The sequence below is a fragment of the Streptomyces sp. ST2-7A genome, assembly GCF_021390475.1.
Lineage (GTDB): Bacteria > Actinomycetota > Actinomycetes > Streptomycetales > Streptomycetaceae > Streptomyces.
In genome coordinates this window covers 57672-115017 of record NZ_JAJUWS010000012.1, presented here as the reverse complement: position 1 = coordinate 115017, position 57346 = coordinate 57672, and the positions used below count along the sequence as shown (strand labels likewise).

General features: G+C 72.5%; 51 protein-coding genes, 1 tRNA gene, 4 pseudogenes and 1 CRISPR repeat array (2 of these 57 only partly in view). Of the genes and pseudogenes, 30 read left to right on the top strand and 26 right to left on the bottom strand.

Annotation, left to right across the window (positions count from 1 at the left end; translation table 11 throughout):
* A protein-coding gene (locus LZF96_RS10130; protein WP_233869076.1) for an NAD(P)H-dependent oxidoreductase crosses the window boundary here: on the top strand, nucleotides 1-246 show its 3' portion. The gene continues 360 nt to the left of window position 1, outside the view; 246 of the gene's 606 nt are visible here — the last part of the coding sequence; the start codon falls outside the window, past its left edge; its stop codon occupies nucleotides 244-246.
* Nucleotides 247-361: 115 nt separating this feature from the next.
* Here the strand turns inward: LZF96_RS10130 and LZF96_RS10125 are convergent, their stop codons facing one another.
* Both LZF96_RS10125 and LZF96_RS10120 read right to left on the bottom strand, forming a co-directional pair.
* Complete coding sequence (locus LZF96_RS10125) at nucleotides 362-598, bottom strand: hypothetical protein (RefSeq protein ID WP_233869073.1); 237 nt, start codon at nucleotides 596-598, stop codon at nucleotides 362-364.
* 32 nt (nucleotides 599-630) lie between these two features.
* Nucleotides 631-1425: a serine protease gene (locus tag LZF96_RS10120; protein WP_233869070.1), complete on the bottom strand. Its 795-nt coding sequence runs from the start codon at nucleotides 1423-1425 to the stop codon at nucleotides 631-633.
* 1255 nt (nucleotides 1426-2680) lie between these two features.
* On the opposite strand from LZF96_RS10120, the gene LZF96_RS10115 reads away from it, so the two are divergent.
* Both LZF96_RS10115 and LZF96_RS10110 read left to right on the top strand, forming a co-directional pair.
* A complete protein-coding gene (locus tag LZF96_RS10115) occupies nucleotides 2681-3982 on the top strand; it encodes a hypothetical protein (RefSeq protein WP_233869068.1) in 1302 nt (433 codons plus the stop codon).
* Nucleotides 3983-4731: 749 nt separating this feature from the next.
* Nucleotides 4732-6041: direct repeats of the CRISPR family, unit length 28 nt; unit sequence CTGCTCCCCGCGCACGCGGGGATGGTCC.
* A gap of 247 nt (nucleotides 6042-6288) precedes the next feature.
* Nucleotides 6289-6645: a YebY family protein gene (locus LZF96_RS10110; protein ID WP_233869065.1), complete on the top strand. Its 357-nt coding sequence runs from the start codon at nucleotides 6289-6291 to the stop codon at nucleotides 6643-6645.
* A 311-nt stretch (nucleotides 6646-6956) separates the two neighbouring features.
* Here LZF96_RS10110 and LZF96_RS10105 read toward each other — a convergent pair whose 3' ends face one another.
* Both LZF96_RS10105 and LZF96_RS10100 read right to left on the bottom strand, forming a co-directional pair.
* The gene (locus tag LZF96_RS10105; protein WP_233869062.1) at nucleotides 6957-7166 is read right to left on the bottom strand and encodes a DUF397 domain-containing protein; all 210 of its coding nucleotides are present in this window, start codon (nucleotides 7164-7166) and stop codon (nucleotides 6957-6959) included.
* The gene (locus LZF96_RS10100; RefSeq protein WP_233869059.1) at nucleotides 7163-8026 is read right to left on the bottom strand and encodes a helix-turn-helix transcriptional regulator; all 864 of its coding nucleotides are present in this window, start codon (nucleotides 8024-8026) and stop codon (nucleotides 7163-7165) included. Before LZF96_RS10100 ends, LZF96_RS10105 begins: the two co-directional genes overlap by 4 nt.
* A 252-nt stretch (nucleotides 8027-8278) precedes the next feature.
* Between LZF96_RS10100 and LZF96_RS10095 the strand changes: the two genes are divergently transcribed.
* From LZF96_RS10095 to LZF96_RS10085, 3 genes are all read left to right on the top strand, one after another.
* Entirely contained in the window at nucleotides 8279-8482 is a 204-nt protein-coding gene (locus tag LZF96_RS10095) for a hypothetical protein (RefSeq protein WP_233869056.1), read from the top strand.
* Complete coding sequence (locus tag LZF96_RS10090) at nucleotides 8479-8766, top strand: hypothetical protein (protein ID WP_233869053.1); 288 nt, start codon at nucleotides 8479-8481, stop codon at nucleotides 8764-8766. The genes LZF96_RS10095 and LZF96_RS10090 overlap by 4 nt, the downstream gene beginning before the upstream one ends.
* Nucleotides 8767-8870: 104 nt before the next feature.
* Nucleotides 8871-9212, top strand: coding sequence for a hypothetical protein (locus LZF96_RS10085; protein ID WP_233869050.1), 342 nt, complete (start codon nucleotides 8871-8873; stop codon nucleotides 9210-9212).
* A 318-nt stretch (nucleotides 9213-9530) separates the two neighbouring features.
* On the opposite strand, the gene LZF96_RS10080 is transcribed toward LZF96_RS10085, so the two are convergent.
* From LZF96_RS10080 to LZF96_RS10070, 4 genes are all read right to left on the bottom strand, one after another.
* On the bottom strand, nucleotides 9531-10301 hold the full coding sequence (locus LZF96_RS10080; protein WP_233869048.1) for a BTAD domain-containing putative transcriptional regulator: 771 nt from the start codon (nucleotides 10299-10301) through the stop codon (nucleotides 9531-9533).
* Between the two features lie 293 nt (nucleotides 10302-10594).
* Nucleotides 10595-10726, bottom strand: a complete 132-nt coding sequence (locus tag LZF96_RS26515) for a hypothetical protein (protein ID WP_267940687.1) — start codon at nucleotides 10724-10726, stop codon at nucleotides 10595-10597.
* Between the two features lie 55 nt (nucleotides 10727-10781).
* Nucleotides 10782-11039, bottom strand: coding sequence for a hypothetical protein (locus LZF96_RS10075; protein ID WP_233869046.1), 258 nt, complete (start codon nucleotides 11037-11039; stop codon nucleotides 10782-10784).
* 423 nt (nucleotides 11040-11462) lie between these two features.
* Nucleotides 11463-11735 carry a hypothetical protein gene (locus tag LZF96_RS10070; RefSeq protein ID WP_233869044.1) on the bottom strand — a complete coding sequence of 91 codons (273 nt, stop codon included), beginning with the start codon at nucleotides 11733-11735 and terminating at the stop codon, nucleotides 11463-11465.
* A gap of 526 nt (nucleotides 11736-12261) precedes the next feature.
* Here LZF96_RS10070 and LZF96_RS10065 point away from each other — a divergent pair.
* Entirely contained in the window at nucleotides 12262-13539 is a 1278-nt protein-coding gene (locus tag LZF96_RS10065; RefSeq protein WP_233869042.1) for a cobalt-precorrin-5B (C(1))-methyltransferase, read from the top strand.
* A 57-nt stretch (nucleotides 13540-13596) separates the two neighbouring features.
* On the opposite strand, the gene LZF96_RS10060 is transcribed toward LZF96_RS10065, so the two are convergent.
* The 8 genes and pseudogenes from LZF96_RS10060 to LZF96_RS10025 form a co-directional block, all read right to left on the bottom strand.
* A complete protein-coding gene (locus LZF96_RS10060) occupies nucleotides 13597-14382 on the bottom strand; it encodes a cobalt-precorrin-6A reductase (protein ID WP_233869040.1) in 786 nt (261 codons plus the stop codon).
* 233 nt (nucleotides 14383-14615) lie between these two features.
* Nucleotides 14616-15362, bottom strand: a pseudogene (cobM, locus tag LZF96_RS10055) (precorrin-4 C(11)-methyltransferase); the annotation flags it as partial.
* Nucleotides 15359-16864 (bottom strand): precorrin-6y C5,15-methyltransferase (decarboxylating) subunit CbiE, encoded by a 1506-nt coding sequence (gene cbiE / locus LZF96_RS10050; protein ID WP_233869038.1) that lies wholly within the window; start codon nucleotides 16862-16864, stop codon nucleotides 15359-15361. The pseudogene cobM and the gene cbiE, both read right to left, overlap by 4 nt.
* Before the next feature lie 269 nt (nucleotides 16865-17133).
* Nucleotides 17134-17454, bottom strand: coding sequence for a 4a-hydroxytetrahydrobiopterin dehydratase (locus tag LZF96_RS10045; RefSeq protein ID WP_233869034.1), 321 nt, complete (start codon nucleotides 17452-17454; stop codon nucleotides 17134-17136).
* A gap of 680 nt (nucleotides 17455-18134) precedes the next feature.
* Nucleotides 18135-19418, bottom strand: coding sequence for an anti-sigma factor (locus LZF96_RS10040; RefSeq protein WP_233869031.1), 1284 nt, complete (start codon nucleotides 19416-19418; stop codon nucleotides 18135-18137).
* 181 nt (nucleotides 19419-19599) lie between these two features.
* Nucleotides 19600-20319, bottom strand: a complete 720-nt coding sequence (locus LZF96_RS10035) for a class F sortase (protein ID WP_233869028.1) — start codon at nucleotides 20317-20319, stop codon at nucleotides 19600-19602.
* Between the two features lie 402 nt (nucleotides 20320-20721).
* On the bottom strand, nucleotides 20722-21567 hold the full coding sequence (locus LZF96_RS10030; protein WP_233869124.1) for a DUF4397 domain-containing protein: 846 nt from the start codon (nucleotides 21565-21567) through the stop codon (nucleotides 20722-20724).
* 290 nt (nucleotides 21568-21857) lie between these two features.
* Entirely contained in the window at nucleotides 21858-22622 is a 765-nt protein-coding gene (locus tag LZF96_RS10025; RefSeq protein WP_233869025.1) for an RNA polymerase sigma factor, read from the bottom strand.
* A gap of 464 nt (nucleotides 22623-23086) precedes the next feature.
* On the opposite strand from LZF96_RS10025, the gene LZF96_RS10020 reads away from it, so the two are divergent.
* From LZF96_RS10020 to LZF96_RS10005, 4 genes are all read left to right on the top strand, one after another.
* Entirely contained in the window at nucleotides 23087-24307 is a 1221-nt protein-coding gene (locus tag LZF96_RS10020; RefSeq protein WP_267940707.1) for a MerR family transcriptional regulator, read from the top strand.
* A gap of 458 nt (nucleotides 24308-24765) precedes the next feature.
* Entirely contained in the window at nucleotides 24766-26418 is a 1653-nt protein-coding gene (locus tag LZF96_RS10015) for a M28 family metallopeptidase (RefSeq protein WP_233869019.1), read from the top strand.
* A gap of 328 nt (nucleotides 26419-26746) precedes the next feature.
* Nucleotides 26747-27043: a type II toxin-antitoxin system VapB family antitoxin gene (locus LZF96_RS10010; RefSeq protein ID WP_233869016.1), complete on the top strand. Its 297-nt coding sequence runs from the start codon at nucleotides 26747-26749 to the stop codon at nucleotides 27041-27043.
* Nucleotides 27044-27363: 320 nt separating this feature from the next.
* Nucleotides 27364-28062, top strand: a complete 699-nt coding sequence (locus tag LZF96_RS10005) for a LytR C-terminal domain-containing protein (protein WP_233869013.1) — start codon at nucleotides 27364-27366, stop codon at nucleotides 28060-28062.
* A gap of 116 nt (nucleotides 28063-28178) precedes the next feature.
* Here LZF96_RS10005 and upp read toward each other — a convergent pair whose 3' ends face one another.
* Nucleotides 28179-28811 (bottom strand): uracil phosphoribosyltransferase, encoded by a 633-nt coding sequence (gene upp, locus LZF96_RS10000; RefSeq protein WP_233869010.1) that lies wholly within the window; start codon nucleotides 28809-28811, stop codon nucleotides 28179-28181.
* A 219-nt stretch (nucleotides 28812-29030) separates the two neighbouring features.
* Between upp and LZF96_RS09995 the strand changes: the two genes are divergently transcribed.
* From LZF96_RS09995 to LZF96_RS09965, 7 genes are all read left to right on the top strand, one after another.
* Nucleotides 29031-29279, top strand: coding sequence for a hypothetical protein (locus tag LZF96_RS09995; protein WP_374203187.1), 249 nt, complete (start codon nucleotides 29031-29033; stop codon nucleotides 29277-29279).
* 110 nt (nucleotides 29280-29389) lie between these two features.
* Entirely contained in the window at nucleotides 29390-29923 is a 534-nt protein-coding gene (locus LZF96_RS09990) for a hypothetical protein (RefSeq protein ID WP_233869005.1), read from the top strand.
* Nucleotides 29924-30151: 228 nt separating this feature from the next.
* Nucleotides 30152-30784, top strand: a complete 633-nt coding sequence (locus LZF96_RS09985; protein ID WP_233869002.1) for a nucleoside deaminase — start codon at nucleotides 30152-30154, stop codon at nucleotides 30782-30784.
* Nucleotides 30785-30821: 37 nt separating this feature from the next.
* Nucleotides 30822-30911: transfer RNA gene (locus LZF96_RS09980), tRNA-Ser, on the top strand.
* A gap of 215 nt (nucleotides 30912-31126) precedes the next feature.
* Entirely contained in the window at nucleotides 31127-31291 is a 165-nt protein-coding gene (locus LZF96_RS09975) for a hypothetical protein (RefSeq protein ID WP_233868999.1), read from the top strand.
* 356 nt (nucleotides 31292-31647) lie between these two features.
* Nucleotides 31648-32439 (top strand): SigB/SigF/SigG family RNA polymerase sigma factor, encoded by a 792-nt coding sequence (locus tag LZF96_RS09970; RefSeq protein ID WP_233868997.1) that lies wholly within the window; start codon nucleotides 31648-31650, stop codon nucleotides 32437-32439.
* 217 nt (nucleotides 32440-32656) lie between these two features.
* Nucleotides 32657-33523, top strand: coding sequence for an RNA polymerase sigma factor SigF (locus tag LZF96_RS09965; RefSeq protein WP_233868994.1), 867 nt, complete (start codon nucleotides 32657-32659; stop codon nucleotides 33521-33523).
* Nucleotides 33524-34255: 732 nt separating this feature from the next.
* Here the strand turns inward: LZF96_RS09965 and LZF96_RS09960 are convergent.
* Together LZF96_RS09960 and LZF96_RS09955 are read right to left on the bottom strand one after the other, a co-directional pair.
* A complete protein-coding gene (locus LZF96_RS09960; RefSeq protein WP_233868991.1) occupies nucleotides 34256-34468 on the bottom strand; it encodes a hypothetical protein in 213 nt (70 codons plus the stop codon).
* A 158-nt stretch (nucleotides 34469-34626) separates the two neighbouring features.
* Nucleotides 34627-35286 (bottom strand): DUF3761 domain-containing protein, encoded by a 660-nt coding sequence (locus LZF96_RS09955; protein ID WP_233868988.1) that lies wholly within the window; start codon nucleotides 35284-35286, stop codon nucleotides 34627-34629.
* Between the two features lie 347 nt (nucleotides 35287-35633).
* Between LZF96_RS09955 and LZF96_RS09950 the strand changes: the two genes are divergently transcribed.
* A complete protein-coding gene (locus tag LZF96_RS09950) occupies nucleotides 35634-37412 on the top strand; it encodes an SDR family oxidoreductase (protein WP_233868986.1) in 1779 nt (592 codons plus the stop codon).
* Nucleotides 37413-37436: 24 nt separating this feature from the next.
* Here the strand turns inward: LZF96_RS09950 and LZF96_RS09945 are convergent, their stop codons facing one another.
* The 3 genes and pseudogenes from LZF96_RS09945 to LZF96_RS09935 form a co-directional block, all read right to left on the bottom strand.
* Nucleotides 37437-37934, bottom strand: coding sequence for an NAD(P)-binding protein (locus LZF96_RS09945; RefSeq protein WP_233868983.1), 498 nt, complete (start codon nucleotides 37932-37934; stop codon nucleotides 37437-37439).
* 136 nt (nucleotides 37935-38070) lie between these two features.
* Nucleotides 38071-39189 (bottom strand): annotated as a pseudogene (locus LZF96_RS09940) (cation:proton antiporter); the annotation flags it as partial.
* Nucleotides 39190-39301: 112 nt separating this feature from the next.
* On the bottom strand, nucleotides 39302-39631 hold the full coding sequence (locus LZF96_RS09935) for a universal stress protein (protein ID WP_233868980.1): 330 nt from the start codon (nucleotides 39629-39631) through the stop codon (nucleotides 39302-39304).
* A gap of 210 nt (nucleotides 39632-39841) precedes the next feature.
* Here LZF96_RS09935 and LZF96_RS09930 point away from each other — a divergent pair, with 210 nt between their 5' ends.
* The 5 genes and pseudogenes from LZF96_RS09930 (at nucleotide 39842) to LZF96_RS09910 (ending at nucleotide 47310) form a co-directional block, all read left to right on the top strand.
* Entirely contained in the window at nucleotides 39842-40378 is a 537-nt protein-coding gene (locus LZF96_RS09930; RefSeq protein ID WP_233868978.1) for a GNAT family N-acetyltransferase, read from the top strand.
* Nucleotides 40379-40670: 292 nt separating this feature from the next.
* Nucleotides 40671-42185, top strand: a complete 1515-nt coding sequence (locus tag LZF96_RS09925; RefSeq protein WP_233868976.1) for an ABC transporter substrate-binding protein — start codon at nucleotides 40671-40673, stop codon at nucleotides 42183-42185.
* Between the two features lie 509 nt (nucleotides 42186-42694).
* Nucleotides 42695-44317, top strand: coding sequence for an ABC transporter permease subunit (locus tag LZF96_RS09920; RefSeq protein ID WP_308294179.1), 1623 nt, complete (start codon nucleotides 42695-42697; stop codon nucleotides 44315-44317).
* Between the two features lie 461 nt (nucleotides 44318-44778).
* A pseudogene (locus tag LZF96_RS09915) lies at nucleotides 44779-46043 on the top strand (MDR family MFS transporter).
* Between the two features lie 130 nt (nucleotides 46044-46173).
* A complete protein-coding gene (locus LZF96_RS09910; protein WP_233868972.1) occupies nucleotides 46174-47310 on the top strand; it encodes a Fic family protein in 1137 nt (378 codons plus the stop codon).
* Here LZF96_RS09910 and LZF96_RS09905 read toward each other — a convergent pair.
* Together LZF96_RS09905 and LZF96_RS09900 are read right to left on the bottom strand one after the other, a co-directional pair.
* Nucleotides 47298-48518: a GDSL-type esterase/lipase family protein gene (locus LZF96_RS09905; RefSeq protein WP_233868941.1), complete on the bottom strand. Its 1221-nt coding sequence runs from the start codon at nucleotides 48516-48518 to the stop codon at nucleotides 47298-47300. The two genes, LZF96_RS09910 and LZF96_RS09905, sit on opposite strands and share 13 nt — an antisense overlap.
* Nucleotides 48519-48589: 71 nt before the next feature.
* Complete coding sequence (locus LZF96_RS09900) at nucleotides 48590-49168, bottom strand: TetR/AcrR family transcriptional regulator (protein WP_233868938.1); 579 nt, start codon at nucleotides 49166-49168, stop codon at nucleotides 48590-48592.
* 223 nt (nucleotides 49169-49391) lie between these two features.
* Between LZF96_RS09900 and LZF96_RS09895 the strand changes: the two are divergent.
* Nucleotides 49392-49738: pseudogene (locus LZF96_RS09895) on the top strand (DUF1330 domain-containing protein).
* Between the two features lie 109 nt (nucleotides 49739-49847).
* Here LZF96_RS09895 and LZF96_RS09890 read toward each other — a convergent pair.
* Nucleotides 49848-49997: a hypothetical protein gene (locus LZF96_RS09890; protein WP_233868936.1), complete on the bottom strand. Its 150-nt coding sequence runs from the start codon at nucleotides 49995-49997 to the stop codon at nucleotides 49848-49850.
* Between the two features lie 39 nt (nucleotides 49998-50036).
* Here LZF96_RS09890 and LZF96_RS09885 point away from each other — a divergent pair, with 39 nt between their 5' ends.
* Entirely contained in the window at nucleotides 50037-51239 is a 1203-nt protein-coding gene (locus LZF96_RS09885; RefSeq protein WP_267940704.1) for a helix-turn-helix transcriptional regulator, read from the top strand.
* Between the two features lie 498 nt (nucleotides 51240-51737).
* Here LZF96_RS09885 and LZF96_RS09880 read toward each other — a convergent pair whose 3' ends face one another.
* Nucleotides 51738-53075, bottom strand: coding sequence for a transcriptional regulator (locus LZF96_RS09880; RefSeq protein WP_233868930.1), 1338 nt, complete (start codon nucleotides 53073-53075; stop codon nucleotides 51738-51740).
* A 502-nt stretch (nucleotides 53076-53577) separates the two neighbouring features.
* Between LZF96_RS09880 and LZF96_RS09875 the strand changes: the two genes are divergently transcribed.
* The 4 genes in view from LZF96_RS09875 to LZF96_RS26980 are tightly spaced (at most 37 nt apart) and all read left to right on the top strand, a layout consistent with a single transcriptional unit that may run on beyond the window.
* Nucleotides 53578-54711: a sugar-transfer associated ATP-grasp domain-containing protein gene (locus tag LZF96_RS09875; RefSeq protein ID WP_233868927.1), complete on the top strand. Its 1134-nt coding sequence runs from the start codon at nucleotides 53578-53580 to the stop codon at nucleotides 54709-54711.
* Nucleotides 54712-54731: 20 nt separating this feature from the next.
* Nucleotides 54732-55664 carry a hypothetical protein gene (locus LZF96_RS09870; RefSeq protein WP_233868924.1) on the top strand — a complete coding sequence of 311 codons (933 nt, stop codon included), beginning with the start codon at nucleotides 54732-54734 and terminating at the stop codon, nucleotides 55662-55664.
* Nucleotides 55665-55701: 37 nt separating this feature from the next.
* Nucleotides 55702-57063 carry a cysteine--tRNA ligase gene (gene cysS, locus LZF96_RS09865; protein WP_233868921.1) on the top strand — a complete coding sequence of 454 codons (1362 nt, stop codon included), beginning with the start codon at nucleotides 55702-55704 and terminating at the stop codon, nucleotides 57061-57063.
* Nucleotides 57051-57346, top strand: partial view of a 2OG-Fe(II) oxygenase gene (locus LZF96_RS26980; RefSeq protein ID WP_233868907.1) — the 5' portion only. The gene runs 289 nt beyond the window's last position; only the first 296 of its 585 coding nucleotides appear in the window; it begins with the start codon at nucleotides 57051-57053; the stop codon falls past the right edge of the window. Before cysS ends, LZF96_RS26980 begins: the two co-directional genes overlap by 13 nt.

Here is a 57346-nt window from a genome sequence, read left to right as displayed (position 1 = left end):
ACCGGTAACGAGGACGGCGCCCACCACGTCATCTCGGAGATCGCCGGCGGGCTCATGGACATCGGCTACACCATCCCCGGCCAGGCGTGGACCTACTGGAACCGGGGCCCGGGCCCCGGCCCGAGCTACACGGACACCGACGAGGGGCACGAGTGGTCCGCCTCCACGGGGCGGGCCATGGCCGCCAACCTGCACGCCGTCGCCCGGGCCCTGGCCGCCAACCCCATCGGTCCGCCCCCGTCCTGAGCCCTTGTCCCCTCAGCGGACGGGGACGCGGGTGGCCGGTCCCGGTGATCACGGCGCCCCCTCTCCCGCCCGGGGACACTCCCGTCTCCGACCGGGGGGCGGAATGCCGGTGAGGTCACTCGTCCTCGGGCATGGGGGCCGGTTCCGCTTCCTCCATGCGCTCGGGGGTCCAGTAGTCCTCGACGTCCTTCGGGCTCTGCCCGGTCTCGTGGCCGATGGTGTCGTCGGGGGCCGGCCCGGCCGGCCCGTCGGCGGCGCCGTCGTTACCGACGAAGCGCAGTGCCACCACGATCACCACCACGGCGAGCGTGGTGGCCAACAGCCCGACTTTGCGTGCCGTGCCGGATGTCATACCGAACCACCTCTCCGGGAGCGACCGGCACCCTAGGTGCGACCGCCCTGTGCATCGAACATACTCTTCACGCTGTTATCGAAGTACGGGCTGCGGTTCCAACCGGAACCGGTGACCGTGCTGGTGACACCGATGACGGAGCCGCGGCCGGTGCTGTCGTTGAAACCGTGCAGCCAGGGCCCGCCGCTGGAGCCGCCACCGAAGTTGCAGTTGAGTTGGATACGGCCGTCGGTGAGACTCACCCGTTCGGTGCGCCCGACGCAGGACCACTGGACCTGTCCGTTGTCGCGGTTGCCCGGGTAGCCCAGCACTGTGACGTTCTCGGACCGTGAGAAGTTCCAACCGAGACCGTGGCCACCGGTGACATTGACGAGTTTTCGTCCGTTGAGCGGGTGGGTGGTCACCATGGCCACGTCCCAGTTGAAATCACTGTTGTTGATCCACCCGTTGAAAGTGCGGTACTCCTTTGCCGCGAAGGTGCCCAGCGGACGATTTCCGTTGCGATAGCGGGGAACGTAGGTCCAGTTCCGCATCCAGGTGCCGCCCCTGCCCTCGTGCACGCAGTGACCGGCGGTGATGACCATCTGCTTGGAGTCGCTGTTCAGAGCACTGGCCGAACAGACGTAGTCCCTACCGTCGCCGGGCTGGGTGAAGAAGACCTTCCCCGTGGCGTCGGACTCGGTGATGGTGGGCGAGAAGCCGTCGCTTTCGATGGTGGGCGCCGCCGGCGCGGTGGTCCCGGCCGGACCGTCGGACCCGGGCGACTTCCCGGTCCCGAACCGTCCGACCCTGTCGGTCGGAGGCGTGACCGGGATCGCGTTGCGCATCCGTTCCTCGGTCCAGTACTCATCGACTGTCCGAGCGGCCGGCGGTGAGTCGACGAGAACACCGTCGGAGCTCCGGGCTTCGGAGGCGACGGTGGTCGACGGATCTTTCGAAGCGGTGGCGGAATCGGTGGCGGCCTGTGCGGCGGTGCCGAGAAATCCAATGAGCAGAGCCGTGGTTGTTGCGGTGGATATGAGGGCGCGACGAAGTAAGCGCACTCTCCCCCCTCAAGGTAGTGGCGTCTGATCGGGCAATGATCCGCGATCCGCGCGGCATCATCGTTGCGCTCTGCATGCTATGCCGCCAACCACCCTTGCACTGCCGCCATTTCGGCCGGCTTTCCCCTCCCCTCCGGATCTGGTCTCCCTGCCGCCTCAATTCGAAATTCGTCGTTCTCGTGAGGGTTTTCGGTTGGTGATGTGATACCGCTCCCATCCGGCCGAGGTGTGGGGTCGGCACCCGACTCGGAGCCATCCGACGCGCGTTCCCGGGTGAGGACCTCGAGCCGTGGACGCGACCGAGCCGTCTTCATCGCCGGGTGCCGGAGGCGACCCGGCGGCCGGTGATGGCGTCCACTCCACGACCGGTCGGTCTCGGCGGTCGGTCCCGGCGGCCGGTCCCGGCGGTCGCTGGAGCCGAACGACTTCGAGACCGGGCTCCTTGGCCCGGGCGGCCGTCATCGGACCACATCGGTCGGCGGCGACACCGGGCGGAATGATCAAATGGCCATCTGCCGAGCGCAGTCCATGCGAGCGTTGTCACACGTGATTGCGGAGAGGGCCACCCCCAAGGTGGGACCATCTCCGCTCCCAGCCGGAGAAGACTTCGAAGGTCTCTGCTCCGGTTCGAGACCACGTCGCGAGTGACGCGCCGGCCGGCGGGCTTCGCGTACGGCTCCCCGACGCGTGGGTGCCGGCGCCGAGCACCACCCGCCGGGACCACCGTGGGCAGCGGGCCGGTGTCGTGGTGGCCGGTGGTCGGTTCACCGGCAGGCGGTTTTCCGCCGGTCGGTTTTCCTGCGGTTCTTTTCAAGTACGGGGAGGGAAACAACCCACCCGCCCACCCACCCTGCGGCGCGGTGTTCGCGGCGGGTGTGGCGTCCACGAAAAATTGGTGCTCACTCGTTCGTGGTAGTTCCGGCGATTCCGGGTCCCGGGTGGGGTTATGGTCATCCCCACAACCCGAAAAAGCTTCGGCCCCCGTGCGGGATTGCCGTCCCGCCGAGGGCCTGACCGATCAGGAAGCGATACCTTCCCGATGGCTGAGACCCATTTTAGCCGCCCGGCGGGCGGCGTGTGCCACTTTTACGCCCGGCACACCGAGAACTACATCGTTTTGACGAACGAGTTGCTCACCCGTGCGACCATCGGCCTGACCGTCGCGATGGGCATGCACATCCTCTCGGCACCCGAGGGCACCCCGGTGACCATCGAATCGCTGTGCGCGCGCTGGAGCGAGGGCCGCACCCGGATGCGCCGCGCGCTGCGGGAGCTGGAGGAGATCGGCTTCCTGGAACGCCGCGTGGAACAGGGCCCGGACGGCCGGTGGACCACCCGCACCATCATCCACCACCGCCCCCGCGACCTCATGGTTTCCCCCGCCGGGACACCGGCGGCCTTCACCACCCCGGCACCGGTCACGGCCCCGCCGCGCGCCGCCCGCCGCCGCCCGGCAACGGTCGCGGCGCCGGTGGTGGTCGAGTGGGTCCCGGCCGTTCCCGAACCCCTCGCGGTGACCCCGGCCCCGGCGGCGGCCGGCGCCGCCACCGTTCCCGGCCCCGCCCCGATGAGCCCGGCCGCGAAGCCGGCCCCCGCCCCGGCACCCGAGTCGGCACCCGAGTCGGCTGAGCCGCCGTCCGGGGCCGCCCGACCGGCGAAGTCCGGTGTGCCCGGCCCCGCGCCCGTTCCGGGCGAGACCGACGAGCCTTCGACCCCGACGACGGACCCGGCCACGGGTTTCGTTCCTTCCGGCATTTCCTGCCCGCCCGTCGAGAACACCCCGCGCTCCCCTTCCCGGGCCTCCGGGAAAAGCGCCGCCCCGAATGTTCCCGGCGCCGGGGAGAACGGCGATACCGGCGGGCGAAAGAACATCCGGGACGAGGATTTCGGGGAGGGGAAAACCCCGGAGGGGGAACCGCTCGTGGAAGAGGCCGTGGAACCGCTCGACGCGGCGGTGATGCGGGTGGTCCATGCCCTGCGTCGGCGTGATCCCCGGTTGGTGGTCTCCGAGCGGGAGTGCCGGACTCTGGCGCCGGGCATCACGGCCTGGCTGGACCGTGGGATGAGTGAGGCGGAGGTGGCCCGGGCCCTGTGTCAGGGGTTGCCGACGGTGTTGCGCGGCCGGGCGGCGGGCATTCTGGCCTGGCGCCTGCGCGCCCACCTCCCCCCACCCACACCCGCCCCGGCGCCGATCACGACCCCCGACCCCGCCCCCGCTCCGGGGCGGGAGAAACCGACATCCTGCCGGGGCTGTCACAACGTGATGCTGCGCCCCGAATCCGGCCTGACCCACTGCCGGGCCTGCCGCGAGGCGATGGCCCGGCAACCGGCCGCCGCCTGACCCACCACCTTGCCCGGCCCCACCGCGACACGGTCGGGGACCGGGCCAGGGATGGGCGCGCAAGCACCGTGCTTGCCCACCCGGCGACCGACCTCCCGGAGGGAACGGCCCCGGCCGCCCTCCGGTAGCCCTGCCCGGAACCATCCGAAGGCGTTTCGCCCCTTTCGGGGTGGTTTCGGTGCGGCGTGGCCCCGCGCGGTGCAAGCACCGTGCTTGCCGGCTCTGTTGCCGGCCCCTGCCGGGAACGGCACCGGCGGCCCCCGGGAGGCCCGGCGGTTCCCGGAGGGGTACTGCCGGGGACCGGCCGAGGGTGATTCGAGGTTTTCGCGGTGATCCGGGCGCTGTGTGGTTCGGCGTGCCGTGAAGCACGGTGCTTGCGCACGCCCCGCCAGGGACATCGACGGCCGGGGATGGGCCGGGGCGGGGATCACCACGGAAGTCCCCCGCACCGGGGGGCCGAAGCCCTCCCGCGCGGCGAACAGCAGCCCCACGCCACCGGGGGGAGCGGGTCAACCGGCCGGCGGGCCGGGCAAATCGGGACACGGGCGGGCCCCACGAGCCGGGAAACACCCCCGGCCGACCCTGTCCCGCCCTTTTCGGGGGTGCCACGGGGCGGGTCGGCGTCGGTGGAACCGGTTACGGTGGTGTCCATGCGGATGTTCAGGAGCCCCGGACGAGACGAAATGTCCGAGTTCCCGCTTCTTGCAAAAAACACCCACCCCGGCCGGTAAACTCCCAGGTCAGTTACTCTGCTCCCCGCGCACGCGGGGATGGTCCCGGACGAACCGTCCGCTTCGTGAGCCTCCCCGACTGCTCCCCGCGCACGCGGGGATGGTCCCCGTCACTCCTCCCCAGCGGGCCACGCAGTCCGCTGCTCCCCGCGCACGCGGGGATGGTCCCCCCGCGAGGGGGTCCGGTACGTCGTGTCCCTGCTGCTCCCCGCGCACGCGGGGATGGTCCCATGCCTGCTGACCTGCATGGATGCTCGTGGATCTGCTCCCCGCGCACGCGGGGATGGTCCCTCGGCGTCTGCTGCCGACGTCGTGGTGGTGGCCTGCTCCCCGCGCACGCGGGGATGGTCCCACCGTGTGGGCCTACCGCACCCTCACCGTCACCTGCTCCCCGCGCACGCGGGGATGGTCCCACCGTGTGGGCCTACCGCACCCTCACCGTCACCTGCTCCCCGCGCACGCGGGGATGGTCCCCGGGCGGCGGAGACGACGACGGTGACGGCGACCTGCTCCCCGCGCACGCGGGGATGGTCCGGTCGCGGGCATCCCCGTCGATGTGCAGCGTCACTGCTCCCCGCGCACGCGGGGATGGTCCCACGATGGGATCTCCCCTCCCGGCGGGGTTCGCCTGCTCCCCGCGCACGCGGGGATGGTCCCGTACTCGCCGCCTTGCGGGGGAGTTGCTGCACCTGCTCCCCGCGCACGCGGGGATGGTCCTTTTCCGCGGACGTCGACCTTGATGCCGCCGGTCTGCTCCCCGCGCACGCGGGGATGGTCCCGCACGTACAGTGCACCACTCCGCATCCCACCCCTGCTCCCCGCGCACGCGGGGATGGTCCTCCCGCCGGGGGGACGTTCAACACGGGAAGATCCTGCTCCCCGCGCACGCGGGGATGGTCCCGGGGCATACCCGTCCGCGATGTCGTCCGTGTCCTGCTCCCCGCGCACGCGGGGATGGTCCCCACTACGGTCTCGGAATTGTTCACGGTGTGGACTGCTCCCCGCGCACGCGGGGATGGTCCTCTTCACCGTGCCCTTCCCGCCCCCGCCGTCGTCTGCTCCCCGCGCACGCGGGGATGGTCCCGATCACGCGACGAATCTTCGCGACGACCTGGACTGCTCCCCGCGCACGCGGGGATGGTCCTTCACCTCCGAGGAATCTCAGCGTGCGGACAGGCTGCTCCCCGCGCACGCGGGGATGGTCCCTGCCCGCCCGGCCATCACCGCCACCACCCCTGCTGCTCCCCGCGCACGCGGGGATGGTCCCATCACCACACGGTCCGCGCGCGGCTCGCAGTACTGCTCCCCGCGGACGCGGAATCCGTTCCGAAATCCGTCCTGCTCCCCGCGCACGCGGGGATGGTCCTCCAGGGTCAGCACCGGAGTGACCGGGGCGCTCCTGCTCCCCGCGCACGCGGGGATGGTCCCGGAAGGCATGGGCGACGTTCCCTGGGGGCCCCTGCTCCCCGTGCACGCGGGGATGGTCCCGGGGCCTTCTTACCTGCCCTTTTCCTCCGGGTCACAACTTGGCGACAGGCATCTCAAAGGGAAGACGGTCCCGGGATCATCCCCGCCATGCGCACAACAACCACCGCCCTCGTCGCACTACTTCTCGCTCTCACCCTCACCTCCTGCACCGAGGATGAGGAGCCCGAGAACGAACCCCTGCCGATCTCCTCCATGGACTTTCCCGACGGCCAGTGGCCCTTCACCGTCGACGCGGGCTACCTCAGTTGTGAAGAGGTTTCGGTTGGCACGGCCATCCTTTTGGAGGCCGGCGGAACGATCTACGTCCTCAACGGCCCCGCCACCATCCTGGCCGAGGAAATGGGTTGGGCCCGCATGCACCTCATATGGGCCGACGCCCCCGGGGGCGGGCAGGGCAAGATCCCCACGAGCGCGGTGGAGCAGTACGCCAAGGAGCACTGTTGACCCGTCTCCGCGCAGGGCTCTCGGGTGACAGGGGAAGAAGTGGGTTCGACATCACGAGGTCGCCGAACCCGTCTCTCGCCCGACCGGGACGGGCGTCACCAACATCCGCCATGCGAAGACACCGCTCTCCGCTCGCAGATGAGAGGGCTGTCCGGGCATCAAGGGTGGAGTGGTTACCCCGGGAGCCTTCCGCACCGGTGGCGAACCCGAGGTTGCCGCGCGGGCGTCCCCGAGCAGGAGAAAACCCCATCGCGCTCATCGCACGATGGGGTGGTTCTCTCGGGCCGGGTGCGTGGAGCGCGGTCGGGCGGTCAGACGTTCTCCGCCTCTCCGCCCTTGAGGCCCGCCACGAACGAGGTGAACGCGGCGGTGGGGAGGGTCAGTACCGGGCCGGTCGGGTTCTTGGAGTCACGGACGGGAACCACGCCGAACGAGCCGGCGAGGTTCGCCGCGATCTCCAGGCAGGCGCCACCGTTGTTGCTGTACGAAGAGGTGTACCAGCAGGGGGATTCGGTCGTCACGGGATGCCCTTTCGTAGCTGCTCGATCATGGCCACAGATGCCGCCTGTGAGAGGGCTTCGGCCTGTAGTTGATGGTAGGCCGTCAGCATGGGCAGCACGAAGGTGCTGTCCCGTTCCAGGTGGCCCCGGTGTGCGGACTCCGCGTATGACATCAGCGAGCGGTCAGGCATCGTGAGTACGTAGATCGGCAAGTCGAATGGCCGGATGACCCCCATGTCGAACGGGGCGATGTGGAGCACCGTGTTCGGCAGAGCGGCGAACTCGACCAATCGCGTGAATTGTGCCTTCATCACGGCAGGTTCACCGACAGGACGGCGGATACAGCTCTCGTCCAGGACAGCGAGCACCAACGGCGGAGGTGTCCGAACGAGCGCGGCCTGCCGCTCCGCCACAACGGCCACCCGCTCTCGCGCCTGCTCCGTGGTGATCGCACCCCGCTTGACGGCACCCTCCGCCAGCAGCGCCGCGTACTCCGGGGTCTGGAGCAGACCGGGGATGACGCCTACTTCGTACAACCGGATTTCCGCTGCGTGGGCCTCATGGTCAACGAACTGTGGGAATCCTTCCAGCAGACTGCCGAAGCGCATCTCACGCCACTCACGTTCGAATGTGTCCGTTGTCTCCGTGATGCCCAAAGCCAGGTCAGCACTGCGCGAAAAACGCAAGGTTGGCAGCTTCCGACCGGTTTCAACGGACGAAATATGCGTACTTGAATACTTCATTCGAGTCGCCAAGTCATCCTGCGTCCACCCATGGCTCTCTCGCGACCTGCGCAAACGAGCACCGAACGCCGCCTGGGGCGAGCTGTCCGGGTCCAACTCCTTACGGTTCAAGGCGCTCCACCGACCTTCCGTCCCCATTCAACAGGTTGAACGGTTCCTGACTTTAGGTCACTCTGAACCCGCTTGGTAGTGGATTCACTACGGAGAGGAACAGATGTGCCCGGCGAAAATGTGTTCGCTGATCGGCGGACGTTCTCCCACCTCCCGAGTACCGGTGCGTCGGTGGCGGTCGATGGCCTCAACCTGCCGCGTGTCCGGGGTGGTCGACACCCGGAGGGAAGCGGCGGGGCTCGGCTCCGTCACACATCTCCCGGAGGCGGGGGCGAAGCCGTGACGACCGACGACCCCCCACCCGTCGAGGCCCCCCGGACCACCGGGGATTCATCGTCCGCCGGAAGCACGACGCCCGACGGCACCACACCCGACGAGGTCCCCCCACCACCCGCCCTCCCGACGCTGGACGAACTCCGGGAGCGGGCGGAGGAGCTGGGGGAACGGGTCGCGGCTCACTTCCGGTTGCTGGAGGGTCGATGAGCGGCGGGACGTACGGCTTCCGGCGCTTCGCCCTGGTGACCGACGTCGAACCGGACGCCGAACCGATCCGGTACGGGATCCGGTGCGCGGTGTGCGAGGCGTGCGGCCCCGTGGTCGAAGCGGTCAAGGAGTCCACCGAGGCCGCGCAGGAGAAGGCGAACGGCGAGGCGAAGCGTCGTGCGGCCGAGTGGGCCGCGGTTCATCGCGGCACCCACCATGACCACTACACCTACCGCTGCGTCGAGATCACCCCGCTCCGAATCGTTCCCGGGGCCTGGCGATGACCCTCCGCGTGGACGGGTACCGGTGCGAGAGCGTCGTTCGGAGCCCGGACACCGGGGCGGAATGGGTGCTCGGGTCCCATCGGGCGGACACCCCGTCCGACGCGATGAGATGGCTTCGACGCCAGGCGAACAGGGTCGCCCGCGCGCTCGATCCGCGGCCCGACATCGGCCCCTTCCCCATGAGCGGTCTGCACGCGGCCGATGCCGGGTCCGCCCACATCGGGTACGTGTTCCGCGACTGGTTGGACGACATCCCCCGGCAGCGGGCCCAGCGCGAGGCGCTGGAGTCCGGCCGGTACATCGGCGTCGCCGCCGGTATGCCCGACCATGTCATCGGCTACGGGCCGGCGTACCTGCACGTCTCCCTCTCCTGCCGTCCCCTCGTGATCCGGAGCGTCATCGGGCGTATGAGGGCGGGATCGCACCACACGGGAGCGCCCCCGTGAACCGAGCCACCCGAAACCTCACGAAAGCAAGAGACGCAACAGGAGGTGTCATGAAGCGATCAGTGGCCCGGCTGTTCGCCGGGGGCGGCCGTGGTGGTGGGTCTGGCCGCCTGTTCCACCGGGAAGACCACCGTGTACCCGGAGCGTCCGCACTACGCCTCCATCGATGATGCCCGGAACTCGGCCTCATCCGTCCCCCCGGTACCGGGGGGACGGCTTCCTCCCGGGCCGGCTCCCCGGCCCCGCCCGTGTCACCGACGCGAACTCGGCGGACCATCGCGGCCGGTTGCCGGGGGCCGGGGCCGGGGCCCGGTCGGTTCAGTGCTTTCGCGGCTGGGGGATGCGGTGTGTCGGGCCCTCCGGCGAAAGGCGGGCCCTGGGGATGAACACGCCCCCGCCGTGCGCGGCACGGCCGCCGGCCGCGTCACCGGGAGCGGTGGGTCCGGGGATGGGACGGGTGTGCGCGGCGAACGTCCCGGCCGCCTCACCCCTCCCGCGCAGGGCCCGGACCAACAGGCCCCAGGCCGACTCCCGCAGGGGGTCGCGGGCGAGAATGGCGTGGATCTCGGGCACCAACTCCGTGTTCCCACCCAGCGCGAGCCGCGCCTCCACCAGCCGCTCGCGCGCGGTCGCGTAGAGGTCATCGAAGGCGTCGAACCGGCGGCGCAGTTCGGTGGAGACCGCGCACTCCCAGCCGAGCGGTCCGCCCCACAGGGCCACCGCCCGCTCGAGCGGCTCGACGGCCTGCCCGGCGTTCCCCGCCCGCAGAGCGGTCGTGCCGCGCACGACCAGGTCGCGGAGCAACGTGGCGTCGAGCTCGTCCGGTTCGACGTCCAGTCGGTAGGAGGTCCCCTCCGGTCCGGAGACGGTCCGCAGGCGTTCGGCCGCCTCCGGCAGACACGTGGCCAACTGTCGCCTCAACTCCGTCACATGCGAGGCGGTGTTGCGACGCGCCGCCTCCGGCGGGTCGTCCCACAATGAGGAGACCAGGCGGGCCGGGGTCACCGGGCGCCCTTCCTCCAGCACCAACAGGGTCAACAGACCGCGCGCCACGGGCCCCCGCACCTCGTGCACCTCGTGCTCGGCCATGCCCGTTCCGACGCCAACCCGTCCCAGTACCCGAAACAGCACCGTGGCTCCCTTCGTCGCACACCGCTGCCGATCCGCGCCCCGGTGACCGGGACGCCGACGAACGGGCGGTCCCGGAACGCGAAGTGGATGATCCATACCCGTCCTCCACGTTCTGAATGCGTCGGGCACGCGCCCGTCACCCCGAGTTCACCGGTATGACCGACGCCCCGGGCCAGGACTTTCCACGGATCGGGCGAATCAACAGCTTCCGGGACGAACCACCCCACCATAAATATGAATACGCGATCGTCCTATGGAACGACGATCGCCTGAATCTCGTCGACGGTCACATCGACGGAGGAGTCGAACTCCCCGTCGGGGAGTGTGTGCCCGCCGCCGAGGGAGTCGGTCCAGGTGACGCCCCATACGAGGGTGGCCTCCATGGTGTGGGGTGTGCCGGTGGTGGTGGAGCGCGGGTAGGTGATGCCGCAGGGTGGTTCATGGCCGGTTCTGCCCGGGGTCCAGGGCTCCCCGATCCGCCCGCCCCGGGCCTCGCATCGGCCGGAGGCGGGGTGGAGCACCGCGTCGGGGGTGCCCGGTGTCAGGCGCAGGGTGTGGGGGGGTGGCGACGGTCTCGGCCCAGATGCCGTAGTCCGGCAGTTCGGCGCGCACGGTCACCGGTTCGAAGGTGTTCTCGTCCAGCCACACCCGGGAGGGGAGGTTGACCACCTGATTGTTCTCGGGGTTGAGGATCACCTCGGTTTCCGGGGACCCGGGTGTACTCCCGGGCCAGGGCGGCCAGGGTGGCGGTGTCCACCACGCCGGGGCCGGGGGGTGGCGGGTCGCCGAAGTCCACCCGGAACAGGCGCGGCTCACAGGAGAGTTGAGCGGCCCGGTCGGGGTGGTCGCGGTTGATCACCCGGGACCAGAACATCCCCTCACCCGCCCGGTCGGCATGGAAGTCCGGGAACTCCCCAACCGGTTACGACCCCGCTACGGTTTCGACCGGCTCAAGAGATGCCGACCCCGCCCGTCATCCGGAAAGTGGAGGTGTTGACTCCTCCCCGGGCTCACCCGGGAGCCCGTCCGGACCGCAGACGCCGGGCCAACCCGACGAGCCGGGCGGCGGTCTGCGGCACGGCGTCTCCTCCGCGAAGGCATCACCGATCCACCGGCGGATCACCCGGAACAGGACGTGCCCGGGAATCCCGTCCGGCGGACCGTCTTCGTCGCGTCCCCCAGGGCCCACCAGGCGGTGGGGAGGTCGTGGTCGGGGAGGCCGCCGAGATCCGGAACGTGCCGGTCGGCGAGGAGGAGTGAGTAGCCCCGGTTCGGGAGGTTCCGCCGGTACGAGGGCAGGAGGACGAAGTCTTGTCCCGACTCGGCGGTCAGGGCCCGTGCGCACTCCGGGGCGTCGAAGCGGAAGGGGCAGGGCGGGAGAATCGGGGTCACGTCCCACGGATCTCCCCGGCACGGGATTTCCGAGAACCTTCCCGGACTATCCCCGGGGTGGAAAGGTGTGGAGCGGCACGTTCCCGAGACGGGTCGGGAAGCTTGATCGAGCACCCGATCCACCCACGGGTCACGATTTTCGAAGATCAACGGAAAACGATCAATGATTGATTCCGTCCACTCAGCCACCCCCGAACCTCCGAGCAGCCAACCGGGGGCGCGCGAAATTTGCCACGAAAGCAGCCCGAATGGAAAATTCGATCCTTTACGAGAGCTTCACCCTCATGGTGATCCGGTGACCACGTTCGGATTCGACTCATTCGTGATCTTTCATGCATTCTGCTGATATCACGCAAGATGGAATCAGGGCATTATTCCATGAATGATTCGGATATGAACCGATCACCCCATGAACACCCTTCCGATGGATGACGGAACGGTAACGTCGCCCGGGGCCCCTCCCTCCGGGTGACCGGAGAGCGTCGATGGTGGGGCGGACGAGTCCTCATCGGGAGGTGAGGGGAGGATGGGAGCCGCGAGGACCCCGGAAGGGGAGGCATCCGGTTCGGAGGGTGATGGCGGTGGGCGGCACGGAGACCGGGACGGCGACCTCGCCGGGCCCGGCGTGGGCGGCGAGGTCGGCGCCGTGACCGACGCGACCCCCGCCGGAGGTCGCGGCGCGCAACTGGCCCGGACCGGCCTGCGGTCCGGGTGGACCACCGGGGCCTGTGCCACGGCCGCCTCCACCGCCGCCTACACCGCGCTGCTGACCGGCGGGTTCCCCGACCCCGTGCGGATCACCCTGCCCAAGGGGCGGACACCGGCCTTCGCCCTCGCCGTGGAGGACCTCGCCCCCGACGGCTCGACCGCCACCGTCGGGGTAGTCAAGGACGCCGGCGACGACCCCGACGTCACCCACGGCGCGCTCGTCCGCTCCACCGTCCGCCGGCTGCCCCCGGGTTCCGGCGTGCGGTTCGTCGCCGGACCCGGCGTCGGCACGGTGACCCGCCCCGGCCTGCCGCTGGAGGTCGGCGAACCCGCGATCAACCCCGTCCCCCGCCGCCTGATGCGCGAGCACCTGACGGAGGTCGCCGTGGTGCACGACGACGGTGCCCCCGACCGGGAACCCGACGTGGAGGTGACGATCTCCGTGGACCACGGCGAGGAGATCGCCCGTTCCACGTGGAACCCGCGCCTGGGCATCCTCGGCGGCCTGTCCATCCTCGGCACCACCGGCGTCGTCGTGCCCTACTCCTGCTCCGCGTGGATCGACAGCATCCGGCGCGGCGTGGACGTCGCCCTGGCCGCCGGCCGCACCCACCTGGCCGCCTGCACCGGCTCCACCTCCGAGCGAACCGTGCTGGCCGAGTACGGGGTGCCGGAGGACGCCCTCCTCGACATGGGGGACTTCGCCGGGGCCGTGCTGAAGTACGTGCGCCGGCACCCCGCGCCCCGGCTCACGATCTGCGGCGGCTTCGCCAAGCTGTCGAAACTCGCCGTGGGGCACCTGGACCTGCACTCGGCGCGGTCCGCCGTGGACAAGGGGTTCCTCGCCGAACTGGCCCGGCGCGGCGGCGCCGGGGACGACCTGGTCGCGGCGGTGGCCGGCGCGAACACCGGCCTGGACGCCCTCCAGCGCTGCCGCGCGGCCGGCGTGCCGCTGGGTGATCTGGTGGCGGTCGAGGCGCGGGATCAGGCGCTGGCCGTACTGCGCGGTGCCCCGGTCGCGGTGGACGTGGTGTGCGTCGACCGGGCGGGCACGGTGGTCGGTCGCAGCCCGGTGCGCGGCCCCGCCCCGACGTGAACCGGGGACGGCCCCGGCGGACGAAACCACGGTCCGAGAGGGTCGGGGCCCCGGGCGTCAGCGGGGAGTGTCGAACAGCAGGGCGCCGACCCGGGCGACGGCCTCCGCCGGATCGGTGACGGTCGGCACCCCGGCCGGGGGCTCCGGGCGGCGCACGATCACCACCGGCACCCCGACCTCCCGGGCGGCGGTGAGCTTGGGGGCCGTGGCCGTTCCCCCGCTGTCCTTGGTGACCAGCACGTCGATCCGGTACTCGCGCAGCAGCGCGCGTTCCCCGTCGAGGTCGAACGGCCCGCGCGCGGTGAGCACCCCCATGCGCGGCGGACACGGGCCCGTCGGCGGGTCCACCGACCGCACCAGGAACCACGGTTCGGCCAGGTGCGCGAAGGCCGCCAGGCCCAGCCGGCCGGTGGTCAGCAGGATCCGCGAACCGAGCGTCGGCAGCAGGCCGGCGGCCTCCGCCAGGGAGTCCACGGGATGCCACCGGTCCCCGGGGACGGGCGTCCAGCCGGGGCGGCGCAACGCCAGCAGCGGCACCCCCGTCTCCCCGGCGGCCAGGGCCGCGTTGGCACCGACCCGGACGGCGAAGGGGTGGGTGGCGTCGATCAGCAGATCCACGGCGTGTTCGCGCAGCCAGTCGGCCAGTCCGGCGGGGCCGCCGAAGCCGCCGATCCGGACCTCGCCCGCCTCCGGGAGTCGGGGAGCGGCGACCCGGCCCGCCAGCGAGGTGGTGACCCGCAGTCCGGTCGGGTGGGCGGCCAGCAGCTCGCCGGCGAGGCGACGGCCCTCGGTGGTGCCGCCGAGGACCAGGACGTGTCGCCCGGGCCGCCCGGGCCGGGTCATCGCCCCGACCGGTCGGCGACATCCGGGGTGCCGGAGCCGCCGGGGCTCGGGCGGTCGCCGGGGACCGGGCGATCACCGGAGGACGGGCGGTCGCCGGAGGACGGGCGGCCATCGGGTTCCCCCGACGTGCCGGCGGCACCGGGGCCCGGCCGGTCACCGGACGTGCCGGAAGCACCGGGGGCCGGGGGCGTGCCGGAGTCGTCGCGCGCACCGGGCCCGGTGTCGGTCGTGCCGCAGGGGGTGCGCATCCGCTCGGCGGAGTACAGGTAACTGTCGGGGAACTGCTCGGCGCCCAGCACCCGCCCGACCATGATCACGGCGGTGCGGGTGATGCCGGCCTCCCGCAACCCGTCGGCGATCCCGGACAGCGGGCCGCGCAACACCACCTCGTCGGCCCGGCTGGCCATCGCGACCACCGCCGCCGGGCAGGCGGCCCCGTAGTGCGGCAGGAGTTCGTCGACCACCCGATCGGCGTGCCGGGCGGCGAGGTGCAGGACGAGAAGCGCGCCGGAGCGACCCAGGGTCGCCAGATCCTCCCCCTCCGGCATGGGCGTGGCGCGCTGCGCGACCCGGGTGAGGACGACGGTCTGGCCGACCGTCGGCACGGTCAGCTCACGTCCCAGAGCCGCCGCCGCAGCGGCGAAGGCCGGCACGCCGGGCACGATCGCGTAGGGCACGCCGGCCGCGTCCAAGCGGCGCATCTGCTCCGCCACGGCGCTGAAGATCGACGGGTCGCCGGAGTGCAGGCGGGCCACGTCGTGGCCCGCCTCGTGGGCGGCGACCATCTCGGCGACGATCTCGTCCAGGGTCAGGCGGGCGGTGTCCACGAGGCGCGCGTCGGGCGGGCACTCGGCGAGGAGTTCGCGCGGCACCAGGCTTCCCGCGTACAGGCACACGCCGCAGGAGGCCAGCAGCCGGGCGCCGCGCAGGGTGATGAGGTCGGCGGCGCCGGGGCCCGCGCCGATGAAGTGGACGGTCACGGGCGCGGTCCTCCGGGGGTGTCGGGGCCGCCGTCGGAAGCCGGCGGGGCGGGCGGGGTGCCGGGTCGGGAGGTGCCCGGGGCCACGGACGGCGCGGGTGGCGCGGCGGACGAGGCGTCGGGGGCAGAGGTCCCGGTGGGTCCCGGGGCGACGGGCTCGGAAGCCGTCGGGCCGGCTCCGGCGGGGCGCGGCCCGGCGGGGCGCGGGGCGGCGGGGCGCGGGGCGGCGGGGCGCGGGGCGGCGGGGCGCGTCACCGACCACTGGGTGACCGGCATGGCCTGCCGCCAGCCCGTGAACCCGCCCACCGGGCGGGCCCGACCCAGCTGGAGCCGGATCAGCTCACCGCCGTGCCGGCGCAGGCGCTCGGCGAGCAGCGCCTCCGACTCCAGGGTGACGGTGTTGACGACCAGCCGGCCGCCGGGCGGCAGCGCCTCCCAGCAGGTGTCCAGCAGGCCGGGCGCGGTGAGGCCGCCACCGACGAAGATCGCGTCGGGGGTCGGCAGTTCGGACAGGGCGGCGGGGGCGGTACCGGTGACCACCCGCAACCGGGGCACGCCCAGGTTCTCGGCGTTGCGGGCGATGCGGGCGGCCCGTTCCGGGTCGCGTTCGACGGTGACGGCCCGGCAGGCGGGGTGGGCGCGCAGCCATTCGACGGCCACGGACCCGGCGCCCCCGCCGACATCCCACAGCAGTTCGCCGGGGGCGGGGGCGAGCGCGGCGAGGGTGACGGCGCGCACGTACCGCTTGGTGAGCTGGCCGTCGTGCTCATAGGCGTCGTCGGGCAGGCCGGGGACCAGGCCGAGGCGGGGGCCGGGGGCGGCCGGTTCGCGCCGGCACTCCAGGGCGACGACGTTGAGCGGGTCGCCGGGCGGCTCGTCCCACCCGACGGCGGGGGTACCGTCGGGGCCGCCGACCGGGCGCTCCCCGGGGCCGCCCAACTGTTCGAGGACCCGCATCCGGGTGGGGCCGAAGCCGCGTTCGCGCAGCAGCGCGGCGACCCGGGCGGGGGTGTCGGCGCCGGCCGAGAGCACCAGCGCCCGGCGGCCGGGATGCAGGGCGGCGGTCAGTGAGGAGAGGGGGCGGCCGACCAGGGTGACCACTTCGGTGTCCTCCACCGGCCACCCGAGGCGGGCACAGGCCAGGGAGATCGAGGAGGGGTGCGGCAGGACCCGCACGCCCTCCGGGCCGAGCTCCTCGACCAGCGCGCGGCCGATGCCGAAGTGCATCGGATCGCCGCTGGCCGGCACGGCGATCCGCCGATCGCGGTGGGCGGCGAGCAGAGCGGGAACGGCCGGGCGCAGCGGGGAGGGCCACGGGACGCGTTCGCCGGGGCAGCCGTCGGGGGCGTCGGCGGGCGGCAGGAGGTCGAGTTGACGGGGGCCGCCGATGAGCACGTCGGCGGCGCGCAGGGCGGCGCGGGCCGGGTCGGTGAGGCCCGCCCAGCCGTCGGCGCCGACGCCGACCACCGTCACGGGGTGGCGCGGGGGTGGTGCGGCGGGCACGGCGGGGTCCTCGGGTCGGCTCCGGAAGGCGGTCCCGGGCGCCCGGAACGCTCCGGATCGGCCCGGCCCGGGAGGGACCCGGGTCGGCGCCCGACCCCGGTACGGGGCGGCGGGCGACCGGAACGGCACTCTACTCGCCGGTCCCGGGCCGCCCCGGCGCCGGGTGCCCGGCCGGGGCGGGGGGCCGCGGCGCCCGGCCCCGGGCCGGGCGCTCCGGTACCCCGTACCCCCGCCACCGCACCCCCGGGGCCGGGGCCGGGGCCGGCGGCTCAGCCCTTGTCGCCCGCCGGGGTGGCGCCGTGCTCCTCCGCCAGCTCGACGATCCGCCCCGCCAGGTCGGTGTCCCGGTGGGTGATGGCGCCGCCCGCGTCGTGGGTGTTCAGCTCGAGGTCGACCGTCGTGTACAGCATGGCGACCCGGGCGTGGTGGTCGGCGGCGTCCTCGGCCGCCGCCAGAGAGGCGTAGAAGCCGGGCAGGTCGTTGCGGCCGATGGTGTACGTCGCGCGCAGCGTGCTGCCGTCGGCCCGCCAGCCGGCGAGTGGGGCGAGGGCCTGCGAGATCTCGGCGTCGGTCAGGGGGGTGGCGGACATCGTGCTCCTCGGTGCTCGGGGCGGCTCGCGGGGGGAGGGGGGACCGGCCCGGCGGCTCCGGCGAACCCGGGCGGTGGGGCCGGACGGTGCGAGCACGCCGATCGTCCGATCCCACCATGCCGCGCCACGGGGCCGGGACAGGAGCTCGGCGTCACGGCGGCGTGTCGCCGCGCTCCCGGCCCGGGGCGGGCGTCCTCCTCGAGGTCACCGGGGCGGACCGGGCCGGCCCCGTGGCGCGGCGGGGCCCGGTGCGGGTGGACGCGGGCCCGGCACCCGGTGGTGAACAGGCGGGCTCGCCGTTCCGATCACCGGGACGGTGGGGCACGGGCCGCGGTGGTCGGTCGTGCGGTGGAGGCGGGCACCACCGGAACGGGGCGCCCGGTGGTCGTCCGGCCCCGGCGGCGCGCCGGTGCGCGCCGGTGCACGCCGGTGCCCCCGGGCGGCATCACCCGGTGGTGGCCGGCCACGAAGCAGCCGCGGAACGGGGCGGTGACGGTCGTCGGGGTCCCGGCCGCGTCGTGAGGCGTGACCGCCGGGGAGCGCCCACGGGTCCTCGACGGCACCGGGATCGGGCAACAGCGGCGCGGCGTCGGGCAGCGCGGAGAGGTAACGCCACGCGGCGTGGCGCAGGGCGCGGATCGGGCCGGATCCGGGCGGGTACGGCCCCCCGAACCGGCGCCTCAGGTGCGCAGGGGGCCCCGGACGACGCTCCTGCCGGAGTGTTCCGGGCTGCCGTTGAACGGCTCCTCCGAGACGTCCACCACCGCGTACTCCCCCAGGTCCACGCCGTGCGGCAGCGGCAGCGCGGCGGTACCGTCCCCGTCCAGGACACCGATGGGGATGAGTCCACCCGCGCTCTCGTCCATCAGCCAGACCTCGAAGTAGCCGGTGGTCTCCGGAAGTCCGCGCACGCTGATCACCAGAACGTGGCCCGCCTCCTCGGCCCCGTCCAGTCGGATCCGGCCCACCGCCGGCAGGTCGACCCCCTCCGGGGGATCGATCCGCACGTACTCCGCGGCGTACTCGACCGAGGGCGTCCCCGCCGGATCACCGTCCCGGCTCATCTGCCACCAGGTGCCGGCACTGCCGAGGAGGACGCCCACCACCAGGGAGGCCGCCACGGCGAACAGCAGCGGACGCCGACGGGGGCCGGGCAGCGGGGCGGGCGACGGCGGCGGGATGGTCCCATCGGACGGCCCGGAACGCGCGGCGGGGACGGCGCCGGTGTCGGCCCCCGGGCCGCCGTCGGCTCCCGGAGTGCCGGGCACGGCCCGGGGTGGGGCTTCCGCGCCGGCTCGATCCGATGAGCGGTCCGCGTCGGCCTGCCCGTTTCCGGCGCCGTTCCGGGCGCTTCCGACCCGCCGGGAGCCGACGGCATCGCCGGAAACGGGCTCGCCGTGCGGGGGGAACGGGAATCCGCCACGGGAGGGCTCGTCGGCGTCCCCACCCGGGAGACCCCCCGGTTCACCCGCCCCGTCCGCGCCGCGCGGGGCGGGGGGTCGGGACGGGGAGGCGGGGGCCAGCGGGTCGATCGTCCCGTCACGGGGGCCGGGGGCGCGGGTGTCGGCGTCCAATTCGTCGGCGATGGCGTCCCACACACGCGGAGGCGGTGCGACGGTGGAGGCGTCCGCCGCACCGGCGCCCCGGGCGGCCGAGACGATCTCCCGCAGGTCGGTCAGTTCCGCCCGGCAGCGCACGCAGCTCTCCAGGTGTCCCCGGGCCGCCGGCGTCGTGGGGGCCGCGACCCCGTCGAGGGCGAGGGCCGCCAGCACGCCTTCCGGAAGGTGCTCCCCGACACCCGGGTCGTCCCCCGCCGTTCCAAAGATTCCGGAAACGGAGGGGGACCCGGCCGCGCCGGGGAGGTCGGAGTCGGTATCGGGACGGCGCTGCTCGCCGAGCGCGCGGGGTCGGCCGCCGTCGGTCTCGGGGCGCCCGCGGTCATCGACCGGATCGTCGCGGTCCACTGCTGTCCACCTCCCCCGGGGGTACGCGGATGCCGGTCCACGACCGGGTGGGCGCGGACCGGAGGGTGCCACGCGCCGACCTGTTCGCGTGGCATGGGAATGTCTTCATCGTAGAAAGTCGTGACTTCCGGGTGGCTGAGGCGGGGACGCCGGCGGCGTACCGGGCACTGCCCGGTGGGGGTCAGGGGTCGATCGGCACGGCCGTCACCACCAGATTGCTCGCGTACCCGCCGCGCTCCGGGTCGTACGGGCCGCCGCACGTGATGAGGGTGAGCACCGGCGGGCCGTCACGGCGGAACAGCTCGTCGGGCAGGTCCCGCTTCTCGATCAGCTCCCGGGCCGTGACCTCGTACCGCAGGGGCTCCGCCCCCTCGCGCCGGATGGTGACGATGTCCCCGGCGCGCACGTCGTACAGGGCTGCCATGGCACCCCGCTCCCCGCCGGCTGCGTCCACGTGACCGGCGAGCACGGCGGACCCCTTCTCCGCCCCGGGCGCCGGCCCGAAGCGGTACCAGCCGACGCGGGAGACGTCCTCCGGTATCTCCATGGTGCCGTCCTCGTTGACGCCGACCGGCTCCAGCGGGGCGTCCCGGCCCGTGCGGGGGAGGGAGATCCCGATGGGATCGATCCCCACCGGGGCGGGGGACACGGCCCCGGTCGATCCCCCCGAGCCGACGGAGGTGGGCGGCGACGCGGAATCCCCAGCCGCGCCGCCGCCCGGTTCGGTGTGCTCCTCCGGGGTGGCCCCCCGGGTGACCTCGGCCCGACTGCCGAAGTCGCCCGGGGCGCCACGTGCCGGAAGGAGGAGGACGACGAGGATGGCCAGGGCGGTGACCGCCACCAACCCGCCGAGCAACACGGGCATCGCGGATCGGTGATCGCGGGGCTCGGTGCCCGTCATCGTTCTCCATCCTCGTTCTTCATGGATTTCGTGGATCCCGCGGATCGGTCGGGGTTCATCGGACTCGGTCGGGTCCGGCCGGGGGCCTTCGGTGATCCCCGGGAGGGCCCCGATGGCTTTCCGCGGGGCCGTGGGACCTCACCGGGGTTCGGGGACGGCCAACGGGGCCCTTCCCGAACCGTGCTCCGAGCCGCCCTCCCGGCCACCCGGGAGGGCTCGGAGGGCTCGGAGGGGGGAGAAGGCCGTTCTCCCCACCCTTCCGGCCGGTGGGAGGGAGTCGCCCGACCCCGAGGGGTGACGCGGGGCCGGGCGTCCCCTTCCGGTCCGCCCGGGGCGCGGGACGGGACGAGGGGCGGTGCCGGGGACCGCGCGCCGGACGGCTCGGGCCCCGGGCACCTCCGATCAGCCCTGCTCGACGGAGCGGCGGCGGACCAGCGCCAGGCCGGCGACACCGGCCAGGGCCGCGGTGGTCCCCACCCCCCACAGGGCGACCTCGGTGGTGGAGTTCACCGGGGCCATGGTGCCGCTACCGCCGGCGTCCACACCACCGGGCGCGGAGTGCAGTTCGTCGATGCTCTGGACGGCGAGGTCGAGGGTGCCGTCCTCCGCGCTGCCCCAGGCGTACACGACGGTGGAGGCGCCCTCGGCGAGCTCGAGGTCGACCGGGCCGAGGACCACGTCATCGGTGCCGGCGAGGACCACATCGGCCTCCACCGTGCCGGCCGGCAGGTCGGCGGACGCCTCGTTCGGGTTCTCCAGTCCCTCGAAGACCGGGTCGCCGGCGGCGCGGACATCGACGGCGGGGGCGGCGGCCACATGGCGGACGGTCAGCCGGGTCTCACCGGCGGCGATCTCGGAGGTGTCGTTGACGAAGGCGGTCAGCTGCGGGTCGCCCTCGGCGGAGAGGTGGGCCGCGACGGTCGCGTTGGCGCCGCCGGGCACCTCGACGGTCTGCTCGATCGCCGGGGCGGCGGCGTCCGGGTCGGCACCGGCCTCGTAGACCGCCAGGTCATAGCTGCCGGCGGGCAGCTCCAGCGGGTCGGTGAGGGTGCCGGGCGCGAAGTCCGGAAGAAGGACCTCACCGTTGGCGTAGACATCCACGGTCAGGCCGGGAACGCCGTGCAACACGGACACGGTGGCGGTGTCGTCGCCGTGCTCGTCGGCACTCGCCGGTATGGCCAGCCCCAGGGTGAGGGCGCACGAACCGGCGGCGGCGACCAGGAAGGAAGCACTGCGCGAGTAGTTCATCGTTTTCCCCTTCACGGTGTTCTCCACTGTGATGTGGAGATTCATCCCGTACTTCCGGACTCCGGGCCCCGACGGATGCAGCCGACGCGGAGAATTCCCCTGACCCCCCGTGGCCTTCCGGGACTTCGGAGCCCCGGGGTCGCCGGGGTCGCCGACGACGGCACCCCGCCACCGGACCGGCGCGGCCCGCGGATGGGGCCCCTCCCGGACGGGGCGCGGCAGGGAGATCGGGGAACGACGTGCCGCCCGGGCCCGCGCGTCCGCCAACCGGTCCACCACCGGGAGCGCGGTCAGTCGTCCCGGTCGGGGTCCCCCGCCGCCGGATATCCGGTGTACCCGGCCTCCTCCAGGCGGCGGCGCAGTCGCAGAAGGCCACGTCGGGCGTGGCTCTTGACCGTCCCCAGGGGCAGGCCGGTGCGTTCGGCGATGTGACTGTGGGTCAGGTCCTCGTAGAAGTTCAGGCGCAGTACCTCGCGCTGACGCGGGGGGAGGAGGTCCAGCTCGCGGGTGATCAGGACGCGCCGCACCACGTCGTCGGCACCGTCCTCCACGGTGCCGACGGCCGCGATGCGCCGGGTGCCGGCCACGGCCGTCAGTTCGTTGCGCCGGGTGCGGGCGGCCAGGGAGTCGGCGATGCGACGCCGGGTGATGCCGACGAGCCAGCCGGGGAGCGGACCGCGATCGGGGCGGTAGGTCGCCCGTCCGCGCCAGGCCGACATGAAGACCTGCTGGGTGATGTCCTCGGCCTCCCGTTGGTCGCCCACCGCGCGAACGGCCAGGGAGTACACCAGGCCGCCCCACAGGCGGTAGGCGTCGGCCATGGCATCGGAGTCGCCGACGACCAGGCGTTCGGCGATCTCCCGACCGACCTCCGCGGCGGGATCCGACGACTCGTTCTCCCGTTCCGGACCGTTCCCCGCGACGACACCCCCGGGGGGCGGCGCGGTGGGCACGGACGCGGGACCCGGCACGGGGACGGGTGCGCGGGCGATGTCGGGCGCGACCGGAATGTCCTGCGCATCGGCGGACGGGGTCGGGGCCCCGGTCCCGGTCACGCCCCCGGTATCGGAGGCGGGGCCGCGCGGGCCGGTTCCCCGGGACCCGACACCGGGAAGGCGTCCGGCCCGATCGGACCGGATGGGGCGGGACACCGCCCCGGTACGCGCTTCACGAACGCGCTCGAACTCATGTGTTGCTGTGGCCACGTGGTCGCTCCTCCCGCCGGGCCGGGGGCCGGTCGGTTGGCCGGGACGGATGTCCCGGCTCGTGCAGGTCCGCACGAGTTGGACACCGACACCGGGCGCTTCGTCACGCCGCGGCCATCTCATCGTGGGATGAAGCGACGCAACGCACAACTTGCGTCGTTTCTGCGTCGTATCTCCGAAAGGGGTCGTAGAGTGGGCGTATGCCCGAGGAGAAAGCGGCGCCCCCGCCCGACGGCACACCCCGGCGCCGCTCACCGCGAACAGTGGAACCGCAGGTCGGAGGGGGTGAGGACGCGAGCGTGGGAAGTGCCGGGTTGACCACCGGGGCGGTTTCCAAACGTTTCGGCGTGGCGCCCACGACACTGCGCTCCTGGGATCGGCGCTACGGCATCGGCCCGGCCGGGCACACCGGCGGCCGACATCGGCGCTGGACGCCGGAGGACATCGCCGTCCTGGCCCACATGTGCCGACTGACCAGCGAGGGTGTGCCACCGGCCGAAGCCGCCGCGGAGGCCCGACGGGCGGCGGGAACGGGCGGGGATCCGATGAGCGGCCCCGCTCCCGGCGACATTCGGTGGAATTCCGGGTCCGACACGCCGGAGAGCGCGCGGAAGGCCGCGGGGAGCGCCGGAGCCCCGCCGCGGGCGTCCGCCGGGGACGCCCCGACGGCCGGGCGGACCACCGCCCCGACGGCCGGGACCACCACCGCGCGCACCCCGAACCCCACGCGCCCCGCCGACGTCGACATCGACACCGGCCGGACCGGGAAGCCCGAGTCCGACGGCGAACCGTCGGGGGGCACCGCCGCCTCCGACACCCCCGGGGGAACCCCGCGTCGCACACCCGCCGGGGGCGGGAACACCCTGCCGCTCGGGGAGAACGTCCACCAGGAGTGCCGCGGCCTGGCCCGTGCCGCCGTGCGGCTGGACGCCCCCACGGTGCAGCGCCGTCTGGAGGCGGCGATCGCCGATCACGGCCTGGTCACCGCCTGGAACGAGGTGATCATGCCCGCCCTGCGCGCGGTGGGACGCAAGTGGCAGACCTCGGGCGAGCGGTACGTGGAGGTCGAGCACCTGCTGTCGTGGCACGTCTCGTCGGTGCTGCGGCTCACGGTCGCCCGGGCCGGTGTTCCGGCGGCGGGGTCGCCCGTGGTGTTGGCCTGCACGCCGAACGAATTGCACACCCTGCCGTTGGAGGCGGTGTCGGCCGGATTGGCCGAACGGGACGTCCCGCAGCGGATGTTCGGTGCGGCGGTGCCCGCCGAGGCGTTGTTCGACGCGGTGCGCCGGACCGGGCCGGCGGCGGTGGCGCTGTGGTCCCAGTCCCGGGGGACGGCGGATCGGGCGATGGCGCACCGGTTGACCGGTCTCGCGTGGGGGATAAGGGGAGCCCGTACCCGGCCGAAGGTGCTGACGCTGGGTCCGGGATGGTCGGCCGGCCCGACCGTGCCCGGCACCCGCCGCCCCACCACCCTGGGTTCGGCGGTGGACCTGCTGGTCGCGGCCTCGGTGGGGGCCGGGGCCGACGCGGCCTGATCACCCCATCTTTCCTCCCGCCGGACCTCTCTCGGCGTGCGGTGACCCCGGGCTTCCCGACCGGTGACCCGGTCGCGGGGAAGGGGCGCGGGCCTCCCCGCGCCGGCCTCCCCGCGCGGATGTCCCGCCGGGCGCGTCCGGACGAACCAGAGTGGGCCGGGTGGCCCGACGAGGCGGGGGAGCCGGGCGCCGGGAAAGAACCACATGAGGGGAAAAGCGACGCGAGGCCGGAAAGATCTCACTTCCGCCTCTCCCCGCTCGTTCTCCCTCCCCCTCTTCTGCGGTATGACGGTCATTTGAATTTGGGTGATTGACCATCAACACACGTGCCGGCCATTCCCTCCGGGTCCCGCTGAGCGGTACCGTGCCCGGGCGTCACGTCCGCATCCCGGACGTGACCTTCCGATCGCACGTCGTTGAACCGTTCCTGCCGTCACACCCGGAAGGATCCCCCACCCGTGAAACGACCGCAGCGCCGCCTGCGCGGCTCCCTGGCCGCCGTGGCCACGGCGGCCATCGCCGCCCCCCTGCTGCTCGCCGGCCCCGCCTCCGCGAACACCGTCCCCACCGCCGAGGCCGCGCCGACGCACGCCGAACCCGGGAAGCCGGGCAAGCCCGATCGGGCCGAGAGGAAGGGCGAACAACTCGCCCGGACCCTGGTCCGGACCACCACCGGGAAGGGCGCCCTGCGCCACCTGGAGGAGTTCCAGCGGATCGCCGACGCCCACGACGGCAACCGCGCCGCCGGCACCCCCGGCTACGACGCCTCCGCCGCCTACGCGGCCCGGGTCCTGGAGCGCGCCGGCTACGACGTCACCCTCCAGTACTTCCCCTTCCTGTACCGCGAGACCGTCACCGAGCGGTTGGTGCAACTCTCGCCCGAGGAGCGGGAGATCGAGGTGCGGTTGATGTCGCACACCGCCGCCTCCCCCGCCGGCGGGACCACCGCCGAGCTGGTCGAGGCCCCGACCGTCGGCGAGGACGGCGCCGGCTGCACGGCCGAGTCCTTCGCGGACGGCGACTTCGAGGGACGGATCGCCCTGATCCAGCGGGGCGTGTGCCCCTTCGCCCTCAAGCAGGCCAACGCCGCCGAGGCGGGTGCCGTCGGCGCCATCGTCTACAACAACGTCGAGGGGCAGCTCAACGGCACCCTGGGCGAGCCCGGTGCCGGCGTCGTGCCCACGGGCGGCATCTCGCTCGCCGACGGCGAGGCCCTGTCCGCCGCGTTGTCCGCCGGTGAGACCGTGGTCGTCGACTTCGAGGTGGAGGAGTTCGCCGAGGAGCGGATGACCCCGAACGTCCTGGCCGAGACGCCGGGTGGGGACCCCTCGAACGTGATCATGGTCGGTGCCCACCTGGACTCCGTCCTGGAGGGTCCCGGCATCAACGACAACGCCTCCGGTTCGGCCGGGGTACTGGAGACCGCCACCCAGCTGGCGAAGGCGACCAAGCCGATCGGCAAGGGCAAGCCCTCGCCGCACGCCGGCCCCAACAAGGTGCGCTTCGCCCTGTGGTCGGCCGAGGAGCTGGGCCTGCTGGGCGCCCACCACTACGTGGACGAGCTGACCGAGGAGGAGCGCGAGGCGATCGCCCTCTACCTCAACTTCGACATGATCGCCTCGCCCAACTACGGCCTGTTCGTCTACGACGGTGACGGCTCCGAGGGCCTCTCCGGCGCCGGCCCCGAGGGCTCCGCGCAGATCGAGTACCTGATCAACGGGTTCATGGAGGACAAGGGCTGGAACCCGCGCCCCACCGCCTTCAGCGGACGCAGCGACTACGGCCCCTTCATCGAGGTCGGCATCCCGGCGGGCGGCACCTTCACCGGTGCCGAGGGCGTCAAGACCGAGGCCCAGGCCGAGCTGTGGGGCGGCCTGGCCGGGGTGGCCTACGACCCCTGCTACCACGCCGCCTGTGACGACCTGTCCAACGTCGACGTCACCGCGCTGGACATCAACGTCAAGGTGATCGCGTACGCCACCGCCCGGTACTCCTGGAGCACCGCCTCCCTGGACCGCCCGGTTCCGCCGGGGCCGGCCGCCGACCCGGAGACCGCCGACAGCGGCGGCCTGCACGGCGACCACGACCACGGCCACGAGGACGCGGCCTGAGGTTCCCGGGGAGACGTTCACGACGGGCCGCGCGGAGCGGACCGTCGGCGGACACCCCGCCGGTGCCCGGCGACCATCCGGTCGGCGGGCACCGGCGCGTCCGGGGGCCGGAGGTGAACGGCGTCGCGGGGATGTCCCGGCCGGGGGGTGAACGGTCTCCGGACGCGCGGCCGGACGCGCCCCGCGTTCGACACCCGATCCCCTGTGGCGGCCACGCCCCACACCTCCCGGCACGTCCATGACACCGGCCGCGCCCGCCCCGTCCCGGGTTCCGCGCGACCACCGACGAGGCTGCGGAGCCGTTCACCCGAGCGGTAGGCTCTGTCCTGTGATCTTCAAGCGCATCGGCGAGGGGCGGCCGTATCCCGACCACGGCCGGGACAACACCCGGCAGTGGGCGGACGTCGCGCCACGTCCCGTGCGCCTGGACCAGCTCGTCACCACCAAGGGCCAGCTGGATCTGGCAACCCTGCTCGCCGAGGACTCCACCTTCTACGGTGACCTCTTCGCGCACGTGGTGAAGTGGCGCGGCGACCTGTACCTGGAGGACGGCCTGCACCGCGCCGTCCGGGCCGCCCTCCAGCAGCGGCAGGTACTGCACGCCCGGGTGCTCGAGCTGGACTGATCGCGACCCGGTCGGCGTCCGCCGCCGGCTCCCGGGACGGGTCCGGGTTCGGGTCCCCGAACGACTCCCGGCCCCCCTGTGGTCCCCGAACGGCTCCGAGGTTCCCGAACGGACTCGAAGCGGCGTCGGAAGGGGTGACGAACAGTCGCCGACGCCCCACCCGCTCGCCCGATTCCTTTGCCTCCGGGGCCGGTTGACCGATGTGGGGTGCCATCGGACGCACCGTCGTCGGGCCCTCCGGCCCGCCCAACCGGCCCTCCGTCACCCATTCCGTTGATCATCTTGTAGGCGCGCCCTGGTCACCCGGCTACGCTTCGACCATGAGCATGCTGACGCCACCCGGCATGCGCGGACGCAAGTACCGCGTCACCGGCAACAGCTACCCGCGGATCCGTCGCCCGCGCCGTCGCAGCAGGACGGTCGCCGTGATCGGCAGCATCGTCGCGCTGGGCGTCCTCGGCTTCGGCACCCTTCAACTCGTCGACGTCTTCGCCGGCGGGGATCCGGAGCGCGCCGCCGCCGCGAACGCGACGGACGAGGAGGAGTGCGGCACCGCCGACACGTCCCCCGAACCCGCCGAACTCCCGTCCCCCGACACCATCACCGTGAACGTCTACAACGCCACCGACCGCTCCGGCCTGGCCCAGAGCACCGCCGACACCCTCGCCGAACGCGGCTTCCTGATCGGCCTCGTGGAGAACGCCCCCGGGGATCTGGACGGCACCGTCCCCTCCACCGGCCTGCTGATCGGCACACCGGACGCCGAGGAGAGCGGCGTGCTGACCGTCCTGGGCGCGCACGCCGTCGGCGCCGAGACCGGCGCCCCCCGCCAACCCGTGGACGCCGACGAATCCGGGGAAGCCGACGGGAGCGGGAAGCCCGGGGGAACCGGGGCCTCCGGAAACCGCGTGGTGGACCTGGTGCTCGGCGACGCCTTCGACACGCTGGCCGAGCCCGCCGAGGTCGAGGCGGCCCTGGCCGCCCTCGTCGCGGCGAGCCCCACCGAACCCGACTGCTGAACCCACCCCGTCCGGCCCCCTCCCGCCCGCCGCGTCCCGCCGGAACACGGCGGGCGCGGGGCGGTCGGGACGGGTGGGGCGAACGCCGCCGCGCGAACGGCGACCCCACCGGTGCCTCAGGTCGTGCCGTACATCCGGTCGCCCGCGTCCCCCAGGCCGGGGACGATGAAGCCCTGTTCGTTCAACCGCTCGTCCAGTGCGGCGGTCACCACCGTCACCGGGCTTCCCGCCAACTCCTCCTCCAGGTGGGCGACACCCTCCGGAGCGGCCAGCAGGCACAGCGCCGTCACGTCGTCGGCGCCCCGGTCCATCAGTTCCCGGATCGCGACCGCCAACGTCCCGCCGGTGGCCAGCATCGGGTCCAACACGTACACCTGGCGGCCCGAGAGGTCCTCCGGCATCCGGTTGGCATAGGTGGAGGACTTCAGCGTCCGCTCGTCACGGATCATGCCGAGGAAACCGACCTCCGCCGTCGGCAGCAACCGGACCATGCCGTCCAGCATCCCGAGGCCGGCCCGGATGATCGGCACCACCAGGGGGCGCGGATGCGACAGCCGCACGCCGGTGGTGTCGGTGACGGGCGTGCGGATGCCCACCCGCTCCGTGCGCACCTGTCGGGTGGCCTCGTACGCCAGCAGGGTCACCAGTTCGTCGGCCAACCGGCGGAACGTCGGGGAATCGGTGCGCTCGTCGCGCAACGTGGTCAGCTTGTGGGCCACCAGCGGGTGGTCGACGACATGGATCCGCATGGCCCCGACAGTACCCAACCCGCCGGGACCGGCCCGGACCGCCCGGGGCGGTGGACAACCGATCCGGACCCACCGGATGACCACCGGCGCCGACCCGCGCACCCTCGGTGATCAGGGGATACCCGCCCACCGTCCCGGGCAGGAACAACGGGAGACAACGTGGAGGGGCGGGACGTGCGCGCCCCCGGGGACCGTCGCTCCCGGCCCCCGTCCCACCGGATCGCGCGGACCGGCACGCCCGACACACCACCCGACCGGCGGAACGCGAATCGGGAGCGGGCAGAGGCAGGAGGAACCATGCCGAGACCCGGCTATCCGGAACGGCCCGACACCGACCGCGGTCGCCGCCGGGCCGAGTTCCTGCGCGAACTCAAGGAGGCCAAGGCACTGCGCGATCGGGTCCGCCCCCGCCGGGCCCGCACCGCGAGGTTGCGCCTTCAACAACGGATGCGGACATTCCGTTGGTGAGGCGTTGAGTTGCCCGACAGATCCCGGCTTTTCTGTCACGATGCAAACAGGCACGCAACGGGCACGCCACAGGCACTGACGGATTGCCGAACCGAGTGGGGAGAGTCGAGGTGTACTTCACCGCACTGCTCGCGCGCACCGAGAACGGTTGGGAAGCGAGCGACACCGAGCTGGACGACGTGGAGAGCCTGGACGAGCTGGCCGATCTGGCGCGCGCGGCGTCGCCCGACGACGAGCCGGTCCTCGTCTGCATCGAACAGGAGGGCGCCTGGTTCGGCGTCGTCCGCGTGGACGGCGAGGAGGATCCCCGGATCTTCGTCTCCGACGCCTCACGGGCCATGCGCAGTGGCTGGGGCGAAATCCTGATCGGTGACGAGTTGCTGGGCCGGGAGCCGCGCGAGACGCGCGTCCCGGAGGAACTGACGGACCTCGACGGCACCGAGGAGGGGCCCTCCGCGGAGGCGCTCGCCGAGGAGGAGCCGACACCCCCCGAGGCGGTCCCGGCCGGGCCGGTCGGGGATCCGGAGCTGATGGAGGACTTCGGCATCGAGGCGCGGACCGTACTCACCCTGACACCGGAGAACGCCCTGGGCGAGATCGCCGACGCGCTGGGCTGCGCGGAGGTGCTGGAGGCCGTCCGCTGAGAACCCCGCGCCGAGGACACCGGCCGCCGTCACCCCACCGGGCGCCGGCGGCCTTCCCGATTCCGGGCCCCGGGCCGCCGGCCCCCGATCCCGCCGGCCCACCGGATCCGGTGGGCCGGCCCTCCCGTAGCGTCGTGCCCCGCGTCCCGGGGGGACGTGGCACCGACCCGGCCGACCGCGCGGGCCGGCACACGAAGGAACCGGGAAACCCGGAGAATGGGGTCGGCGATGAGCGACACGAACCATCCACCGGTTCACGGCACCGACCCCCGATCCGCGCACGGCGACCCGCTGCGCGATCCCTGGGCACCCGCCGTGCGCCTCGCGCTCGTCGAGGCGTCGGCCGCCCCTGTCCGCGGTGACGTGCCGGTGGGCGCCGTGGTGCTGGGCCCCGGCGGCCCGCGGGGCCCGATCCTGGCGACCGCCCACAACGAACGCGAGGCGCACGGGGACCCCACCGCCCACGCCGAGGTGCTGGCGCTGCGCCGGGCGGCGGATCACCTCGACGGCTGGCGGCTGACCGGGTGCACCCTCGTCGTCACCCTGGAACCGTGCGCGATGTGCGCGGCGGCGGCGGCGCTGTCCCGGGTGGAACGCGTCGTGTACGGGGCCGCCGACCCCAAGGCCGGGGCGGTGGGTTCGGTGTGGGACCTGCTGCGGGACCGGCGCGTCAACCACCGCCCCGAGGTGATCTCCGGGGTGCTCGCCGAGGAGTGCGGGGAACCGCTGTCCCGCTTCTTCCGTACCGGCCGTCCGCCCTCGGGATCCGGCGAGCGACCGGGCGCCCGGCGCGACACGGAGCCGGGCGAGGGGCCGGGCGGGGGAGCCGCGACCGACCACGGGAACCCCGGCGGGATCTGATTTCGCCCCGCGCCGGGCCCGGGCTAAGCTGCCTCTCGGTAGCGTGTCCGAGCGGCCTAAGGAGCTCGCCTCGAAAGCGAGTGTGGGGGCAACTCCACCGAGGGTTCAAATCCCTCCGCTACCGCCACGAAGTGCAGGAACGAGGGGCCCGGTCCACACGGACCGGGCCCCTTGTCGTGTGGCGGGCGGTCCGACCCCACCGCTCCGGCCTCACCGGTTCCGCCGGCCGGGGCGCCGGTTACACTCGCCCGACCGCGGGCCGATCCGGGACCGGGCTCCCGCCCCCCGGAGATGTCGCGGGAGACGACCGGGGGCACCGGTATCGCGGGGAGGAGGACGGACATGGCACGCGCCGGACGGATCGGCCTTTACGTGTTGAGCGTGCTCGTCCTCTACTCGATCATCGCCTGGCCCGTACCGTCCGCCGATTTCGTCCGGATGGGCTTCGACGGGATCTCCGCCGCCGCCACGGGCGTGGGCGACTTCGTGGCCGACCTCGTCCGCTGAGGGCCCCGGCTCCCGGGTGCTGCGCCCGCGAGGCCACCCGGACGCGCGCACGCCCGCACGCCCGCACGCCCGCACGCCCGCACGCCCGCACGCCCGCACGCCCGCACCCGGGGATCGGTTCCCCGGTGATCCCGAAGGAGTCCCGCCCCGACGCGCCGCCCCGACGCGCCGGGCGCGCCCGAGGGACCCTTCCGGGACACCGTGTCCGCGCCCGGCCCCCGGACCGACACACACCCACTGGATACTTGCACCGTTGACCCCTCCTTGTGATGCTATGACCGATTTTCCCGTATCGAGGTGTCCACAGGGGTGTCCACGGGGGTGTCCACAGCGGAGTGCGAAGGGGCGGTCGGCCGGTGGCGGTGACGCGGACCCGCGGGACCAAGGGGGCGGGGGCCCGCGAGGTGACGGCGGCCCTCTTCGAGCGGCTGATCCGGTTGGACCCCGGCACCGCCGAGCACGCCCGCGTGCGCGGTGCGCTGATCGAGGCGAACCTGCCCCTGGTCCGCTGGGTGTCGCACCGCTTCCGCAGCCGCAACGAGCCCATGGAGGACGTCGTCCAGGTCGGCACGATCGGCCTGATCCACGCCATCGACCGCTTCGACCCGACGCGCGGCGTGCAGTTCCCGACCTTCGCCATGCCGACCATCGTCGGGGAGATCCGGCGCTACTTCCGCGACAACGTCCGCAGCGTGCACGTGCCGCGCCGGATGCACGAGTTGTCCATCCGGATCCACACCGCCGGTGAGGAGTTGACCGGCCTGCTGGGCCGCACGCCGACGACCTCCGAGATCGCCCGTCGCCTGGCGGTTCCCGAGGAGGACGTGCGGGCCGGGACCGAGGCGGCCCGGGCGTACCGGGTCTCCTCCCTGGAGGCGTCCCGGGATCGCGAGGACGGCTCGCCGGGGCCGGCGGAGACCCTCGGCTACGAGGACCCCGGTCTGGCCGGGGTGGAGCACCGGGCCCTGGTGCGACACCTCCTGGTGCAGTTGCCCGAACGCGAGCAGCGGATCCTGCTGCTGCGCTTCTACCGCAACCTGACACAGTCGCAGATCAGCGCCGAGCTGGGGGTGTCACAGATGCACATCTCACGTTTGCTCAGCCGCAGCGTGGCCCGGCTGAGAGACGCAAATCCGCTCGACCGTTGACCCCTTCGAGTGATCTCGAGACGGTGAGAAGCGGCCCGGTGGGAAAACCCCGCGTCATGTGTTGCCCATTTATCGACTTGGCACTACATCGCGTTGATGACTTGTGACATTCTGCTGGAACCGCGTTTGCCAGGGCGGCGGCGCCGGTATGCACGAGGGGACGTACCCCCTCGCGGGGCACGCCGCCACGACCCGTCCACGACCCCCAGGGGGTGGCATGTCCGTAGAACTGGACAGTTCCCAGGTGCTCGCCACGACCGACGCGCCGCAGGACCCGACGGTGCCGGTCGCCGCGCCGCAACCTCCCGCGGACACCGACAACCTCGACACCCGCACTCTCTCCCGGTCCCTGTTCCAGCGGCTCTCCGCGCTCGACGCGGACAGTCCCGAACGGGCCTACGTCCGGGACACCCTGATCGAGCTGAACCTCCCGCTCGTCCGGTACGCGGCGGCCCGCTTCCGCAGCCGCAACGAACCGATGGAGGACATCGTCCAGGTCGGCACCATCGGCCTGATCAAGGCGATCGACCGCTTCGACTGCGACCGCGGGGTGGAGTTCCCCACCTTCGCCATGCCGACCGTCGTCGGCGAGATCAAGCGGTTCTTCCGCGACACCTCCTGGTCGGTGCGCGTCCCGCGCCGCCTCCAGGAGCTGCGGCTCGCCCTCACCCGGACCGGTGACGAACTGTCCCAGAAGCTGGACCGTTCGCCCACGGTGGCCGAGTTGGCCGTGGCGCTCGGCGTCACCGAGGAGGAGGTCGTCGACGGCCTCGCCGTCGGCAACGCCTACACCGCCAGTTCCCTGGACTCCCCCTCCCCCGAGGAGGAGGGCGGCGAGGGCTCCCTGGCCGACCGTCTGGGGTACGAGGACAGCGCCCTGGAGGGCGTGGAGTACCGCGAATCCCTCAAGCCGCTGCTCGCCCGCCTGCCCGCCCGCGAACGCCGCATCATCATGCTGCGGTTCTTCGGCAACATGACGCAGTCCCAGATCGGCGAGGAGGTCGGCATCTCGCAGATGCACGTCTCCCGCCTGCTGACCCGTACGCTCGCGCAACTGCGCGAAGGGCTCACCGCCGAGGAGTGAGGGAGTCCCGGACCGGCGACGAGGCCGGTCCGGGTCAACGAGGACGCCCGATCGGGTACCGGGACCACCCCGGCCCACCCGTCGTCCCACCGGGCCGTCCGACCCCGGATCACACCGGATTCCCCGGACGAACAGCGGACCGACCCACGCACCCCGGTCCACCGCCCCCCGGGCACCACGTCCCGGAACGCCCCCGAAGTACCCTCCGAACCACCCGCACCATCACCGACCGGAACGGCTCCTTCCCACCCCGCCCGTGAAGGTTCGTGACGCCCCGTCGTGCCCCGCCCGGACCGCCGGACCGTCACCGCCCCGCCCCGGAGCCCCACCGCGTCCCGCCCGCCCGCCCGTGGCCCCGGCCGGTCACCCGCACGTCCGCACTCGTCACGCGCACGTCCCCCACCCGGGCGCCCGCGGCACCCCCGGGCCCCGACGCGCACGCGCTCCGTCACGCCGCGCGGTCACCGCGCGCCCGGAGTCGAACCGGCGCCGCTTCACGCCCCCACCGGCACGGTCGCCCCGCTCCGCCACGCCGCTCACATCCGGCCGCGTCCACTCCCCCGCGCGCCTACCGCACCTACCGCCGGAAACGCGCAACGCGCCGTTTCCGACTCCGGGGAGCCGAACACGACGCGTCGACGCGACCGATGACACCGACGCCACCGGTGGAGGGTTTGCCGCCCCCGCCCCCGCCCGGCGGCACCGGGCGGAACACGACGGGCGGATCGGGGGTCAGCGGAAGGCCACCCAGGCGACCACGGCGAGAACGACGACGCCCGCCGCGATGCCCAGGATCAGGCCGAGCCTCGAACCGCCGGAGGCGGCGGCGGGGGTCGTGGTCGGACCGTTCCGCGTCTCGTCGTCGACGAACGCGCGGAACATCTGGGTGCTGCCGGCCGGATCGTGCTCCTGCGGGCCCTGCGGTGCATGGGGGTTGTGAGCCATGCGGGGGACCCTAGCGAACGCTCCCGCCCCGGCGATACCCGGGAGTCGGTTCCCGGCCGGTCACCCGACCGGCCCCCGGACGCCGGTCGGCGGGGAACCGGCGGCGCGCCGACCCCCTGCGCCGGCCCGTCACCCGCTTCCCGGGCCCCCGCCCCCGATCACCTCGGCAGGAGCTTCAGCCACACCGCGACTCCGCCCTCATCGGCGCACGCTCCGCGCCGGCGTTCCACGAACACCAGCGTCCCGTCGTTGCACCACGCCGAGGGTTCGACCAGTTCCGCGGCCTCCCCGCCGGTGAGCGGGCCGGACATGTCCTCGCCCCGCCAGGTCAGCCCGGCCTCGTCCTCCTCCTCCTCCTGCGGCGGGGTCGCCGGGTCGCTGACCAGTAGACCTTCCGTCGTCGGCGGCGCCTTCCCGTCCCCGGCGGGTGGCTCGGTGGGCGGGGGAACCGACTCGGTGACCGTCTCGGTGACGGTGGTCGTCACCACCGGCAACGGCTCCGTCGGGTCCTCGACGAACTCCTCCGGCGGGGTCGGGCCGGGGGTCGGCCCCGGGGCCGGGACCGCCGACGACGGTTCGTTGCCCGGCTCGGACTCCCGCGCCTCCCCCGCGATGTCGACCTCCATCGGCTCCCCCGCCTCCGGGCCCGCCGAGACGGGGAGCGGGTCCCCGGTCCCGCCGAATCCGGGAAACGGCACCCCGGCGGTTCCCCCACCGCCCGGGTCACCGGGCGTCAGCAGCATTCCCACCGCCAGCGCCCCGACCACCGCCGCCCAGGTCCGCTTGCGGCGGAACGGATCGCCCGGTGGGCCCTCCACGGGCGGATCCACCGGTGGTGGCGGAATCGGTCCGGACAGGGGAGGTCGGGACGTCCGACGCGCCCGTCCACCGGAACCGACCCACCTTTCCCCGTACGAATCGTCCTCGTACGGATCATTCACCACATCACCCCCATATCGTCCTCCGTTGCCGCCCGCTTCCCTCGCGCGGCGCACTCCCGGTCCAGGAGTCGGAGTCATCGGACGCTACCCGTGCCCCGGGATGCCCGAAAGGTGTCCCGGGCAACCGAAACCCTCCCGTCATCCACCCTCCACGGGCGCTCCACGCCACCCCCACTCGGCCGGTCCGCCGGCCGCCACGGGACAAGGGGCGGACCATGGACGTCATGGCCTCCACCTCTCCCGAACCCACCGAACCCACCGGGCCCGCCGGCCCTGCCGACCGCGTCACCCACATCGGTGCCACCGGTTCCGCCGCGCCGGGGACGCCCGGCGATGCCGAACCGGCCGGGGTGGCGGGGCGCCACGGCGGAACGGTCCTGGTCACCGGCGCCACCGGCTACCTCGGCGGTCGACTGGTGCCGCAGCTCCTGGCCGTCGGCCGCCCCGTCCGCTGCCTGGCCCGCACTCCCGCCAAGCTCCGCGACCACCCGTGGGCGGACCGGGTGGAGGTGGTGCGCGGAGACGTCACCGACGAGGAGTCGTTGCGCGTCGCCCTGGCCGGGGTGAAGGTGGCCTACTACCTGGTGCACGCCCTGGGCACCGGTGCCGGCTTCGAGGCCACCGACCGGCGGGCCGCCCGGCTCTTCGGCCGCCTGGCCCGCGAGGCGGGGGTGCGCCGGATCGTGTACCTCGGCGGACTGACCCCCGCCGACGTGCCCGAGCACGACCTCTCCCCGCACCTGCGCTCCCGCGCGGAGGTGGGCCGCATCCTGCTGGCCTCCGGCGTGCCGACGGCCGTCCTGCGCGCCGCCGTGATCATCGGCTCGGGATCCGTCTCCTTCGAGATGCTGCGCTACCTCACCGAACGCCTGCCGATCATGGTGACGCCCCGCTGGGTGCGCACCCGCATCCAGCCGATCGCGGTACGGGACGTCCTGCGCTACCTGATCGGCGCCGCCGACCTGCCGCCGGAGGTCAACCGTTCCTTCGACATCGGCGGCCCGGAGGTGCTCACCTACCGGGGGATGATGCGCCGGTACGCGACCGTGGCCGGACTGCCGCGCCGGGTGATCCTGCCCGTCCACGTCCTCACCCCCCGGCTGTCCAGCCACTGGATCGGACTCGTCACCCCGGTACCGGGGTCGATCGCCAAACCGCTGGTGGAGTCGCTGCGGCACGAGGTGGTCTGCGCCGAGAACGACATCACCCGGTGGATCCCCGACCCACCGGAGGGCACCGTCGACTTCGACACCGCGCTGCGGTGGGCGCTCAAGCGCTTCCACGACGCCGAGGTGGACACCCGCTGGTCCTCCGCCGACACGCCGGGCGCGCCGAGCGAGCCCCTGCCCACCGACCCGGCCTGGACCGGCGGCAGCCTCTACACCGACGTGCGGGAACGGTCGGTGCACGCCCCGCCGCAGGTGGTGTGGCGGGTGGTCGAGGGCATCGGCGGGGACAACGGCTGGTACTCGCTGCCCATCGCCTGGGCCGCGCGGGGGGTGTTGGACCGGCTCTTCGGCGGGGTCGGGCTGCGGCGCGGCCGGCGCGACGCGGAACGGTTGCGGGTGGGGGACTCACTGGACTTCTGGCGGGTGGAGGAGATCGAGCCGGGCCGGCTGCTGCGGCTGCGGGCGGAGATGCGGCTGCCGGGCCTCGCCTGGCTGGAGCTCTCGGTGGAACCGGCGCCGGTGGGGCTCGCCGGGGAAGGGCCCGCCGGGGAGAAGCCCGCCGGGGAGAAGCCCGCCGGGGAAGAGTCCGCCGGGACGACCGACGGCCCCCCGACGGCGGCCCGTTACCGTCAGCGGGCGCTGTTCCACCCCCACGGCCTGGCCGGACACCTGTACTGGTGGAGCGTCAGCCCGTGGCACACCCTGGTCTTCGGCGCCATGGCCCGCAACATCGCGGCCACCGCCGAGGCGGCGGCGCGGCGCACGCCCACCGACGCCCGTGGGCCGGACCTCGACCTCCACATCCGGGAGGGCACGACCCGGATCGAGAGGTGAGCCGGGGGTCGGGGTGAGCCCGGATCAAGGGGTCGCCGATCGTTCCTCTCCGGGACGCCCCTCCTCGCCTCCCACCGGAGTGCCGCTCCGGGTTCCCTCAGCGTCACCGGGCCCGCCCTCACCGGGGGCGCGGTCGGCGAGGACGAGCATGGCGGTGTCGGCCGCCTCGGCGAAGGGGTCGAGGACGACATCCACCCCCTCCACCCGGGATCGTTCCACGTCCCGGCGGGTGTGGGCGGTGAGCATGATCCGCCCCTCGTAACCGTGCCGGCGCAGGCCGTCGACCAGGGCGAGGTTGGTGTTCGGGTGGGGGATGGCGCTGATCACCCACCGGGCCCGGCTCAACGGCAGGGTCTCCAGGAAGTGGACGTCCTCCGCGCTACCGAAGACGGCGGTGACCCCCTCCCGCTCGTTGCTCGTCACCCGGTACGGATCCCAGTCCACGGCCAGCACCCGCAGGCCGGCCCGGCCGAGGCGGTCGGCGGCGTGTCCGCCGAAGCGGCCGAGGCCGTAGAGGATCACGTCCACGTCCTCCCCGCCCCGTCCGGTGTCCGGTGTCCGGTTGGACGATGTCGGCCCGCTGGAAGCGCTCGAGCCGGCCGCCGATCCGACCCCAGATCTGCTGCGAGTACATGATCAGATACGTCGAGACGCCGATGGTGATCAGGCCGACGACGGTGATCAGGCTGACCGTGGCGCCCGTGATGTGTCCCAGGGACAGGCCCAGGGCGGCCAGGATCAGCGAGAACTCCGAGATCTGCGCCACCGTCAACCCGCACAGGAACCCGACCCGCACGGGGTAACGCATCAGCGCCATGATCACGATCACGATCAGCGGGTTGCCGATCAGCACGAACAGCGAGAGGACGACCGCCTCCCCCATCTGCCGACCGGCGTCGGCGAACTCCAGACCCGCGCCGAGTTGGAGGAAGAAGAACAGCAGCATGAAGTCGCGCAGACTGACCAGCCGCGCCCCCAGTGCGTCCCGGTAGGGGGTGGTGGCCAGCGAGACGCCGGCGAGGAACGCCCCGACCTCGGTGCTGAACCCCAGCCACTCGCTGATCGCCGCCACCGAGATCGCGTAGGCGACACCGAACAGCACCAGCAGTTCCTGGGAGCGGGCGATGTGGTCGAGCAGACGCGGCAGTACGAACTTCATCAACAGGGCGATGCCCGCCAGCAGGCCGATCCCCTTGCCGAGGACGATCAGCACCTCGGTGGTCAGGTCGTTGCCCTCTCCGTCGGCCCCGGCGACCGCGTCCCGCTGTCCGAAGGCGGTCAGGGTGATCATCACCAGCACGACCACGATGTCCTGCACGATGAGGAAGCCGACCGCGATACGGCCGTGCAACTGCTCCAACTCCCGTTTGTCGGAAAGCAGCTTCACGATGATGATCGTGGAGGAGAAGGTGAGCGCCACCGCGACGTAGAGCGAGGTGATGTTGTCCATGCCGAGCAGGCGGGCGATCAGGTAGCCGATCGCCGAGGTGAAGATCACCTGCCCCAGGCCGGTGGCCAGCGCGATCGGCCCCGTGGTGCGCACCAGGTGCAGATCCAGGCGCAGGCCGACCAGGAACAACAGCACGGCGATGCCCAGGTGTGCCAGCAGTTCTATCGTGCTGTCGGTCTCCACCCATCCCAGGCCGGCGGGGCCCACCAGGATGCCGACACCGATGAAGGCGACGATCAGGGGTTGTCGCAGGCGGGTGGCCACCAGTCCGACGAGGGTGGCCACCGCGAGAACGGCGGCGAGGAGGGGGAAGTCGTGCAGTTCCATGGTCGTTTCGGCTCCCGTCCCGTGCTGTGTGGCGTTCCGGCACGAGGGGGAGGGTGTGCCAGTCGCGGGCGCCGACATTCTCGCCGGCCGTGGCTGTGCTGAACAGGGGCGTTCAGCGGTCCGGTGGTCCGTTGCCGGGTTCGTCCCCCTCCGCGGGGGCATCCGTCGACCCGGCCCCCGTCGGGGCGCGGACCACCGGCACGTCCGCCGGGGAGCGGCGCGGCACGTGCCGGGCGACGCTGCCCGGCAGGGCGTATCCGAGGGCGGCCCGGGTGTCGGTGCCGACGGCGATCAGCTCCGCTCCGTGCTCGGCGGCCCACCCCGGCAACCGCTCGTGGGGCCGACCGGTGGCGACCGGAACGTGGCGGGGTCGGCGGTCCGCCGGGTGCGGGCCGCCGGCGGGTCGCGCACCGGCCTCCCGGTGTCGTTCCGTCCGTGCCATCGGTCCCGTCCCGATTCCGTGGTCCTTCCCGGCCGCCCGTCGTCGCGGGGCCGCCCGTCGTCGCCCGGGCGGCGCGTCCGGGCCCGCCCGGCGAGGTGGGCGATCGCGGTGAACGTCGGCCCGTCCCGACCGTACCCGTCCCGGGTGTCCCGCATTCCCCGGCACGCCCCGGGGCGATCACCCTCCCCCCTTCTCGCATACGATGCGCAGATGCAGGGATATCGCGTTCAACGGGCCGGCGAGGACCACCTGGACGACGCCCGGGCCGTGATGCTCGACACGATCTACCGGGACTTCGGCACCGGGTACGTGCCGCGCTGGCACGGGGACGTGATCGACCCGGCCGCCGCCTATCTGCGCTCCCCCCGGCACGTGCTGCTGGTGGCCGTGGAGGAGGGATCCGGCGAGGTGGTGGGCACGGCCGCGCTGGACTCCCGGGGTCCGCTGCACCCGCCCAACCCCGCCTGGCTGGCCGAGCGCTACCCCTCGGGGGAGACCGCTCAACTGCGCCGGGTCTACGTGCGGCCGGAGCACCGCCGGCGCGGCCTGGCCCGGCGCATGGTGGACGAACTCGTCGACTTCGCGGTCGCGGAGGGCGGCTACCGCTCGCTCTACCTGCACACCGATCCCACCGTGCCGGGGGCCGAGGCGTTCTGGCGGTCGCTGGGGAAGGTGGTGTGCGACGAGCGCTCGGAGCCGGGGGGCGGGCAGGGAACCCTGCACGTCGAACTCCCCTTGCTGCGCTGACCGTTCCGATCCCCGCCGGCCGGTCCCGTTCCTCGAGGACCAACGGGGGCGCGGGGCGGAACCACCCCGGACCGGCGGTGGCCGGAGCCGTGCCGGCGGGGATCGATGCCCCCTACATCGATGAAAATGATTGCCATGTAAACTTTACGGTCGACCCGGCCGGACCATCGGAGCCCCGCGCCGGCGCGCCGGTGACCACCCCGCCCCCGCACCCGCCCCGGCTCCAGGGGGCCGCACGGGCATGGCGGCGGCCACCGCACCGCCGCCCCCGCACCCACGGAGAACCACCACCATGAGCCCCAACCGCCGACCGGCCGCCGCGCTGCTCCTCATACCCCTGCTCGCCGGCTGCTTCTCCGAGAACGGCTCCGCCGGGACCGACGGCGGCCCCGACGCGGTCGAGGGCTCCGGCGACGCCCGCCTGCGCGTCGCACTCGCCTTCCCGCCCACCGAGAACCTCTCCCCGCACGGCGCCGACGCCACCCTCCTCAGCCGGCTCGGCGTCACCGAGGGCCTCACCGTCCTCGACGACCAGGGTCTCGCAGCCCCCGCCCTCGCCGAGTCCTGGACCGCCGAGGACGAGCTGACCACCGTCTTCACCCTGCGCGAGGCCCTCTTCCACACCGGTGAGCCGGTCACCGCCGAGGCCGTCGCCGACGCCATCGAACAGGCCGTCACCGCCGAGCCCGCCCCCGCCGCCCTCTCCGGCGTCGAACTCACCGCCGAGGCCGCCGGGGACCGTGAGGTGCGGATCACCACCGCCGAACCCGACCCGATCCTGCCGCTGCGCCTGGCCGCCCCCCACCTGGCGATCCTGGCCCCCGACGCCTACGAGGACGACACCGTGGACCCGGCCGGCCACGGCACCGGCCCCTACGTCCTCACCTCCGTCACCGGTGCCGAGCGCGCCTCCCTGGACCGCTTCGAGGAGCACTGGAACGGACCCGCCGCCGCCTCCGGGATCGAGGCCTCCTTCATCGCCGACGGTCTCGCCCGGGGCAACGCCCTGCGCAGCGGCGAGGTGGACATCGCCGAGGCCATCCCGGTCTCCGCCGCCGCCACGCTGGACGAGGGCGCGCTCCGGGAGACCCGCACCACCCGCACCACCGGCCTGCTCCTCAACACCGCCTCCGGCGCCCTCACCGACCCCGAACTGCGCGCGGCGGTCCGCGAGGCCGTCGACACCGCCGCCCTCGCCGAGGGCGTGTACGAGGGGTACGCCGACCCGGGCGAGGGCGTCTTCGGCCCCGCCGTGATCGAGGGCGCCGGCGAGCGCCCCGAGCCGGTGAACCGCGCCGAGCCCGCCGACGCCGACGCGATCGAGGGCACCGCCATCACCATCGCCACCTACGACAACCGGCCCGAACTCCCCGAGGTCGCACAGGTCGTCCAGCAGCAACTGGAGGCCGTCGGGTTCACCGTCGCCCTGGAGGTCCGGGAGTACTCACGGATCGAGAGCGACGCGCTCGCCGGGGAGTTCGACATCTTCGTCGCCGCCCGCAACACCCTGCTGGACACCGGTGACCCGCTCGGCGTCCTGGCCGGCGACTACACCTGTGACGGTGGCTACAACCTCGCCCTGCTGTGCGACCCCGGGGTGGACCGGGCCGTCGCCGACGCCGCCGCCATCGCCGACCCGGAGGAGCGCCGCGAGGCGATCCTCGCCGCCGAGGCGGCCATCCTGGGCACCGACGCCCTCGTGCCGCTGGTGCACCAGCGCACCCTGCACGGCGTGGACCCGGCGGTCGAGGACGTGATCCTCGACCCGTACGAGCGCACCCTCATCGGCCGCGACACCCGTCGCTGACCGGTCCGTTCGCCGTGTCCGACACACCGTCCGACCCGCCGGGCACGCCCGGCCGTGGAACCGCCCCCGGGAGCGGTTCCACGGCCGGGACCGGGGCCGCTACCGGACCCGCGCCCGGGGACCGGGCACCCGCCGGCGGCGCCCCCCGCCGCCCGGGTGCCCGGGCACGCCCCCGGGCGACGCGACGGTCACCGGCGTGGACACCGCCGTGGACGGTGCTGTGGCGGCTCGCCCCCGTCGCCGCCCTGGTCTGCGCGATCGGTCTGCTCCCCCGTCTGTCGGACACCGACCCCGCGCTGACCGTCCTCAAGGCCCGATCCGCCGAACGCGACCCCGACCCCGAGGTGTTGGCGGCCATCCGCGCCGAACTCGGCCTGGAAGGCTCCTGGTGGAGCACGCTCGGCCACTGGCTGGGCGGCCTGCTGAGCGGCGACGCCGGAACCTCCTGGGTCTCCGGCACCCCCGTGCTGCCCTCCGCGCTCTCCGCCCTCGGCGCCTCGCTGCTGCTCATGGCCGGGGCGCTGGTCGTCGCCGGCGCGACCGCCGGCGTCGTGTGCTCCCGCACCCTGCTGCTCGGCGCCCGGCGCCGGCTCGCCGGCCGGCCCCGATCCGGCGGCTTCTCCGCCGCGCTCGCCGCGCTGCCGGACTTCCTCACCGCCTCGGTCCTGGCCGGCGTGGTGGGCGTGCACCTGGGATGGCTACCCGCCCTGGGCTGGTACGGGCCCCGCTGGATGATCCTGCCCGCCCTCGCCCTCGGCCTGCCGGCCGGCGCCGTCCTGGGGCGCCTGTTGGACGACACGCTCCCCGGAGCGTTCGCCGAACCCTGGGCGCGCGCCGCCACCGCGCGGGGCGTACCCGGCCGGCGGATCGCCCGGCACGCCCTGCGCCGCTGCCTGCCCGGCCTGCTGCCCAACCTCGGCCTCTTCGTCATCGGCCTGACCGGCGGCGCCGTCGCCGTGGAACAGATCTTCGACATCCCCGGCCTGGGCCGGCTCACCCTGCGCGCCGCCATCGCCCAGGACCTGCCGGTGCTGCAGACCGGCATCCTCGCCCTGGCCCTGCTCGCCGCCGCCGTCGGCATCGCCGCCCGGGCCGCCGCCCGCCCGCTGCTCGGCCCCGCCCTGCGCGACGGCGCGCTCACCTCCCCACCCCCCGCGCCCGGCGCCGACGGCGGACCGGGCACCCGGCGCGGCGTCCACCCCCTGGTGTTCGGGGCGCCCCTGCTGCTCGTCGTGGTCGCCGGCCTGTTCCGCGACCCGCTGCACCTGGACACCGGTCGCCGCCTGCTGCCGCCCTCCCCCGCCCACCCCCTGGGCACCGACGCCCTGGGCCGCGACATGCTGGCCCGCCTCGGCCACGGCGCCCTCGACACCCTCGGCACCGCCCTCCTCGTCGGGGCCGCCGCCCTGCTGATCGGCGTCCTCCTCGGCCTGCTGCCGCGCTTCTCCGGTCCCCTGGTCGACACCCTCAACGCCGTCCCCGCCGTCCCCGCCGGTCTGCTGGTCACCGGCATCGTCGGCCCCGGGCCGGCCACGCCCGCCATCGCGGTCGCCGTCGTCGCCTGGACCCCGCTCGCCGCGCACACCTCCGCCCTGCTGCGCCAGGAGCGCGCCGCCGCCCACCTCGCCGCCGCCCGGGGCCTGGGCGCCGGCCGCACCCACCTGCTGCGCCGTCACCTGCTACCGGCCGTGCTGCCCCCGGTGGTCCGGCACGCGCTGCTGCGGTTGCCCGGCATCGCCCTGGCCCTGGCCGCCCTCGGCTTCCTCGGCCTCGGCGCCCAGCCCCCGTCCCCCGAGTGGGGGCTGCTGCTGGCCGAGAACCACCCCTACGCGGAACGCGGGCCGTGGACGGTGGCCGCGCCGGCCCTCGCCCTCGCCCTGCTGGGCGCGCTGGCGGTCACCACCGCCAACCGGGCGCCCCGGGTCCGGCGCGGGCGGCGCGGGGGCGTCCCCGCGAAGGGCGGCGACGGGGCGGCCGTGCCGGTCGGTCCACTCGGCTCCGTCGTCCCCACCGCACCGGGGCTGCCCGGGCCGCTGCCGCTGCCGGGTGGTCCCGGCGCGCCGGAGTGTCCGGGGACACCACCGGGACCGCCGGCCGCGACGCCTTCCGCGCCGCCGGGGAAGACCTCCTGAAGGCCCCTCGCGCCTCCTTCCCGCACTCCCGCGCTCCCGCGCTCCCGCACCACCGAAGGCCCACCATGCGCCCCTCCCACTCCGCCCCCGATGTCGCCGGTCCCACCGGACCGGCCGGACCGGCCCTCATCGGCCGCGAACCCATCGGCCCCGGGGCGGCCGGCCCCATCGGGCCCACCGTCCCGACCGCCGGGGCCGGGGCCGGTGCCGGTGTGGATGCCGGCCCGTCGGCCTCCGCCGGGACCACGGCGAAGACCGACGCCGGGGAGCGCACCGGGGGCCCCGGGGAGCAGGATGCCGACAACGGCTGGGACACCGGGGACCGGCGCACCGGGAACAGCGGGAAGCGGGGACCCGGGGAGGGCGGGGACGGCGGGGACGGCGGGCAACCCGACCCCGGAGGGCTCCCACCCCGCCCGGACGCCCTCCCCCGCCCCGGTGGCCCCGGCCGCCTCTCCCGCCTGCGCCGGCTCACGGGCGGTGGGGACGAACCGCCGCTCTCCCCGCCGCTGCGCCTGCTGATCGGCACCCAGTTCGCCTTCAACATCGGCTTCTTCGCCGTCCTGCCGTTCCTCGCCGACCACCTCGGATCGGGTATCGGCATGGCCGGCTGGCTCATCGGCCTGGTACTCGGCCTGCGCACCTTCAGCCAACAGGGCCTCTTCGTCGTCGGCGGGATGCTCACCGACCGGCTCGGCGTCCGCCCGGTGGTGCTGGTCGGCTGCGTGCTGCGCGTCGCCGGCTTCGCCTGGCTCGGCTTCGCCGGGGGCACCGCCTCGGTGATCGGGGCGGTGCTCCTCATCGGCTTCGCCGCCGCGCTGTTCTCCCCTGCCGTGGAGTCGGAGGTCGCCCGGCAGGCGGTGTGCCGGGAGGAGGAGGGACTCGGCTCCAGGGCACGGGTGCTGGCGCTGCTCACCGTGGCGGGCCAGGCCGGGGCCTTCCTCGGGCCGCTGGTGGGTGTGCTGCTGCTCGCGGTGGACTTCCGTGCCGCCTGCCTGGCGGGCGCCGGCGTCTTCGTCCTGGTGTTCGTCGGACACCTGTGGCTGCTGCCGCAGCGCATCCCGGGGCGCGAACCCGCCCGGGGGCGCGGGGGCGTGCGGACCATGCTGCGCAACCGGGCGTTTCTCGCGCTGTGCCTGGTGTACGGCACCTACCTGCTCGCCTACAACCAGCTCTACCTGGCCCTGCCGGTGGAGGTGGACCGGGCGGGTGGTTCCTCCGCCACGCTCGGATGGCTGTTCGCCCTCTCCTCCCTGCTGGTGGTGACCACCCAACTTCCGGTCACCCATTGGGCGACCGCGCGGCTGGGCGCACGGCGGGCCATGGCCGGTGGACTGCTCACCCTCTCCGCCGGCTTCGCGCTCGTGGCCGCCGCCCTGCCCGCCGACCTCACCGGCGGGGCCGTCGCGCTGCTGCCGGTGGCCGGGTTCGTGGTGCTGCTCACCGTGGGACAGATGCTCATCGCCCCGGCCGCGCGCGGCATGGTGCCCGACCTCGCCGAGTCGAATCGCCTCGGCCTCTACACCGGCGCGCTCTCCTCGATCTCCGGGCTGATCGTGCTCATCGGGGGCGCCGGCGTGGGCCGGCTCCTGGAGCCGAACATCCCCCGGCCGTCCCGTGGCTGGCCCTGGCCGCCCTCCCCCTCGCCGCCCTCCTGCTCCTCCCCGGCCGGTCGGGGAGGGTTGGGGGACGGGGCCCCGGGAGGCCGGCGCTCGATCCCCGATGAGACGGACTCCCCGACGGAACGGCACGACCCCGTACCTCCCCGGGACACGATGACCTCCACAGACCCATGAGGCGCCACAAAAGGCATCGCCCCTCTTGCCTCGATGACACGATGATGGTGTCATCGAGGCATGCTCTATCGCACTCCTCCTCTCGATGACGCGGACCGGTTGGCGCTCGACGAGATCACGGAGATGCGCCATGAAATGCGGCATCTGCTCCGCTCTCCACGCCGGTGGACCAAACAGTTGCGCCGCAATCTGACGGCCCGCGCGATCGCCGGATCCAACACCATCGAGGGCTACGCGGCGACGATCGATGACGTCGAGGACCTCATGGTGGGTGAGGAGCCCTTGGAGAGCAGCGAGACAACCCGCAGGGAGGTGGAGGGCTACCAGAGAGCGATGACCTACATCCTCGCCCTCTCCGACCCCGGGCCGGAGTTCCGCTACGACTTGGGCCTCGTCAACGGCCTGCACTACATGATTCAGGAGCACCACCCCTCCAAGCGCCCGGGACGCCTGCGCAGGGGCCCGGTGTACGTGGCGAGTCCCGAGGACGAGATGGTCCCGGTCTACACGGCTCCGATCGGCGACGACGTTCCCCACCTCATGGAGGAGCTGGTCACCTGGCTCAACGAGGGGGATCTCGACTCCCCGGTGCACGTGCGGGCCTCCATGGCCCACCTGAATCTCCTCAAGATCCATCCGTGGGCCGACGGGAACGGACGCATGTCACGGGCCCTTTCCACCCTCATCTTCTCCCGCGAGGAATTGATGCCCGCCGAGTTCTCCTCGATCGAGGAGTGGCTGGGCCACGGCCAGAACACCTACGGCTACTACGAGGTGCTACGGCAGACCGGGGGGCCGCGCTGGAGTCCGGACGCCGATACGTCGACCTGGTTGAAGTTCTGTCTCACCGGCCACCACGTCCAGGCCCAGCAGGCCAAACGACGCTTCGACCTCTACACCCGTGCCTGGCAGGCCCTGACCGAAGCCGTATCCGGGTCCGGCATGGACGAACGGGTGGCGGTGGCTCTCCTACCGGCCTTCCTGGGTGGTCGTGTCCGCCGCCCGGTGTACCAGGCGGACTCGGAGCTGAGCCTGCAGCAGTCCACCCGGGACATCCGGGAACTGGTGCGCACGGGCTGGCTGGAGCAGCACGGAAAGGCCAGAGGCCGTTTCTATACCGCCGGACCACGAACGCTGGGGATTCGTGAGGCGGTCCGGAGATCCACCGAGCCCTTCCTTTACCCCTACCGGCGATAGGAGGAGGCCGATTCCGGCCGGACCCGGGCCCCCGCGGCGGCGAAGGGGCCGTCGTCGGTGAAGGCCAGGGCGGCGAAGCGTTCGCCCATGCGGCGGTGGGTGGCCACGTCGGGGTGGAGTTCGTCGGGCAGCGGCAGTTCGGTGACGTCGTCCGAGCCGTAGAGCAGGCGACCGTCGAGGTGGTGCAGGTTCGGGTCCTCGGCCGCGCGCCGTTCGACGATCCGGGCCAACTCCTCGCGGATGACGTTCAGCGTCAGCTTCCCGGCGGCGCGCTCGGCCGGATCCCCCGCCGCGCGCATGCGCACCCTCCCGGCGGCGAGCGCGTCCTCGTCGAAGGCCGAGGGGCCGGGCGTGTCCTCGTGGATGGGGCACAGGATCGGGGAGACGACCAGGAGCGGCGTGGTGGGGTGCCCGTCGCGAATGGTGTCCAGGAAGCCGTGCGCCGCCGGAGTGAAGGCGCGCAGCCGCATCGCGTCGGTGTTGACCAGGTTGATGCCCATCTTGATGCTGATCAGATCCGCCGGGGTGTCCCGCATCGTGCGGGCGGTGAACGGATCGAGCAACGCTCCCCCGCCGAAGCCCAAATTGATCAGCTCCACCCCGCCCCGGGCGGCGGCGAGCGCGGGCCAGGTGGCGGTGGGACTCTCGGCGTCCGAGCCGTGGCTGATCGAACTGCCGTGGTGCAGCCACACCCTGCGGCCCCGGTCGGGCAGCGGCTCCACCGGGGCGTCCGTGCGCAGCGCGATCAGTTCGGTGACCTCGTTGAACGGGAGCCACAGCTCGACGTCCTTGACCCCGGCGGGCAGGCCGGCGAAACGCAGGGTACCCACCGGACCGGGTTCCATCCCGGTGGTTCCGGCGGTCATGTCGATGGTCACGACGTTCCCCCCGGTGATGCTCCCCCGGTCGGTGAGCCGACCGTCGACCACCAGGTCGTACACCCCGTCCGGACGGGGTGGGGCTCCCCGGTACGCCCGCTTGGTGGCCAGGGCGTCCAACTCCACGGTGCCCGCCCGGGTCCGGAACGCCAGCCGCACGCCGGAGGGCTGGGCCTCCGCCATCAACACCTGCGCGTCGGCACCCCGGGCCCGGGCGCGTGCGGGCAGGCGGTGCGGCAGCACGCCGCGCTCCGTGCGCTCCAACTCGACGGCCCCGCGCACCAGGTCGGCGGTGATGGCGGTGGAGATCAGGGGATGGTCGTCGCTCATGGTCCGTTTCCGTACTGTCCGTGTTTTTCGTGCGGGGCCGGGCGGGTGGGGCCGGGCGGGGTGGTGGGCGGTCAACCCGGGCGGGGCCCGGGCGGGTTCCGCAACGCGGCGTCGAGCGCGTCCAGGGTCCAGTCCCACGACTCCCGGGAATCCACCGGCGTGTGCTCGAAGCCTCCGGCCGACTCCAGTTCCGCGTAGCCGTGGATGACGGCACCCACCATCCGCACCGCGTGGGTCTCCTCCGGCTCCGCGAGCCCGTAGTCGCGCAGGATCGCCCGCGTCATCCGGGCGTGCCGAACACCGGCGCTGCCGGCGGCCGCCCCCGGATCGAGCCGGGCACGGGCGGCGGCGTACCGGCCGGGGTGTTCGCGGGCGTAGTCGCGGTACGCGGTCGCCAGAGCGGCCAGCGCGTCCCGGCCGGCCAGGCCGACCAGCGCGTCCGCGGCCCGGTCGGCCAGTTCCTCCAGGGCGAGCAGCGTGATGCCGGTGGTGAGGTCCGCGGAGTTCCGCACGTGCGAGTACAGGCTGGCGGCCTTCACGTCGAACCGTCGGGCCAGCTCCGACACGGTCACCCGGTCGAACCCGACCTCGTCGGCCAGCTCGGCCCCCGCCCGGATCAGCCGGTCACGGCTCAGTCCCGCCCGCACCATGGACGCTCCTCCACTCTCCTACAACCATTAGGTCATAACCTACAAGCCATAGGCAAACGGAAGGGGCGGTCGACGGAGGCGCGGAAGACGTGACGTCGGCGTGGGGTGGGCACCCTGGCGATGCCGTGCGATGACGGGGCCACCCGTCCGATAAGGCGTCGACGACCGGATACCGACGTGCCATGCTCCCGGCGCACGGAGCCCGAACCGACGGAAGGACACCATGCCCGCCTACGCCATAGCCCATCTGGGCGAAGCCACTCCGCACCCGGAGATCGCCGAGTACATCGAGCGCGTCTCCGCCACCTTCGAGCCGCACGGCGGACGCTTCCTCGCGCACGCGACCCCGCACGAGGTGAAGGAGGGCAACCGGCCGGGACAGTCGTGGTGATCGGCTTCCCCGGCATCGCCGAGACGCGGGCCTGGTGGGACTCACCGGCGTACCGGGAGATCGCACCGCTGCGCTCGCGGCACATCGAGGGCGACATCATCCTCGTCGAGGGTGTCCCCGAGGGCTACGACCCGACCGCCACCGCCCGGGCGATGCGCGAGGCCCTGCCCGCCGAGTAACCCCCGGACGGGGGCGGGAACGGACGACGCGCCGGGGGCGGGGCGGGCAGGGACCCTGCACGGGTGGTGTCCACGCGGGGCACCACCCGTGTCGGTGCGGAACAGTGGTTCAGCACCGAGCAGCCTCGCCGGTGAGTTCGGCGGTGATGGTGTGGCCGGGGTGGCCCCGGTGGATGTGCAGGCGGTGGGAGAAGTCCTGCACCAACGCCAGGCCCCTGCCGCCGGTGGCCTCGCCCCCGGCCTCGCACGGCACGGGCACCCGGTCCGTTCCCCCGGCGTCGGTGAATACGCGAAGGCGCTGGGTCGAAAGGTGGCCCTGCACCGCAAGCGACGCGGCTTGTCTCAGAAGGAGTTCGCCGGTCTGCTCGGCCGTTCCGAGGCATGGGTCTCACAGGTGGAACGCGGAGTACGCCGCGTCGATCGCATGACGGTGCTGGAGAAGGTCGCCGACGCCCTGGATCTCCCCGTCGCCGAACTGGCCGCCGAGGCGCCCCTCATGGCATCCGCGACCACCCGGGAACCCCCGGCGGCGGAAGCGTTGCGGGTACTGCTCGGCGAGGCCCACGCCCTGCGGGCGGTTCTCTCGGGCGCCGGCCCGATCGACCGGACGAAGCTGCGGGACGGGGTGGACCGGGCGTGGGAACTGACCCACGCCGGTGCGTACGCCGATCTCGCCGAACTCCTCACCGGCCTGATCCCGGAACTGGAGGCAGCGGCCAGGGGCGGCGGGGACGGTGAGGAGAGGGAGCCGTTCCGGCTGTTGGCCTCGGCCTACCAGGCGTGCGGAGCCGCACTGGCCCACGCCGGTGACCCGGACGCGGCCCGGGTCGCGGTGGATCGTTCGGTGGCCGCCGCCGAACGTGCCCGGGACCCACTGCTGATGGCGGCGGGAGGCTTCCGGCTGGCGGTCGTCTTCAACAGCGCGCGGCGCCACGAGGAAGCCGGCCGGGTGGCCGGGGACACGGCGGACGCGCTGGCGCCGGCCGTGGAACGCGGAGACCCGGCGGCCGTATCCGTCTGTGGGGCGCTCACCCTGCAACGCGCCGTGGCGGCGGGACGGTCGAACCGCGCGGAGGAGGCGTACGAGTACCTGCGGCACGCCCGCGAGATGGCCGTAGCGGTTGACGGTGAGAACGACGGGCACCACACCGAGTTCGGCACGCTGAACGTGGAGTTGCACGAGGTCGCCGTCGCGGTCCGCCTCGGGGACGCGGGCAGAGCACTACGCGTCGCCGAGAACCTGGACGTCTCCGGCCTGTCGGCGGAACGTCGGGCCCGCTTCCACATCGACGTGGCGGCGGCCCGGACCCAGCGTCGTCGCGTGGACGAGGCCATCGTCGCGTTGGAGGCGGCGCTCGACCTGGCGCCGGAAATGGTGCGGGTCAAACCGGTGGTCCGGCGACTCGTCTCCGACCTGCTCACCATGAGCCCGGTCGCCTCGGACCGTCTGCGCCGTCTGGCGCGGGAGACGGGGGTCCCGGTTGGCCCGACCGACCACTGACCTCTTCCCACCGGTTCCCCGGGCGAGGACACGTCCGCTCGGGTGTCGCGCCCCCTCCGCGCCGGCTCGGGCCGAAGGGGCGGGTCCCCGCCCCTTCCCGGTGGGACCGGTCCGGCGCGGGAAGGCCCGGGAGGTCATCACGTGCACGGCCGCGACGACATCGCCCGACACCTTCCGTCTCCCGGAAGGTGCCGGGTGTACCGGAGCGCCGGAGTACTTCCCTCGCCACGCTTCGCCGCTCGCGGATATGACGAAGCCCCGCTCCGGGGGATCGGAACGGGGCTTCGGTCTGCTGTGCGCTCGGCAGGATTCGAACCTGCAACCTTCTGATCCGTAGAATCGGGCAACCACTTACGCCACCCCCGCCACTTCCGGAGTCGAGTGGGCTCATGCTCGCTCGCGCGCGCTCCTGTGTGCCGTCGTTGCCGTCACGGCTGCCGTCAGGATCGCCCCGACCCCGAAGGTAGTTCGTATCGCCTCTCGGTTTCTCCGGCCGGTTCACGCGGCCAGGGCCGGTAGTTCCTGGAGGCGGTTGCGGAATTCGCGGACGGCGGGGACGTGGGCATGGGGGTCGAGCTTCGCGGAGAACTCCTGAAGGCGATCCACCGCACGCACGGAGGAGACGCCGTTCTCCACCAGCTCCGCGCCGTGGTTGGCGGCGTCCAGTGCGCCTTCGAGGTCGCTGCCCTGGAGGCGTGCTTCCGCCAGTCGGCTCGTCCGCACGGCCTTGTCCCGTGGGAGGGCACGCTTGACCGACTCCTCCAGGGCGCCGGTCGCTTCCTTGACCTGGCCGCTGCGAAGCATGATCTTGCCCTCGGTGGACCGCATCTGGGCATCGCCGTACCAGCCGAGCCAGTCGGGGCTCTCGTCGTCGGCCCGGTCCCAAAGACTGATGGACCGGTGCAACTCCTCGCCGGCTTGCCGGTGCTCACCGTGGCGGGAGTGCGCCTCTGCCTTGTGCAGGTGGAGATACGACTGCGTGCGGGGAGACAACGCCTTCGGCGCGTTGTCCACGGCCGTGGTGATGAGATCGACGCGGTCCTTGGTGTGGCCCTCCTCCGAGACGTGCACCCCCATCTCGGCCAGCATGAAGCATCCGAAGGCATCGTCCCCCGCCGTGCGCGCGGTGCGTAGGGCTCCCACGTAGTACTGGGCGGCGGACTTCCGGCCGGTGTCGTAGGCCATCCAGCCGGTCATGTACGACACCCGGGCGGCAAGGGCGTAGAGGCGATGCTTGATTGCGTCCGTGTAGCGGCCCGACTTCAGCAGATTCGTGATCAGTGCCAAATCCCCCTGCGCGTGCTCCAGCAGGGTGGCACCGCCGAACTGGGCGTCCAGAGACCTCAGGGTCTCCACGCGCTGCTCGATCGTGGTCACCATCTCGTCGGTCACGCGGCCCCCCTCCATGGCCGAGGCGAAAGCCGGCTGCGCCGCCGCCCAGCTCGCCGCGACACCGGAAAGTGCCCCGCCAGTAATCGTCAGAAAGCCTCGACGGTCCATGCGCCCACTCTCCCCGAGTCTCGTCAGGGCTTCCACGGTACCGTTTTCGTTCCACGCCGCAGAGAGCATCGGAACCTCCCACACCGGCAGCCACAGGGGCCACCGGACGCCCTGAACATGGGGCCAGGGAATGCCCAGCAGGTCGGCGAGCACTCGTCGGGCGTCCTCGTCGGGGCTCTGACCCTGCTCCCACTTCCACACCGTGGAACGGTTGGTGGCCAGATGGATGCCCATCCGCTGCCCGTGCCGCTGCATGATCCGGGCGAACTCCGCCTTTCCCCAACCTTGTTGTTCCACCAGAGAAGTCAGTGGATGTGGTGTCGGTAGTGCCGTCATGTCTCACTCCCCGTCCCGTCCCAGCGTGCACACAACGCTACTGCGGGTAGCGCATCGCGTCTGCCGTTCCCGCCGAAGGGGAAACCCCCCAGAAACGTTCCGTCGGGCCCCGCATGGCAGTTGGACTACCTGTAGCCGCTGAACGCGGCCTCGTGAACGGCCGCGGGTTGGTGGAGATCCGGTCTTCGAGACCGGCCCCGTATCCCACCGACCCGCGGCCTCCACCGACGGAGGGAGTCCCGTGGACAGGATTCGGTTCATCCGGAGGCTCGATGCCCCGGGCGCATGGACAGCACACGACTTCGAGGTCTCCCGGGAGTCGACCTGATGGCCCGCCACGCCGCACCTCGGGAACCGATTCGCCTGCCGGGCCGGAGCATGGCCGGCGCTCTCCTGGTCGTGGGCCTGGTCGGCCCTCTCCTGACCCTCGGGATGAAGACCGCCACGGACGTGACCGCAGCCCCTGGAGCCGGCGTCGCACTCGGGGAGAAAGGGTCCGTCGATGAGGGTTCGTAGGCCGGCCAGGAACCTCAACGTGCGCCAGGCGGAAACAGAGGAGTACTTCCGGCGCGTGGTGCTACCACTCCTCATGTTGCCCGGCTCGTTCCGGTATCAGGTCCGTCAGCTGATCGCCGAGCATCTTCCCGCCATGCGGAATTTCGGGAACGACCGGAAGCCTGCTTGGCACATGCTCGGGGAGATGGCGACCCTCGGGGTGCAATGGCGTTGCATTCCGTTTCATTACTTCCGTTACGGTCTCTACCGCCGAGAGGTGCGGCTGGGAGAAAGCAAAACCTACCTCCCCGAGGCCGTCATTTTCGGGAGAATACTTCCGACCGTCAACAGGGATACGGTACTCCTCGATGACAAGGTTTCCTGCAAGCGCGTACTCGCCTCCGGGAACGTTCCCCAGCCCCGGCTTCTGCTCCACGGTGACGCTCATGCGGCCTTTCTCCCGGACGGAACTCCTCTACCTCTGAAGGCCGCTGTCGGGGTTCTCCCAGCCCATGAACCCGTGGTACTGAAGCCTGCCCGATACTCCAGTGGGGGCGCCGGGGTCTTCATGTTCAATCCCTATGAGGAGGACCCTTTCTCCCTGGAGGAGTACGCACAGCAATGGGGTTCATGGCTCATTGAGGAGCACGTGCCACAGCACCCCGACATCGCAGCGCTCAATCCTGCTGTTCTCAACACGTTCCGGGTCATCACATGCCTGCCCCCATCCGGAGTCGAAACCCTGTACTGCCTACTGAAACTGGGCGGAGTTTCTGGAGTCACCGATAACTCCAGCACCGGAGGAATGCAGATTCGGGTAGACCTCGAAACCGGCGAACTCGACACCCATGGATACGACCGGTGGATGCGTAGGCACAGTCATCACGCCACCACCAAGGCGCAGTTCGCAGGCCGAAAAATTGATGCGGTCAAGGAAATTTCCCTGCTCGCCGAACGAGCTGCCCGACTTTTTCCCCAGATTCCTTTCGTCGGCTGGGATATCGCTCTCACTCCCGAGGGCCCGACGGTCATCGAGGGCAACAGCAGTCCTTCCCTGGCCCATATCCAGCGAACTCACCACATGGTTGCTCCCGTCCTCATGTCCCGACTCGGGGAAATGCGCAACCGTCCGCTCCTCTGAAGGAAAGGACCAGGTTCATCGTGCCGGAAAGTTCGGAACTGCGCGACCAAGCCCGTCACTACGTGCGAGGTCTGATCGCGGCCATCGGAAAGAACCCGGAAGTTCAAGCGCTTTACGTCCTTTCGTCCTCCGCCAACACCAGCGAGAACGTCACGGTTTTCGGAAAGGACTCCGATTTCGACCTGGCCGTGATCGTGGATGTCCCCCTTCGGTCCGATGAATGGCGCCCCGACCCGGAGGACACGTACACTCTTGTCGCGGACAGGATTCCGGATTGGGTTCCCGAATTCAGCTTCTACCTTCCGGTGGCGTGGGGATCGATGGAGGTCAATGTTCACCAACTCATTTACCAGTACGAGGCGGATGTCCGCACGGTGTGGAACAGCGACAAGTGTGATGCCTACGCGAATAAAGGGGAGCCACTACTGGACCGTGCCGGACGCTTCGGGGAACTGATCGCGCTCAAGACCCGGGAGCAACAACACCGGCTCGGCCTGGAAGAGCCGCGTCTCCTCAATCGCATTACGTGGGACGCACGCGAGATTGCGGTGAAACAGGCTCACAGGGTCGGTCCGCCCTCGGGGCACGTCGTTCTCTCCATGGCTCTGGAAGAGGTGATCGATTGGGTCTACATCACCAATGGCAGGCTCATTCCGAATCGGAAGTGGAAGCTGTTCCAACTCCGCGCCCTCGGCATGGTCACCGAGGAGCAGGAACAACTTTTGCTCCAAGTGATGGCCTGCGCTCCCCACTCGATGAGCGACCTCGAACGCCGGATTGATGTCCTGGCCCGTCTGTGTGGCTCCCTCGGCATCCCCCTCGACTCCCACAGCATCCGACGTACCCGGAAGTCATATCAGCGCCACAAGCAACTTCTCGGTGCGCGAGCGGCTGTTTACACGTCCCGCCCGACGCCTCGGCTGATTCCGTACGTCGGCCGGGTCCGAGCCTAGATAGGCTGCGTCATCCCCGACAACGAGGAGGCCGGCCATGGCACTGACGCTCTACAACACCCTGACCAACATCAAGGAGCCCTTCACCACCCGTACCAGCGGCGCCGTGAAGATGTTCGTGTGTGGTCCCACGGTTTACGACTTCAGCCACGTGGGCCACGCGAAGACCTACACCCAATTCGACCTTGTCGCTCGGTATCTTCGGCACAGCGGGTATCGCGTCACCTATGCGCAGAACATCACCGACGTGGATGACAAAATCATCCGTCGTGCCCGGGAGATCGAAGCCGATCCACAGGAATTGGCAACCACGTACGAACAGCATTACCGGGAGGACATGGCCGCGCTCGGCAACACGAGCGTGGACGTTTTTGCTCGCGCCCATGACCACATCGACGCCATTGTCGAGCAGGTACGACAGCTCATCGACCGGGGTCATGCCTACCAACTGGATGACGGCTGGTATTTCGATCTGGCGTCTTTTCCGGAGTACGGAAAGCTTTCGGGACGAACCGATGTCCAGCCAGAGGATTCACTGTCCCGTATCGACGAACACACAGGAAAGAAGAACCCGGGAGATTTCGCCCTGTGGAAGGCCCGGAAGCCCGGGGAGCCGTACTGGGGTGGCGTGCTCGGAGAGGGGAGGCCGGGATGGCATATCGAGGACACCGCGATCACAAACGCTTTGTTCGGCCCTCAGTACGACCTTCACGGTGGAGCCGTTGACCTAATTTTTCCCCACCATGAGGCCGAAATCGCCCAAATGGAATCCGCCTCCGGTCTCGCACCTCTGGCACGCTACTGGATGCATACCGGACTTCTGCGGGTGAACGGCTCGAAGATGTCCAAGAGTCTCGGCAATTTCACTACCATCCGTGAGGCGCTGGCCCATACTGATTACCGCACTCTCCGCTACGTCTTCCTGAGCCAGCACTACCGCTCCTCCACCGACTACACCGCCGATGCCCTCGCGCAGTCCCTCGCGGCCCGGCGTCGGGTCGAGAACTTCGCCCGCACCATCGCCACAACGGAGACCATGGAATCCAGCGGACGGGCGGCAGACGCCAGAAAAAAATTCTTCGCCCGGCTCGATGACGACTTCGACGCCCCCGGCGCCCTCGCGGTCCTGTTCGACTACATCCGTGAAACCAACCGTGGCACCACGGCCGCCGGGCCGACCGCAGGTCGGTTCCTGGACGAGGTCAATTCCCTCTTCGACACGTTCGAGATCGCTTCTCACCAGGACACCGACGACTCGATCGATATCGCTTTGCGTCGACGGGAAGAGCACCGCAAGAACAAGGAATTCTCCGCCGCTGACGCGATTCGCGATGAATTGGCGGCCCAAGGAATCACCATTGAAGACACTCCGGAAGGAACTCGCTGGTGGCGCACGTAGATCCTGCGGCATGGAAAACCGTCCCGCCGCTGGTCACCGAGCACGGAATCGACTCCCATCTGTGTGACGGTCTCACCCGTCATGTCGAAACGGCCGTCCATCGACCCCGGACCTATCAGGGCCTCCTGGACGAGACCATTCGCAATAGTGAGTACGCCGAGATTCCCGACCCGCTGGAAGCACGACTGTTCCATCGGGTGAAGCCGGCTCTGCGGAACCACTTCCGTACTTCGGTGGGCCGCATCCCCACACAGAAAAGCGTCGCGTACCGCTATGGGCCCGG

Coding starts and splice junctions, on each gene's coding strand:
- LZF96_RS10125 (WP_233869073.1), bottom strand. CDS start 598: ATGACATCCGGCACGGCACGCAAAGTCGGGCTGTTGGCCACCACGCTC.
- LZF96_RS10120 (WP_233869070.1), bottom strand. CDS start 1,425: ATGCGCAACGCGATCCCGGTCACGCCTCCGACCGACAGGGTCGGACGG.
- LZF96_RS10115 (WP_233869068.1), top strand. CDS start 2,681: ATGGCTGAGACCCATTTTAGCCGCCCGGCGGGCGGCGTGTGCCACTTT.
- LZF96_RS10110 (WP_233869065.1), top strand. CDS start 6,289: ATGCGCACAACAACCACCGCCCTCGTCGCACTACTTCTCGCTCTCACC.
- LZF96_RS10100 (WP_233869059.1), bottom strand. CDS start 8,026: ATGGGGACGGAAGGTCGGTGGAGCGCCTTGAACCGTAAGGAGTTGGAC.
- LZF96_RS10090 (WP_233869053.1), top strand. CDS start 8,479: ATGAGCGGCGGGACGTACGGCTTCCGGCGCTTCGCCCTGGTGACCGAC.
- LZF96_RS10085 (WP_233869050.1), top strand. CDS start 8,871: ATGAGATGGCTTCGACGCCAGGCGAACAGGGTCGCCCGCGCGCTCGAT.
- LZF96_RS10080 (WP_233869048.1), bottom strand. CDS start 10,301: ATGGCCGAGCACGAGGTGCACGAGGTGCGGGGGCCCGTGGCGCGCGGT.
- LZF96_RS26515 (WP_267940687.1), bottom strand. CDS start 10,726: ATGGAGGCCACCCTCGTATGGGGCGTCACCTGGACCGACTCCCTCGGC.
- LZF96_RS10065 (WP_233869042.1), top strand. CDS start 12,262: ATGGGAGCCGCGAGGACCCCGGAAGGGGAGGCATCCGGTTCGGAGGGT.
- LZF96_RS10060 (WP_233869040.1), bottom strand. CDS start 14,382: ATGACCCGGCCCGGGCGGCCCGGGCGACACGTCCTGGTCCTCGGCGGC.
- LZF96_RS10045 (WP_233869034.1), bottom strand. CDS start 17,454: ATGTCCGCCACCCCCCTGACCGACGCCGAGATCTCGCAGGCCCTCGCC.
- LZF96_RS10035 (WP_233869028.1), bottom strand. CDS start 20,319: ATGACGGGCACCGAGCCCCGCGATCACCGATCCGCGATGCCCGTGTTG.
- LZF96_RS10030 (WP_233869124.1), bottom strand. CDS start 21,567: ATGAACTACTCGCGCAGTGCTTCCTTCCTGGTCGCCGCCGCCGGTTCG.
- LZF96_RS10005 (WP_233869013.1), top strand. CDS start 27,364: ATGAGCATGCTGACGCCACCCGGCATGCGCGGACGCAAGTACCGCGTC.
- upp (WP_233869010.1), bottom strand. CDS start 28,811: ATGCGGATCCATGTCGTCGACCACCCGCTGGTGGCCCACAAGCTGACC.
- LZF96_RS09985 (WP_233869002.1), top strand. CDS start 30,152: ATGAGCGACACGAACCATCCACCGGTTCACGGCACCGACCCCCGATCC.
- LZF96_RS09975 (WP_233868999.1), top strand. CDS start 31,127: ATGGCACGCGCCGGACGGATCGGCCTTTACGTGTTGAGCGTGCTCGTC.
- LZF96_RS09965 (WP_233868994.1), top strand. CDS start 32,657: ATGTCCGTAGAACTGGACAGTTCCCAGGTGCTCGCCACGACCGACGCG.
- LZF96_RS09960 (WP_233868991.1), bottom strand. CDS start 34,468: ATGGCTCACAACCCCCATGCACCGCAGGGCCCGCAGGAGCACGATCCG.
- LZF96_RS09950 (WP_233868986.1), top strand. CDS start 35,634: ATGGCCTCCACCTCTCCCGAACCCACCGAACCCACCGGGCCCGCCGGC.
- LZF96_RS09935 (WP_233868980.1), bottom strand. CDS start 39,631: ATGGCACGGACGGAACGACACCGGGAGGCCGGTGCGCGACCCGCCGGC.
- LZF96_RS09930 (WP_233868978.1), top strand. CDS start 39,842: ATGCAGGGATATCGCGTTCAACGGGCCGGCGAGGACCACCTGGACGAC.
- LZF96_RS09925 (WP_233868976.1), top strand. CDS start 40,671: ATGAGCCCCAACCGCCGACCGGCCGCCGCGCTGCTCCTCATACCCCTG.
- LZF96_RS09920 (WP_308294179.1), top strand. CDS start 42,695: ATGGCCGGGGCGCTGGTCGTCGCCGGCGCGACCGCCGGCGTCGTGTGC.
- LZF96_RS09910 (WP_233868972.1), top strand. CDS start 46,174: ATGCTCTATCGCACTCCTCCTCTCGATGACGCGGACCGGTTGGCGCTC.
- LZF96_RS09905 (WP_233868941.1), bottom strand. CDS start 48,518: ATGAGCGACGACCATCCCCTGATCTCCACCGCCATCACCGCCGACCTG.
- LZF96_RS09900 (WP_233868938.1), bottom strand. CDS start 49,168: ATGGTGCGGGCGGGACTGAGCCGTGACCGGCTGATCCGGGCGGGGGCC.
- LZF96_RS09880 (WP_233868930.1), bottom strand. CDS start 53,075: ATGACGGCACTACCGACACCACATCCACTGACTTCTCTGGTGGAACAA.
- LZF96_RS09875 (WP_233868927.1), top strand. CDS start 53,578: ATGAGGGTTCGTAGGCCGGCCAGGAACCTCAACGTGCGCCAGGCGGAA.
- cysS (WP_233868921.1), top strand. CDS start 55,702: ATGGCACTGACGCTCTACAACACCCTGACCAACATCAAGGAGCCCTTC.